This is a genomic window from Prosthecobacter sp., assembly GCF_049294395.1.
Lineage (GTDB): Bacteria > Verrucomicrobiota > Verrucomicrobiia > Verrucomicrobiales > Verrucomicrobiaceae > Prosthecobacter.
Window position 1 is genome coordinate 1 of the sequence record NZ_JBAQCR010000004.1, and the last position, 57,671, is coordinate 57,671.

The 57,671-nt window shown below is 59.9% G+C and carries 41 protein-coding genes (1 of these 41 running past the window's edge); 11 read left to right on the forward strand and 30 right to left on the reverse strand.

The annotated features are described in order from the left end of the window. The 6 genes from WAW39_RS00130 to WAW39_RS00155 form a co-directional block, all read left to right on the forward strand. Positions 1-681 (forward strand): sulfatase/phosphatase domain-containing protein (locus tag WAW39_RS00130; RefSeq protein ID WP_422314511.1); only part of this gene is annotated, 681 nt, incomplete at its 5' end. 48 nt (positions 682-729) lie between these two features. Further along, positions 730-1,482, forward strand: a complete 753-nt coding sequence (locus tag WAW39_RS00135) for a M14 family metallopeptidase (protein WP_422314513.1) — start codon at positions 730-732, stop codon at positions 1,480-1,482. 3 nt (positions 1,483-1,485) lie between these two features. Beyond that, positions 1,486-2,466 (forward strand): alpha/beta fold hydrolase, encoded by a 981-nt coding sequence (locus WAW39_RS00140; protein WP_422314515.1) that lies wholly within the window; start codon positions 1,486-1,488, stop codon positions 2,464-2,466. A 6-nt stretch (positions 2,467-2,472) separates the two neighbouring features. Next, positions 2,473-3,327, forward strand: a complete 855-nt coding sequence (locus WAW39_RS00145) for a hypothetical protein (RefSeq protein ID WP_422314517.1) — start codon at positions 2,473-2,475, stop codon at positions 3,325-3,327. 45 nt (positions 3,328-3,372) lie between these two features. Next, positions 3,373-5,709: a hypothetical protein gene (locus tag WAW39_RS00150; protein WP_422314519.1), complete on the forward strand. Its 2,337-nt coding sequence runs from the start codon at positions 3,373-3,375 to the stop codon at positions 5,707-5,709. 57 nt (positions 5,710-5,766) lie between these two features. After that, positions 5,767-7,275, forward strand: a complete 1,509-nt coding sequence (locus WAW39_RS00155) for a sulfatase-like hydrolase/transferase (protein ID WP_422314521.1) — start codon at positions 5,767-5,769, stop codon at positions 7,273-7,275. A 205-nt stretch (positions 7,276-7,480) separates the two neighbouring features. On the opposite strand, the gene WAW39_RS00160 is transcribed toward WAW39_RS00155, so the two are convergent. The 19 genes from WAW39_RS00160 to WAW39_RS00250 form a co-directional block, all read right to left on the reverse strand. Next, the gene (locus tag WAW39_RS00160) at positions 7,481-9,481 is read right to left on the reverse strand and encodes an FG-GAP repeat domain-containing protein (protein WP_422314523.1); all 2,001 of its coding nucleotides are present in this window, start codon (positions 9,479-9,481) and stop codon (positions 7,481-7,483) included. A 9-nt stretch (positions 9,482-9,490) separates the two neighbouring features. Continuing rightward, positions 9,491-9,934, reverse strand: a complete 444-nt coding sequence (locus WAW39_RS00165; protein ID WP_422314525.1) for a nuclear transport factor 2 family protein — start codon at positions 9,932-9,934, stop codon at positions 9,491-9,493. After that, on the reverse strand, positions 9,931-10,704 hold the full coding sequence (locus WAW39_RS00170; RefSeq protein WP_422314527.1) for a hypothetical protein: 774 nt from the start codon (positions 10,702-10,704) through the stop codon (positions 9,931-9,933). The genes WAW39_RS00165 and WAW39_RS00170 overlap by 4 nt, the downstream gene beginning before the upstream one ends. Next, entirely contained in the window at positions 10,701-11,468 is a 768-nt protein-coding gene (locus WAW39_RS00175) for a DUF2334 domain-containing protein (RefSeq protein WP_422314529.1), read from the reverse strand. Before WAW39_RS00175 ends, WAW39_RS00170 begins: the two co-directional genes overlap by 4 nt. 264 nt (positions 11,469-11,732) lie before the next feature. Continuing rightward, positions 11,733-12,296 carry a beta-lactamase hydrolase domain-containing protein gene (locus WAW39_RS00180; RefSeq protein ID WP_422314531.1) on the reverse strand — a complete coding sequence of 188 codons (564 nt, stop codon included), beginning with the start codon at positions 12,294-12,296 and terminating at the stop codon, positions 11,733-11,735. A gap of 85 nt (positions 12,297-12,381) precedes the next feature. Then, positions 12,382-13,155 (reverse strand): alpha/beta hydrolase family protein, encoded by a 774-nt coding sequence (locus WAW39_RS00185; RefSeq protein ID WP_422314533.1) that lies wholly within the window; start codon positions 13,153-13,155, stop codon positions 12,382-12,384. Positions 13,156-13,189: 34 nt separating this feature from the next. After that, positions 13,190-15,376, reverse strand: a complete 2,187-nt coding sequence (gene recQ, locus WAW39_RS00190; RefSeq protein WP_422314535.1) for a DNA helicase RecQ — start codon at positions 15,374-15,376, stop codon at positions 13,190-13,192. 50 nt (positions 15,377-15,426) lie between these two features. Beyond that, positions 15,427-16,353, reverse strand: a complete 927-nt coding sequence (locus WAW39_RS00195; RefSeq protein ID WP_422314537.1) for a DUF1186 domain-containing protein — start codon at positions 16,351-16,353, stop codon at positions 15,427-15,429. A 120-nt stretch (positions 16,354-16,473) separates the two neighbouring features. Continuing rightward, the gene (locus WAW39_RS00200; RefSeq protein ID WP_422314539.1) at positions 16,474-18,507 is read right to left on the reverse strand and encodes an SUMF1/EgtB/PvdO family nonheme iron enzyme; all 2,034 of its coding nucleotides are present in this window, start codon (positions 18,505-18,507) and stop codon (positions 16,474-16,476) included. A gap of 421 nt (positions 18,508-18,928) precedes the next feature. After that, entirely contained in the window at positions 18,929-20,197 is a 1,269-nt protein-coding gene (locus WAW39_RS00205; protein WP_422314541.1) for a sialidase family protein, read from the reverse strand. Then, entirely contained in the window at positions 20,194-22,182 is a 1,989-nt protein-coding gene (locus WAW39_RS00210) for an FAD-dependent oxidoreductase (RefSeq protein ID WP_422314544.1), read from the reverse strand. Before WAW39_RS00210 ends, WAW39_RS00205 begins: the two co-directional genes overlap by 4 nt. Before the next feature lie 37 nt (positions 22,183-22,219). Beyond that, the gene (locus tag WAW39_RS00215; protein ID WP_422314546.1) at positions 22,220-23,386 is read right to left on the reverse strand and encodes a Gfo/Idh/MocA family protein; all 1,167 of its coding nucleotides are present in this window, start codon (positions 23,384-23,386) and stop codon (positions 22,220-22,222) included. Positions 23,387-23,391: 5 nt separating this feature from the next. Continuing rightward, positions 23,392-25,599, reverse strand: coding sequence for an RICIN domain-containing protein (locus tag WAW39_RS00220; protein WP_422314548.1), 2,208 nt, complete (start codon positions 25,597-25,599; stop codon positions 23,392-23,394). Positions 25,600-25,713: 114 nt separating this feature from the next. Further along, positions 25,714-26,721: an alpha/beta hydrolase fold domain-containing protein gene (locus tag WAW39_RS00225; protein WP_422314550.1), complete on the reverse strand. Its 1,008-nt coding sequence runs from the start codon at positions 26,719-26,721 to the stop codon at positions 25,714-25,716. A gap of 64 nt (positions 26,722-26,785) precedes the next feature. Further along, positions 26,786-27,958, reverse strand: a complete 1,173-nt coding sequence (locus WAW39_RS00230; protein ID WP_422314552.1) for a sialidase family protein — start codon at positions 27,956-27,958, stop codon at positions 26,786-26,788. A 37-nt stretch (positions 27,959-27,995) separates the two neighbouring features. After that, positions 27,996-29,168 (reverse strand): sialidase family protein, encoded by a 1,173-nt coding sequence (locus WAW39_RS00235; RefSeq protein WP_422314554.1) that lies wholly within the window; start codon positions 29,166-29,168, stop codon positions 27,996-27,998. 16 nt (positions 29,169-29,184) lie between these two features. Continuing rightward, positions 29,185-30,312: a hypothetical protein gene (locus tag WAW39_RS00240; RefSeq protein WP_422314694.1), complete on the reverse strand. Its 1,128-nt coding sequence runs from the start codon at positions 30,310-30,312 to the stop codon at positions 29,185-29,187. Positions 30,313-30,480: 168 nt separating this feature from the next. Next, positions 30,481-31,809 carry a sialidase family protein gene (locus tag WAW39_RS00245; RefSeq protein ID WP_422314556.1) on the reverse strand — a complete coding sequence of 443 codons (1,329 nt, stop codon included), beginning with the start codon at positions 31,807-31,809 and terminating at the stop codon, positions 30,481-30,483. Positions 31,810-31,821: 12 nt separating this feature from the next. Continuing rightward, entirely contained in the window at positions 31,822-32,730 is a 909-nt protein-coding gene (locus WAW39_RS00250; RefSeq protein ID WP_422314558.1) for a dihydrodipicolinate synthase family protein, read from the reverse strand. 130 nt (positions 32,731-32,860) lie between these two features. Between WAW39_RS00250 and WAW39_RS00255 the strand changes: the two genes are divergently transcribed. Both WAW39_RS00255 and recN read left to right on the forward strand, forming a co-directional pair. Continuing rightward, the gene (locus tag WAW39_RS00255; protein ID WP_422314560.1) at positions 32,861-33,721 is read left to right on the forward strand and encodes an AraC family transcriptional regulator; all 861 of its coding nucleotides are present in this window, start codon (positions 32,861-32,863) and stop codon (positions 33,719-33,721) included. A 50-nt stretch (positions 33,722-33,771) separates the two neighbouring features. Beyond that, entirely contained in the window at positions 33,772-35,433 is a 1,662-nt protein-coding gene (gene recN, locus WAW39_RS00260) for a DNA repair protein RecN (protein ID WP_422314562.1), read from the forward strand. Between the two features lie 2 nt (positions 35,434-35,435). Here the strand turns inward: recN and WAW39_RS00265 are convergent, their stop codons facing one another. The 7 genes from WAW39_RS00265 to WAW39_RS00295 form a co-directional block, all read right to left on the reverse strand. Then, complete coding sequence (locus WAW39_RS00265; protein WP_422314564.1) at positions 35,436-35,753, reverse strand: hypothetical protein; 318 nt, start codon at positions 35,751-35,753, stop codon at positions 35,436-35,438. Positions 35,754-35,779: 26 nt separating this feature from the next. After that, on the reverse strand, positions 35,780-36,526 hold the full coding sequence (locus WAW39_RS00270; RefSeq protein ID WP_422314566.1) for a fibronectin type III domain-containing protein: 747 nt from the start codon (positions 36,524-36,526) through the stop codon (positions 35,780-35,782). A gap of 243 nt (positions 36,527-36,769) precedes the next feature. Next, positions 36,770-37,774 carry a UDP-glucose 4-epimerase GalE gene (galE, locus tag WAW39_RS00275; protein ID WP_422314568.1) on the reverse strand — a complete coding sequence of 335 codons (1,005 nt, stop codon included), beginning with the start codon at positions 37,772-37,774 and terminating at the stop codon, positions 36,770-36,772. A 75-nt stretch (positions 37,775-37,849) separates the two neighbouring features. Continuing rightward, the gene (locus tag WAW39_RS00280) at positions 37,850-38,059 is read right to left on the reverse strand and encodes a hypothetical protein (protein WP_422314570.1); all 210 of its coding nucleotides are present in this window, start codon (positions 38,057-38,059) and stop codon (positions 37,850-37,852) included. Then, entirely contained in the window at positions 38,056-40,896 is a 2,841-nt protein-coding gene (locus tag WAW39_RS00285) for a PVC-type heme-binding CxxCH protein (RefSeq protein WP_422314572.1), read from the reverse strand. The genes WAW39_RS00280 and WAW39_RS00285 overlap by 4 nt, the downstream gene beginning before the upstream one ends. A 732-nt stretch (positions 40,897-41,628) precedes the next feature. After that, the gene (locus tag WAW39_RS00290; RefSeq protein WP_422314574.1) at positions 41,629-42,357 is read right to left on the reverse strand and encodes a sulfite exporter TauE/SafE family protein; all 729 of its coding nucleotides are present in this window, start codon (positions 42,355-42,357) and stop codon (positions 41,629-41,631) included. 491 nt (positions 42,358-42,848) lie between these two features. Continuing rightward, complete coding sequence (locus WAW39_RS00295; protein WP_422314576.1) at positions 42,849-44,120, reverse strand: DUF4013 domain-containing protein; 1,272 nt, start codon at positions 44,118-44,120, stop codon at positions 42,849-42,851. A gap of 108 nt (positions 44,121-44,228) precedes the next feature. On the opposite strand from WAW39_RS00295, the gene WAW39_RS00300 reads away from it, so the two are divergent. Together WAW39_RS00300 and WAW39_RS00305 are read left to right on the forward strand one after the other, a co-directional pair. Then, a complete protein-coding gene (locus WAW39_RS00300) occupies positions 44,229-45,887 on the forward strand; it encodes a DUF1549 domain-containing protein (protein ID WP_422314578.1) in 1,659 nt (552 codons plus the stop codon). Between the two features lie 539 nt (positions 45,888-46,426). Next, on the forward strand, positions 46,427-47,722 hold the full coding sequence (locus WAW39_RS00305; protein WP_422314580.1) for a DUF1501 domain-containing protein: 1,296 nt from the start codon (positions 46,427-46,429) through the stop codon (positions 47,720-47,722). Here WAW39_RS00305 and WAW39_RS00310 read toward each other — a convergent pair whose 3' ends face one another. Continuing rightward, positions 47,723-48,448 carry a c-type cytochrome gene (locus WAW39_RS00310; protein WP_422314582.1) on the reverse strand — a complete coding sequence of 242 codons (726 nt, stop codon included), beginning with the start codon at positions 48,446-48,448 and terminating at the stop codon, positions 47,723-47,725. A 134-nt stretch (positions 48,449-48,582) separates the two neighbouring features. On the opposite strand from WAW39_RS00310, the gene WAW39_RS00315 reads away from it, so the two are divergent. Beyond that, positions 48,583-49,734: a M20 family metallopeptidase gene (locus tag WAW39_RS00315; RefSeq protein ID WP_422314584.1), complete on the forward strand. Its 1,152-nt coding sequence runs from the start codon at positions 48,583-48,585 to the stop codon at positions 49,732-49,734. Here WAW39_RS00315 and WAW39_RS00320 read toward each other — a convergent pair whose 3' ends face one another. The 3 genes from WAW39_RS00320 to gltB form a co-directional block, all read right to left on the reverse strand. After that, positions 49,735-53,187, reverse strand: a complete 3,453-nt coding sequence (locus tag WAW39_RS00320; protein ID WP_422314586.1) for a S8 family serine peptidase — start codon at positions 53,185-53,187, stop codon at positions 49,735-49,737. A 224-nt stretch (positions 53,188-53,411) separates the two neighbouring features. Then, the gene (locus WAW39_RS00325) at positions 53,412-54,890 is read right to left on the reverse strand and encodes a glutamate synthase subunit beta (RefSeq protein WP_422314588.1); all 1,479 of its coding nucleotides are present in this window, start codon (positions 54,888-54,890) and stop codon (positions 53,412-53,414) included. Positions 54,891-54,946: 56 nt separating this feature from the next. Beyond that, positions 54,947-57,671: the 3' portion of a glutamate synthase large subunit gene (gene gltB, locus WAW39_RS00330; protein WP_422314590.1), read on the reverse strand. It continues 1,862 nt past the right edge of the window; only the last 2,725 of its 4,587 coding nucleotides appear in the window; its start codon lies off the right edge, out of view; its stop codon occupies positions 54,947-54,949.

Consider the following 57,671-nt stretch of genomic DNA (forward strand, 5'->3'; position numbering starts at 1 on the left):
AAGCAGTTCTGCTACGAGGAGGGGCTGCACACACCGCTCATCCTCAGCTGGCCTTCCGGCATCACTGCTCCCACTGGCTACGAGGCAGGAAAAGTCAGCGACCGCCTCCTCATGTCCATCGACCTCACCGCCACCACCCTCACATGGGCTGGTATTCCCAAGCCTCAAGGTATGCAGGGCCAGGTTTTCATGGGCGCAAACGCAGAGCCGCCCCGCGAGTACGTCTTCGGCGCCCGTGACCGCTGCGACATGACGGTCTTCCGTTTCCGCTCCGTGCGCGATGCACGCTATCGCTACATTCGGAACTTCACGCCCGATCGTCCCTTCTTGCAACACAACGCCTACAAGGAAAAGCAGTATCCCGTGTGGAATCTGATCAAAGAGCTGGCCGCCCAGGACAAGCTGACACCGGCGCAGGCCGTGCTGGCCGCCCCGACCATGCCGGAGGAAGAGCTCTACGATTTGCAGGCGGACCCCTTCGAGATCCACAATCTCGCGAAATCAAACCAGCCCGAGCACCGCGCCGCACGTGAGCGTTTGAGTTCGGTGCTCAATGCATGGATCGAGCAGACGCACGATCAGGGGAGGATTCCCGAGCCTGAAGAAGTGGCTAGGAACGAAGGCCGTACGAAAGAGATGCCACCTGGGAAGCAAGGAAAGGGGAAGAAGAAAAAGGGATGAATGACGAATTCAGAATGACGAATGAGCAGGATCAGCCATTCTCAGGCAGTGAAGTTGCTCCCTAACCATCGTGCGCATGACGCACAGCATCTCATCCAGCGCTGGCGCGTGCTCGCACGTACCGCTGGCTGCCGGGTCAAGACCTTGTGCAAGGTGGGTGATATGCCCGTGATCGTGCTCGAATCTGCTTCAGCACAGGCAGGAGAGCCTGCAGTCTATCTTTCCACTGGCGTCCATGGCGATGAAGCGGGTTCAGCCTGGGGCCTCCTCACCTGGGCTGAGAAGCACGTGAACGAACTGAAACGCGGATCCTTCTTGATCGCCCCCTGTCTCAATCCGGTGGGACTCACGCTCAACACTCGCGCGGATCATCGTGGTTTCGACATCAATCGTCGCTTTCACGATGCTGCAGATGAGATCTGCGGCCCATGGCAGCAATGGATCACTGGGCGTGCGATGCGTTTTGGGCTCTGCCTGCATGAGGACTACGACGCACAGGGAATCTACCTCTATGAACTCAACCACGCACGACAAACGGTGGGTCATGAAATCATCGAGCGCTGCGCTCGTGTGATTGCACCCGATTCGCGAAAGAACATCGATGGTCAGCGGGCCAACCGGGGTGTGATCCGGCGTCGCACGCTGCCGACGCACCTGCCCGGAATGCCAGAAGCCATTGAACTGCACGTGCGCGGCTGCCCGGTCACGCTGACGTTTGAATCCCCTTCGGAGTTTGATTTCGATACGCGCGTGCGGGTGCAGGTGAAATTCGTGGAGTCAGCACTGGCCGTTCTTGATTAAACCATGAACACCACTCTCCTCCAGTGCCTGCTTGTACTGATGGTTATTACCGTCTTGTCAGGATGTGCCTCGGTGAAAAAAATAGCCGCAGGCCGCGGTGTGCTCTGCGCTGAGGACTGGGTGAGCTACGATGGCAAAACCATGCCGTGGAAATCGTGGCCGGTGCCTGCCGGCGTGACACCACGCGGAGTGGTGATCGCCATTCACGGCTTGAGCGGCGCAAAGTCAGATTTCTGGTATCTGGGCGAACAACTGCCACTGCATGGTTATGCGGTCTATGCATACGATTTGCGCGGTCAGGGAAATGATCCCGTGGTGGCCGAGCGTGGCGACATTTCAAACGCCAGCGCCTGGCAGCGTGATCTGGCCACGTTTCACGCGCTGGTGAAGCGCAGGCATCCCAAGACCCCGGTCTTTTGGTATGGAGAGAGCCTGGGCAGCCTCATCGCCCTGCACACAGCGGCGGATCTGCTCGGAAATTGGTCTGATCCCGATGGGATTATCCTCGCATCACCGGTGGCCGGGCTGCGCACGGCTTTGAGCGGTTTCAAACGCTTCCTGCTCGACACGGCAGCCAGGCTCACTCCACGCTCACGATACACGCTCGGCGAGCTGGCAGGCGTGGATGAATCGAAGATCAAAGTCACTTCACACTCCACGCATGGCGGTCAGATGGCGGTCACGCCCCACCATGTCAGCGCCTTCTCGCTGCGCCTCCTCTCAACCATTGGCGGTATGCTCGATGCAAACACTGAATCAGCCCATCGTTTGAAAATGCCGGTGCTCTTCGTCGCCTCCCCGAATGATGTGCTGTCATCAGCAGACCAAATCCAGGCCCTGTTTGCCCAGATCCGCAGCCGGGACAAAAAACTGCTCTGGTACACGCGTTCCTACCATCTGCTGCTCCATGATGTGCAGCATGAGGAGGTGGTGAAAGATGTGACACACTGGTTGAACCGCCAGGTGAACGCCATCCATCGCTGAACTGCCATGACACTCGAACACGCCATCCAGGAGGCCTTGAGCCGCAGCGAACTCCCGCTGAAAGCAGCGGAGATCGTCAAGCTCGTGAAGCCAGCGGTCGGGCGGGCAGCCACGCTCAAAGCCGTGGCCGCAGTCCTGGAAGCATTGTCGTCATCAGGCGCATTAAACAGCATTGCCGCAGGCACTCGCAGCAAGCCACAGCCTCTCTTTACGCCCCACAGCCTTGAAACTGCCGCCGCAGCGCTCTTGAAACACTGGCTGCATGCGGCCAGCAAAGAGCAGCAGGCCGTGAAGTTGAAAGCCAAACTCCCGGCCGGGCTGCTGCCCTTTTTTGAGGTGGCCTTGGACAGCCTCGTCTCCGCAGGCGCTGCCTTTGTGCTCCCCGGGGCCAAACCGCTGGTATATGCGCACAAACCGCAGCCTTCGGAACTGTTGGATGCCCCGCTGCGCCGGTCCTTGCAAAAAGTTCTCCAAGCGGTGAACACCGTCCGCACGCCACCTGTCGGCCTGGATGATCTGATCGCGTGGCTGGATGCGGCGCCGTCCGTCCCACCCGTCGCAACCATCAGCGCTCCAGAAGAGGCCGATCTGCGCGATTGGTATGATCTTGACCGCATCCGCTCTTCCTCAGTCATGATCCCAATACCCCAGACTTTTGCCCGCTATCAGGCCTGGGCGGCCGAGCGGGGAGGGGTGGCTGATAGTCAAGTTTTACGAAATTTGATTGAGACGCTTTACATCAATGGGCACCTCCTGCTAGAACCTTGCGAAAGGCCTCAAGACCTCCCGGATCATGAACGTGCCCTGCTCGTTCCAATGTCCCTCGGCCCGCCCGGTTACTCCTGGTGCTGGATTTCCTGATCCAGTTCCACTCTTCTCCCGAATCCTGAACACACTCCCCCGACCATGCCGTCCTATGCTGACCTGAATCCCTTCATGTCCACCAGTGTGGGTGAAAACGATCTGTGGAATGCAGCCTCCTTTCTGGACGTGCCTTACATCCACTCCGTGCCGTTTGGCGCATTGCGCATCGCGGTGGATCAGGTGCGGGCTCAGCACCGCAGCCAGGTCCGTTTTGTGCGCGGTGCTGGCGGCTCGGGCAAATCACATCTCTTTGCGCGCCTTCGGCGTGAATGTGCAGACAGTATTTTTTATGCCTATGCGCCCAATCCGCCGCTGCAGCCGGAGGCATTGGAAAATTTCATCCTCACTCGCTTCGTCGGCAGTCTGCGTCATCCGGCACGCAACAAGGAGGGCAAAGAGGCGCCTTATAGCCAGCTGCGTCTGCTCGCGTATGCGCTTCTCAAACCAGTGGTGGAGCAGGATTTCACGTTTCCTCAGCTGCACGAGGCCTGGGCAGGGATCAGTCTCGAGACCCGCAAGGAGATGATCCATCAGGCGGTGCAGCTTCTGGAGGCCGATCATCCGATGGTTCCCCGCAGCGTGCTGCGCTGCCTGCTCAATGTGCTGCGCGATGACAAGGAGCATCTCGCCGCGCAGTGGCTTTCCGGTGCTGCCTACCTCACAGAAAACGAGCTCAAATACCTCGGTGTTCCAGAGCCGCTGGCGCGTTCGGAGATGGCTGTCGTCATCCAGCTTTTTGGCAAACTGGCCGCGCAGGCGGGCTCACCCGTGGTCTTGGTCCTCGATCAGCTCGACCTCGTCGTTACACAGCCCCAGCTCGATGAGATGCAGCGCCTGCTCTTTGCCCTGATCGATCAAAGTGAAAACTGGGTCGTGCTCATTGGTCTCGTGGTGGAACGTTTCGCCGCCTGGGATGTGGCACTCTCTCAGGCCCTTCGCGGGCGTGTCGGGGTGCCCGACTCGAATGCGCCATTGGGCTTCCGCCTTCCGGTCATCGACATGTTGCCGATCGCCAATGAGCAAAAACGCCTCCTGCTCAACTGCCGGCTCGAAACTCCCGCGCTCATTGAGCAGCGTCAAAAAGACGGCATCACCTCGGCCATTCACCCGCTGCTGGAGGAAGACGTGGCCCGGCTCACCGCCGGTGGCGCTATCTTCCCGCGTCATCTCCTGGCCGCAGCAGCCGAGATCTATGCCATGCGCACCACGCAGTCGGCACTGCCACCCGAAATCGTCGCGGCAGTCGCAGCTCAGCCAGCGCCTCCTCCGGTGCCTTCGCTGCCAGTCGCTGCTCCAGTGGTCCCAGTCGCCGTTGCTGTAGTGGAGGAGACCAAAGAGTCCCCCGCAGTCGCCGCCATACCAGTGCTGGCTGCCCCGCAGCCAGCAGCTCTGCCACCCCCTGCCGCCGTCCAGCCAGTCTCCAAAGCAAGCCTCGCGGAAAAAGTGGACGCACTGCTTCAGCAGGCCGTGGCCGCAGCCAAGGCGGAAACCGTTTCACCCAGCGCCATCGATCTTGGTGAGCGGACGCGCGATCTGATCGAACTCATGGTGGCCCCTCCTGTCACGATCAGCGAAGGCGACATTCGCAAGACCTACGACAACTTCGACGGCTCTGATCGCTGGTTCGAATGGGGCGGCAGCCGGGTACGCATCGTCACCAGCGATTCCATGCGCGGCAGCTTCATCGCCGTGCTTGAGCGGATCAAGGAGGCCGCCGGCGACACATTGCTTCTGCGCAATGACATCGCACCTGTTTCCGGCCAGCTCACCATGGAACTGCTCAACGCCTTCAAGGCGAAAAACACCTTCCATCACATTCCCGCAGCTGAAGCTGCCATCTTGGCCGCGCTCGGAAGCGTGCTCGCCGCCCAGCGCGAAGGCTCCTACGATCAGTTCGCCACCGAACCGCCTGCAACGAAGGAAAACGTGCTCGCCGCCTTGCGGTCACATCCGTTGCTACGTGAGCTCAGGTTCTGGGACATGATTCAAAAGAGGCATGCGCCGAAGCAGGTGCAGCCAGGTCCTCCGCAGTCTTCCGTGCTCTCGTCCATCATTCGTCCGTCGGCCGCGCCCGTGGTCAAACCACCAGCGGTTCCCACCGCAGTGCCACCAGCACAGCCAGTGGCGGCAGCACCAGCGGTACCGGCTGCAGTGTCACCCTCAGCCCCTGTTGCCAAGCCACCGGTCATGCCAGGTGCCAAGCCGCCACCGCCACCCTCCTATACGGGTGCGACCAAGCCTCTCGCCAAGCCGCCTGCGCCACCGATTTCGAAACCCATCGCGAAACCACCGGCCCCGCCCATGATGAAGCCGCCCACCGCAGTGGCTCGCCCGCCCGCAGCCAAGCTGCCGCCCCCTTCGCAGGGCACTGCCGCCTGATCAAATTCGAAAGCTTTGCGGCTACAAAGCCATGGTGCGTGACGTTTATCGCGCACCATGAAAGCCTTTGTCACCCTCCTGCTCGGCACCTTCGCGTTTCAGCTTTTTGCAGCGGAGGCAAAACGCCCCAACATCCTCTTCATCTACGCCGACGATCAGTCCACAAAAACCGTGGGCTGCTACCCCGGCTCCTGGCCTTGGGTGAAGACCCCGAACATTGATGCGCTGGCGAAAAACGGCGTGCGCTTCCATGCCGCCTATCTCGGTTCCTGGTGCATGCCCTCGCGCGCCACCATGCTCACCGGGCGCTTTCCTCACGGCATCGAGTCCATGTCCATGGAGGGCAAATACCCCGGCAGCACCTATGATCCAAAGCAGTGCCCCTTCATCCCCGCAGAAATGCGCAGGCAGGGCTACCACACCGCGCAGATTGGCAAATGGCACACCGGCACCGATACCGGCTGGGGCCGTGACTGGGATCATCAGATCGTCTGGAATCGCCCGCTTCATCCCGAAAACGCCGGCGCCTACTACGAAACTCAAATCATGAGTGTCGATGGCAAGGAGCAGACCATCGAAGGTTACCCTGCCGACAACTACACCCAGTGGTCGCGCGACTACATCCGTGGTAAAAACCGCGATGCAGCAAAGCCATGGTACCTCTGGGTCTGCTACGGCAGCGTCCACGGCCCATCCATCCCGGCCAAACGCCACAAAGGCAGCTACAAAGACGCCGCCGTGCCCGTTCCTGCCGACATCTTCCCACCCCGCGCAGGCAAGCCCGACTACCTCAATAAAAAGCAGGCATGGACGAAAGGCCCCGACGGCCATCCCATGGCAGGGAAGGGAGGCGAAGCCTTTGGCGAGAGCAAGAAAGGCAAGCGCTTCGATGACTGGGTGCGCCAGGTCAACGAATGCGTGCCCGCCATTGATGAAGGCGTCGGTCAGCTCATCGCCGCACTCAAGGAGTCCGGTCAGTACGAAAACACCCTCATCATCTACACCGCCGATCAAGGCTTCTCCATGGGTGAGCACGGCTTCCGCACCAAGCTCGCTCCCTATGACGCGAACTACCGCTCGCCCCTCATCATCAGCATGCCCTCACGCTTTCCCACCGGCAAAGTCTGCAACGCATCCGTCAATGCTCCCGACCTCGCCGCCACCTTCCTATCCATCACCGGCGTGAAAGTGCCTTGGCAGACGCATGGCCGCGACCTCACTCCTCTGCTCGAAAAACCTGAAACCATATGGCCGCACGCCTGCTACTACGAGCACATGGGCAACGAATACGGTGCCAAAGTCAGCCAGACCATCCTCACTGGCGCGGAACAGAAGAATGATCAGGGCGTGCCCTTGTACAGCGCCGTTGTGCAGGATCAGTTCAAGCTCATCCACTACCTCGATGGCAAGTCCGGCGAAGAACTCTACGATCTGAAAAGCGACCCTGAGGAACTCAAAAACCTCATCGGCGAAGCCTCCCACGCAGCCCGCATCACCCAGCTCCGCACCGCCATGAAAGCCGAACTCAAACGCACCGAAGCAGGATTCGCCGACTCCATTAAATAACGCACGACCACCTCCGGAACGTAGGATGGGTGTGGCGACAGCCCGCCCGTCTCTCAGCGCATGGCACGCGCCATACACACCGCAGTCCACCCCGCATGTATTGTAGTACCTGCTTCAACAGGTTCCGGGCGCGTCACCCAGAGCCAGATATTGGAATACATCGCTCCGCCGCGCTCACCCCCGGGTAATTCAATTCACCAGTGTCTCACGGCTTAATCTGCAGTTTTTTTCCCGGCAGCAGAAACATGCGCCCGGCCTCATTGCAGATCAGCAAATTCGGCCCGTCTCTGCCCAGCATCGTTCCCACAGCACCCGTTTCATGCGCACCTCCTGGTTGCACAACGTTGCCGTCCTCATCCTGAAACGTCAGCGGCCTCGCGAATCTCATCTTCGCATTCGTGCCCGTGTTCAGCATCACCAGTGGAGTGCCGAGCGTCTTCTTCAGCTTGGTCGGCAGCGCAGAATCCACCAGTTGGCCGATCAATCCTCCCACCACCGGATTTTGTCCCAGCGCCGCCATCGGGTAGCCCGTGGTGCGATCTGGAATCGAACAAACCCGCCCGGTGCCAATGACGAAATCCAGCTTCCCATCCTGGTTCCAGTCAAAGAAGTCCAGCTTGCAGCGCCCGCTCATGCCGCCTACGCCGCCGCTCGCGCCAATCGGTTGGCCATCATCCAGCCGCAGCTTGCCACCGTCCTCCACATTGTAGTCATCAATGCGCCAGTAGAGATGGAACTGATCGTCACCATCCACAATCGCCAGCACCACACGTCCGCCGATCTGCGCCAGCGCCGGACGGCAGCGCCACATGCCGTGCAGGTCTAGGCCGTCGCAGTAGATCGGATGCGCGGCATCCAGCTTCGCCTCCATCTTGGTCCCGCGATTGAGATAGATGAGGTAATTGCCCGTGATGTCGCCAGTAATGAGATCCGGCAGCTCATCCCCGTTCCAGTCGATCACATTCGGCGAGAGATACCCCCACCGCGCCTCCTGCAATCCCTGCAGGCTGCCGGCATAGCCCGCCTGCACCTGAATCTCACGGCCCCCTGCTTTCACGCGTGTGGCTGGCAGAAACTTCGGCTCGTCATTGCTGCCGCTGTTTTTGAAAAACAGCACGAAGCCCTCTGAATTTCCCGCCAGAATGTCCAGCACCCCATCACCATCCCAATCCACCGTCGTGGGCGTTGGCAGCGTGCCCGCGTAGAGGTCCGCGTTCTCCTGCAGCACGGACACCGCTTCCTTGCAAACAGGCGCGCCTGCCTTCGTGAACTTCCCCGTGAATCCGTAATAGTAGAGCGATCCCTCACCGCACGCGATCAAGCCATCGCCATAAGCACACACGCTCGGGTTGATGCTCGGATGCCGCAGCGCATTGCCATCCTCGCTCGCAATGAGACGCTTCCCTTCAAGATCAAAGCCGCTCGCCGCCTTGTTGTGATAATACACGAGATTTCCCTGCCGCGATCCCGTCACCAGATCGCGCTCATGACCGGCACCGAGCTTCACCCCCGTGATGCCATGCATGGAAAAATAGACCTCGTTCCGCGTCTGGGTGATCTGCTTCGCCTCGCCTCTGGCCGTGACTCCCATGAGGTAGCGGTAGCGCATCTCTCCCACCGCGATGCCGGAGGAGTTGAAGGGCCGCCACTCCTCAGTGTTCGGGCTCCCCTCCGCCCCCTTGCCACCGTTCGACATTTCAAACGCTGCATCGTAACTGCCGTCATCATTCACCAGCACACCAAGGCTGCCCGGTGACTTCACCGCCTTCGGCAGTTTCTCACGCTTCGTTTCACGAAACTCCAGCTTCTCAACGGTGAACTCCGTGGTCACCAGCTCATCCTTGTCGATCCACAGGCCCACGACTTTCCCATCCTTCTGCTGAAACACACTGCCCTTGTCCTTGAAGGCACATTTCACCTCCACCGGCTGCGCAAAAACCGGCGCGCCAGTTTCCGCAGTATCCACCCAGCGAAACAAATGCACCGCCTGCGGGCCGCCGAAACCCGCCACAAACAAGTCGTCTTCCTTGCCGCCAAACACCCGCGCATGGCCAAGCACATGATGATTCAGATTCACCAGTGCCAGCGGTCCGCGTCCATTCGCCGCCGCCGAAGGCAGCGCCTTCGTGCCCGGCGGCAGATGCGGCTCAACAGCAAAGCCACCCGCAACGAAGAGGAAAATGCCGAGAGCGATCTTTGCCTTCATGCGGAAAAATTACTTCGCGGGTGGCGGTATCAGTTTGCACGACTGCCAGGCCAGAAAGCGCCACTGACTGCCTTCCAGCCGCCACACCGCCAGAAACGCCAGCGTAGGCTCCAGAGTGCCCGTTTCCGTCCCGATCTTCAGCTTCGCGCTGCCAGTCATCAGGGCGATGCCCGGTGCCGGGAAAGTGAAGTTGCGCTCCACATAGTCCACCGCCTGATACTTCGTCGTCCCTTTGAGCAGCACCTCAATAAACGAGGCCTTGGTGTCCACCACACCGGAGGAGTGCGCATAGCGCAGTTCATCGGAGAAGATCGCGCTCAGCTTGTCACGGTCGGGCGCTTTCATCGCGGCCACACGCGCATCATCCGCCGCCTTTACAGCAGCCAGCGGCGCTTCTTCGGCAAACGAGATGACGGTGACAAGGCAGATCAATGTGGTAAGCAGTGTTTTCATGGCGCAGGTGTTTTGGAGGTCAGTTGTTTCACAATAAAATTCCAGATGTCGTCATTGCCCTCGGTGGGATGACCGGGATACTTCACATGGCAGGTGGCACCCGTTGCAAGCGCAAGCTTCTGAAAACCCACCGCCCATGCTGGGGAATGCACATCGTAGTTGTTCTGCGTGATGTCATCCGGCTTCATCATCCCCCACTCATTTTCAAAGTACATGGGTGCCGCATTCTTGTGCAGCAGCCAGTCCGGCGACCACTTCTTGATCACTGGCAGCAGCTCATCGCGTCGTTTCAAAGATTCCTCAAAAGAGCAGCCCAGCGCCGGGGCTCCCCACTTCACACCGGGCACCCACTCCTGCATGCGCTTCGGATCAATCGAAGGCTGGCAGCGGTATGCAGCGATGCAGGTGACGAGCTCAGGCGCCGTGCAGCCCACATACAGCGCCGGCAGCGTCCCCTGCGAGCCCCCACCCAGCGCGATACTCGCTGGGTCCAGCTTATACTTGGTGGCGTTTTCCCGCACAAACTTCACCGCGCTCAGCGCATCCTCCAGCACATAGGAGATCGGCTCCTTCACCTTGTCCGCCGTCGCATCCTCCATCGTCCGCACCTCCACGGCGATCACCGCGATACCATGCGGAAAGAAGCGGTTCACATCCACCGCATGCTTGGACGCTTTCCAAATGCCCCCATACCACATCAGCACCGGAAACGGCCCATCCCCATGAACAGAAGTCAGCGCAAACGCGGCAAGCAGTGAAAAAAACCTCATGGCTGTTTGGACTGGGTCTTTTTCAGATACTCCGAGGGTGTCATGAAAACAACGTTCTTCGTTTTGAGGAAGTCGATGATGCCCGTGAATCCCGCCCAGCGTTTGTCATCCCATTGATCAGGATGCCCCTGCAGCACCAGCACCTCACGCTTCGCAGCCTTGGCTTCATAGAACGTTTTGAACTTCTCCAGATCGGGCACAAACGTCGGATTCTCCAGCGCCATCACCCGCGGGATGCTCAGCCGGCTGTAGTACTTCGGCTTCTCCGGGCCATACAGCCAGATCGTCACCTCGGGCACCTTTTCCATCGCTTCATCCGTGGCCTCCGTGGTGCCGCTCCAGTGCGGACCAAAGGCTGGCAGCGAGAAGCCCAGCTTCTCCTTCGCCAGCTTTTCACCCTTCGCCAAAATCGCCCGCTGCTCCTCCGCCGTGCCATGCTCAAACTCTCCCGGTTCGCTGGCCGTCTTCATGTGATACCCATGCATCCAGAACTCAATCAACCCGGCCGCCTGCACATCCTTCAGCCACTGAAAATACACCGCATTGTCCTTCTCCAGCGACTCCGTGATGATGCCAAAGGAGCCTTTGATGTTCTTCTCCTTCAGGTAGTCATGCACCTTCAGCCACCGATCCGACACCGGCTTCGCCCCCACACGCCGCACGATCACATCATCCAGTTTCAGCAGGATGATCTGCGGCTCGGCGGCGCTGAGCGTCGCAGCAAGCAGACTGACTTGCAGGAGGAGGGAGAGAAAGCGTACCATGGGCCGAGAATAGCGGAATCATTAGCCTCGTCATCTCTTTCCGCTGTCACACGTTTCACTGGCGTTCGGATGTCTAGCAGGTGATTTGAATCAAACCCATGGAGATTGCGATGATCACCGAGAGCACCAAGCCTGCCAAGATCCCTAAAGAGACCAGAATGATCCTTACGATCCATCGCCACGCAGTGCCTGCAGATAGAGAGCAGGGCTCAGCAGGTTGGCACTCAGGACCGGGCACCTCGCTGGAAATGTGAGGGGGGTGGATCATGGTTTTCCTCCTGTCAGTGGCTTGTCCCGGTTTGCGATGCGTCGGGCGATTTCTCCGGCGAGGTCCTCCGCATCGAAGCCTGCGGCACGCACTAGGCCAAGAATCTCTTCCGCATTGGGTCCTCCGCCCTGGGAAGCTTTCGCCAGTGCAAACAGCCGCGCTGCTCGGCGGCCCGTCCGGCAGTACAATACCACAGGCTCGTCAACATTCTTCAAGGCCGACTGCAGGGAATCCACCGCTTCATTCGGAATCCCCTCGTGCGGAACGGGAATGTAGTGAAACTCCATGCTCATCGCCTCGGCCGTCCGCCGCATCTGCTCTGACGACGGCTGGTCCGCAGCCTCGCCATCAGGACGCATGTCGATGACGGCTTTGATTTGCCGTTGTCTGAGATAGCGCATGCTGCTGGGCTTTAATTGCGAAGTGAGAAACACCCCCTTCCTGATCTCGGTGAGCTTTGGCTTCAGGCTCTCTTCTTGGCTGTGTTTCAGGTTAAAGTACCCAAGTCCCACGGCCGTGGTGCACACCATGGTCAGACCAAACAGCTTCAGGTTGGACATTGTGGTCGAAGGGTGAATTAACAGTTTCGCCAAATGTCACATTGTCCCTGCCTCTTGCAAGAGGTTCTCCGGGCAGCCCGCAAAACTACTTTGAATTGGCCAGCACAAAATCCACCAGCTCCTGACACTCAAAGAAAGACGGCCCCACCTTGTGCCCTTCACCAGGAATGACCTTCACGCTGATCTGTCCACCGCCCTCTTCATACCGCTCCTTCAGAAGTCCCGTGTTCAGATCATAGGGCACCACCACATCGGAGTCCCCATGCACCACAAACATCGGCACCTTCTTCTCCAGCAAACCCTTCAGATTATCCACCGGATTAAACTCATTCAGCTTGGCCACCAGCTCATTCTCCGGCATGCCAAAATCAGCCAGTGTCTGCGCCTTGGAATTCTTCAGCGGCCAGCTCGCGAGATTGCACACGGGATAGATCCCCACCCATGCGCGCACTTTCTCAGGGTTCCGAAACGCCCACGCCAGCGTCATCATGCCGCCACGGCTCTGTCCCAGCAAAATCGGCTTTGTGGAATAACCACGGTTCACCATCTCCTCATAAAACAGCGTAAACTTCGCCGTGCTCCCTGGAGCTCCACGCACCTCCCCCAAATCGTAGCCCGCAATGCTGATCCCTGCTTTCATGAAGGCCTCGAAATACATCTTCCGGCCAAAGAGCGAGACACCTCCCAAAGTGGGCGCATACCACAGCCACGGCTTGCCCGCCGCGGGCTTGGGCGCCGCATACAGAAAGGCCTTGTGTCCGTCGACTTCGAAAACCTCCGCCGTTTTCGGCAGAACTTCTTGAGCGATGGCGGAGACCGCCAGACCGGCAGTGAGAATGAGGAGGCAGCAGGTGTTCATGAGATGGATGATTGAATCGGGCTCGCGCTCCCTGTTATTTCCTTGTTTCAAACGCCCGGAAATAATGCAGCACGGGATATTCGAAGCGGTTGCTCAGAGCTTCCTTCAGCTTGCCAAGGCTTTCCATCCCATGCTCGGCGGCTGCGGCGCGAAGTTCAGCTTCTTCCTCGGCGGTGTAGTAGTCTCGCGGATCCGCCTTCAGCTCTCCCTGCTGAATCGCCTGGGCCAGATGATTGTGGATGGTGCTGGTCACAAGGCTGCGCAGCGAGGCGATCTTTTCCGCGCTGTGGCCCTGGCGTTGCAGCCGCAGGGTTTCCAGCACCGTGCCGGTGAGTCCATCCTCGCTCTTCATCTTGGGTGGCGGCGGAGGCGGTGCCTCTTCGGCAAAAATCTGCGCCTCATGCGTCCCCAGCCATTGGGTGATGGCACCCATAAACGCCGCTCCATAGTCGGCCAGCTTCTGACTTCCCACGCCAGGGATGGCAAGAAAACTCTGTTCCGTTTGCGGGTACTGACGGCACATGTGCCGCAGACTGGCATCCCCAAAGACCACATACGGCGGCACCCCGCGCTCATCGGCAAGCCGTTTGCGCAGCGCGCGCAGTTCCTCAAACAGCGCCTCGTCACAGGCGATGCTGCCCGCTTTCGCGACCTTCCCCGCGCTCGTGCCAGTCTTCACCACCCCGTGCACGCGTGTGAGCATGACCGGCGTGCGGTTCATGAGCGTGGCCAGTCCCTTCTTTGACAGGCTCAGCGTCTGAAATGAATCCGCCGACGCTTCGATGTGGCCCAGTCGAATGAGCTGCCGTCCCAGCGCCGCCCATTCATCACGCGGCATGTCCTTGCCGATGCCGTACGTGCTGAGCTGATCATGATACCATTTGCGAACCTTCTCCGTGTTCGCTCCGGTGAGCACTTCCACGACATGATTCAGCCCCGTGCCAAAGCCGCTCTTCTGCCGGATGCGAAAGATGCAGCTCAGCAGCTTTTGCACATGCGTGGTCGCATCCCATATCTCGCGCGGCTGCAGGCAGATGTCGCATCCGCCGCAGTTGTCGCCCGGCCACTGCTCACCGAAGTAGTCCAGCAGCGCCACACGTCGGCATTCTGTGCCTTCGGCAAAATCAGCCATCATTCGCATCTGCTGCGCCGCAACCTCCGCCGCCTGCGCATCCGTCATTTCATCGAGGAACTTCAGATTCCTCACCAGATCACCGCGCGAGTACAGCAGCACGCACTCGCTCGGCAGGCTGTCGCGCCCGGCTCGGCCTGTCTCCTGATAGTAGCCCTCGATGTTCTTCGGCAGATCACCATGGATGACATAGCGTACGTCCGGTTTGTTGATGCCCATGCCAAACGCGATCGTGGCGCACACCACATGCGCCTCATCACGGATGAAGGCCTCTTGATTCGCAGCCCTCTCCTCCGGCTGCAGTCCGGCATGGTACGCCACCGCCTTCACACCCTCCGCAGAAAGCGCCGCCGCCAGGCTCTCCGCACTTTTGCGCGACTGCACATACACAATGCCCGCCTCATTCGGACGCTGACGCACAAAATCATAAATCTGTATCGTCGCCTTCGCCTTCGGCAGCACCGTGTAGCTCAGATTCGGCCGGTTGAAGCTCGCCAGAAAAACCTCCGGCTCTTGCAGATGAAGCTGGCGGATGATGTCCTCCCGCACCTGCTCAGTCGCCGTGGCCGTGAGCGCCAAAAACGGCACGCCCGGAAGCGCGTCGCGCAGCTGCCCCAGCGCACGATACTCCGGTCGGAAATCATGCCCCCATTGGCTGATGCAGTGCGCTTCATCCACCGCGACGGCGGTGACATTCCAGCGCTTCAGATCAGTGATGAAGTCCGCCATCATCACGCGTTCCGGTGCCACATACAGCAGCTTGTAGTGGCCTTCCTCCAGTCCCGAGCGGCGCCTCTGCGCTTCGCTGCCCTGAATCGATGAATTGATAAACGTCGCCGCCACCCCGCTCGCCACCAGCGCATCCACCTGGTCCTTCATCAGCGCGATCAGCGGTGAAATCACCAGCGTGATCCCCTCGCGCGCCAGCGCAGGAAGCTGAAAGCACAGCGACTTCCCCGCACCCGTCGGCAGGATCGCCACCACATCCCGCCCCGCCAGCGTGGCATCCATGATCTCCCGCTGCAGCGGGCGGAAGGTGTCGTAGCCGAAGGTTCTCTTCAGCAGTGCGGCAAGGGGTTCGTGGCTCATGGCGGATGCACCGTCAGTTTGAGCCGCTGCACTCCCGGCGCCAGTCGAAGCTACACAGCACCACAGCACTTTTTATGTTTTTTCCCCGAGCCGCACGGGCAGGGATCATTGCGGCCCACCTTCGGTGTCGCACGGACGACAGTTGTCGATTCCGGAGTATAGGTGTCCAGAAGGGGAGACTCCCAATCTTCGAACTGATCATCTTCATCCCCATCCTCTTGCTCATCAGGCTTCTCCCATGTGGCCCACCAGGACGTCTCCTGGATCGTGTCATCGATCAGTCCTGTGAAATCTTTCCAGTCTTCATTGCCTCCGTTGCCAGCAGACTCGATGAGTTCTTTCAAACCGTAGAACCACGGATCGCACAGGTTCTTGTCGATCGCCTTTTGAATCAACGGCACCGTGCTCGCAAAGCCGAGATCGGCGCATAGCACGGTCCAGCAGTCCCAGAAGACACCAGGCTTGCGCCCCAGCTTGCCACCAAGCAGTTCTGTCGCGTAGGCTTCCAAAGCCTCGCGGGAGATTTTACCCTCCACCAGCAGGCACTGGTAGCATAAGGTGGCGCTGCTCCCGCGCACATACTCATACACCTTGGTATTTTCCACCAGCGCTCGGAGTGGGGCATCGTCGCCGTCATACACACTGGCGAGAATGTTGCCCATGTCCCCTGTGATCATGTCTCCAAAGAGCTCGTCGATCGTGTCTTCCGGTCCCGCGAGCAGCGTGCACAGCGGCTTGAAGGCCGCCGTCACTCGAAACTGCGCCAGCAGGTAGGAGGCAAACGTCACCAGCTTCCAGTTGCCGCCTTTCAGGTAATGTTCGGGCCGCTGCGTGGCATCTGTCAGCACCTCCAGCAGGGCAGGCGTCATCTCCTCCTGTCTGTCGATCATCTCCTGGATGATGTCTCGCGGATATGGATGATCAGGCGCATCCACCAGGCGGATGAGCAGTTCTGCAGGTGTGTCGGAGAAGGGCATGGTTTTTGGCACGTGGGCGGCAAAAGTCTAAAGCAGCCTCTCTCACGCAAGCAGACAGTTGCCTCAAGCAAGATTCCACCCGTTCCATGCAGGCCGTTAAAGAAGACGCCAATTTCGTCTTCAAGGCCTGTCAGGCAATGCCTTCAGCCACGCCAGATTAAAAACATAATGATTCTTGCTCGTGATGAGCTGGACATTGCCATCCCGCGTCTGCGTGGCGGAAAGATACCCGCAGGGCTCCGCCATCGTGTCACTCATGACGAACATGACACGGTCAATGCCGTTGATGCTCTGTTCCTTCCCTCCCGGTGTGATCAGTTTCCTCACTGGCCATGTCTTGCCCTCATCAAAAGACACCGCGGCAAACATGCCATAGCCGGTGAACTCGCCTGTCTTCGACTTAAATTTCATGCCCTTCCTGTTTTTCCAGTCTCTCCATTGATCGGTGAAGCTGCACAGCAGGATGCCGCCTTCTTTCAGCCGGATCATCGCAGCACGCTGCACACTGCTGATGGCAGGAAACTCACTGGCGGCATACGTCCACGTCTTGCCCAGATCACTGCTGTAGCTGATCGGCGTTTTGAAATCAAACTTCGCCTGATCCTCGGGCGGATCGTTCCGGCTGAAAGCCATGATCCTGCCATCACCAAGCTGCACAATCGGCGCATGAATCCCCGGATGGCGAAACCCTGTGCCACCTGGCCGAAAGTCACTCGGCCTTTGTTTCACGTCATTGAAGGCCCACGTCTTGCCATCATCATGGCTGAAGACAAGACTGCACTGCCGCGAGTCATTGGTGATGACCAGTGTGCCATCCGCGAGACGAATCGGTTGATTCCCAAACTCGCCCACCGGCTGCATGATCAACGCCTTGCTCCAAGTCGCACCATTATCAGTGGAGGTGCGCACAAGATTCTCATCCCGGCCACGAGCAAAGTGAAACAGCGTTGACTTCCCATCCCACCAGATCTTCGGACCATGATCATTCACGTCTGCACCATCCCAAAAAGGCGATGCCGGCTCCCATTCGTTCGTACCTCGGCGCAGACGGCTCGCCACGTTGCAAAGCTCGCTGCCTCCTTCATCCACGCAGGAATACCACACCGCGAGCAGATCGCCATTGGGGCATTCGGCGATGCCCGGGCTGTGGTTGTGCGCTGAAAACAAAGGCCCAAACGAATTCGGGGCAATCTTCACATACGGCCTCGGTGCGGCAAAGAACGGCGGCTCATTGGGGCCCGGCATGTCATGCTTGAGCACCCCCTGCTGCACGTTTTGCGCATTCAAAGGAGGCGTGGCTGCAGGCAGCATTTTCCCAGCTGGCAGATCGCCCAGCACCACCCGAAACCCCACCTTGTCTGTCTTCGTCTGCGGCAGCCATGAGGTGCGGTTCGCCGAGCGCAGCAGTCGTGCAAACATCGAATGATGCCCGCCGCGAATCACTCGGAAATCACCCTTACTTCGGCCCAGAGGATAGGCCTGCTCACCGGCTTCATACGGCCCATACCAGTCCTGGCACCACTCGGCCACGTTGCTGTGCATGTCGTACAGCCCCCACGGGTTCGGTGCTGATTGCGCCACCTGCAGATTGAGTTTCTTCTCATCGCGGTACTCCTTCGGCAGCGGCGCATCGGCAAAGAACCGTGCACGGACTCCTGCCTTGTCGGGCCATGGTTGAAAGCCCTCAGGCAGCGCATCGCCCGTGTAAAACAGCGTCGTCGTGCCCGCACGGCAGGCGTACTCCCATTCCGCTTCAGTCGGCAGTCGGTAGGTCTTCCCCTCCTTTTTGGTCAGCCATTCACAGAATTCCTGTGCCTGCTCCCAGCTCACTCCGCTCAGCGCATCGTCATCCTTGCCACTGCCCTGACGAAACACCGGCTTGAACTGTCGATACTGCCCCAGAGTCACTTCAGTCACACCCAAATGAAACGCCCGCGTGATCGTGACCCGATGCGCAGGTTTCTCATCCCAGTCCGCATCATCAAACTTCGCCGGATGCTTCGTGATTTTGTAATCCGCCGCCGGTCCATCCTGCCCCATCGTAAATGAACCCGGCTCGATGCGAACGAACTTCATGCCGATGGAGTTGGTGATGGACTCGGCGGCGTGCAGGGATGTAAGTAGTGCAAGGCTGATAGCTAAAGATCGTGTCATGATTTCGAAGGGGAGTAAGCAGCAGGAAACGCAGCGGCTGCAGAGTCTGTGTCACCTGAATATGATAGCGCTGAGCTATGAGACGCCAGCCTCAGTTCTTTTTCAGCACAATTCGGAAAGGACACGGTGGCAGGCCTGCGCCGTTCTCAATGGAGATGATAGGATTCTCCGCCCATCCTTCCACTGTCCATCATCTCCTGCCTTGGTGGTCTGCGACTCAGTGGCAAAGACAACAGTAACTTCCTCCCCCGGCGCAGCCCACCCCACATCGGCACCGGCGTGTCTGCCTGCACCACCATGTGGTCAGAAAAAAGCGCGGGCAGCTTCACATCCGCACGGGCCAGTGCGGTTCAGGAGAGAAACAAGACAAGGGCAGTGGTTGTTTTCATGGGAGGTCCGGTGCTGTGAACGCCGGGCGCGATCACTTCTTCTGGGTTCCTTTGCTCTTTTCGAACGCCTCCTCCATCAGCTGCGGCTCGCGGGATTTGTGCACCCCGCCCTCAGAGTCAGCCAGCCGGTTGATCATCTGCTTGAGCTTGCTGCCCTCGCTCACGATCTTGCCCGCCTTGATGTCCGCTTCGGTGAACTTGGCGAAAAGAATCTCCTGTTCGTCCTTCTCATACCTCCCCCGGTCATAGGTCACGTAAATAAAACCGTTCTCTCCTTCGGTGCCATCCGGGTAGCTCACACGCTGCCGTTCATCCACCATCAGCTTGTGCGGCCACGTTTTGCCATCGTCCTCGGAAAGCATCGCCGTCATGCGGTCACGTCCTCGCGGCACATTATTCAGCACCAGCAGCAGCGCACCCGACTTCAGCTTGCGCAAAAAGAAGCGCGTGTTGAGTCCTCGCTCTTTGGTAAACGGCCCTTCATTCACCCACGTCGCCCCATGATCAAACGACTCCGCCTGCGCGATGCCATACGTCGTTCGTGCCATCATGATGAGGCTGCCGTCCTTGCGCTCCACCGCCATGTGCTCCGCAAACGAGACATCCTTGATGCTGAACTTCGATAGAAACTCAAAACTCTTCCCCTGATCGTGCGACACATAAAACTGCGTCCGCGTCCCTTGCTTCGTCTCCTGATTGTTGTCGATCGGCCGCAGCCAGTCGCCATTGGAAAGAACGGTGGGTTTGTTGAGCCCCAGCCCGAAGCCCGCCAGCACCGGCGCATTCCATTTTGGCATCGGGTCGTCAGGGTTCTCACAGCAGAACCCCCACTCCGAGCGGATGCCATCGGCGTGTTTGACCTTCAAAATGCGAAACACAAACCACCAGAGTCGCCCTTGAGGATCAATCCACACATGCGGATCGCCCGTGCTGCCTTCGAAAAACGTCGTCGGATCGTAAACCGCCACGGGATTGGACCAAGTCACACCATCATCATCGCTGGTCACCAGCAGCGCATGATTCCCGCTGCTCCCCTCGCTCAGCGGCCCCGCATACCATGTGGCCCACAGCCGGCCTTTCGCAGTGCGCTCGATGCTGGGAATGCCCTGCCACATGCGCATGCGCGGCCAGTACTTCGGCCCAGGGTTCACCTTGATCACGGGCGGCGTCCGCGTGGTCACGCCGAAATCCTCCGGAACCAAAGAGGTCGCCGGACTGTTCGGCGGGGCGGCCGCTATCGGTGGCGCTTGTAGAGAAAGCAGCGTCAGCAGCAGGGCAGCTGGGGTGGTGAACCGTTTCATTTGGATTTTGAAGTTGTGCTCACGTTTCCGCCAGGATCGATGCTCAGCACGCATCCTGCCTCCAGCAGCACCCGCTGCACAAGCGTGGGATCCAGCGCACGGGGCTGCACATGGTGTTGAATCGCCAGCGCTGCGATGGCCCCGACGGCCTGTCCCATCAGCATCGTATGCGGCTGCAGGCGTGTCGCTCCGTTCACCATGCGCGATTGCGAGATGTTTTTCTCAGCTGGCAGAAATCCGTCCACCTTCTCCGGAATGAAGCTTTCAAACGGGATCGCAAAGGGCCCCGAGCCCTTGCCACCAAACTTGTCGGGAATGTCGGACTCGCGGTCAAGCTCCAGCTCCAGCCAGGGCTTCGACATCGACCCGTGCATGTCCACCGGATAATCCCCGAGCGCGACCGTGTGCGGAAACTGCACCGGCCTGCCGTTTTTGCGTTCGATCTCTCGGGCCGTCATCGTGTGCAGGCCCACGATGCGCCGGCTTTCCCTCACATAGGGCATGATGGAAAAATGATAAAAAATCGCGCGATACGGCACGAGATCAGGTCTCTCGGCCAGCCACGCATCAATGGCCGCACGGTTATATGGCGTGTCATAGCCTTCGTCATTCGCCACGGACCAGTCCGTTTTTCCCAGCGTGTGCTGCATGAAATAAAGCAGGTGCAGCGTCTTCAGCCGCATCGCCCGGTTGGTCACCTCGCGGCGTGCCGGGTCTTCGATCTCGGCCACTGTCGCTCCATAGTCATTGTTGTAGTTGAGATGCGTGCGCGTGATCGGCGGCGAATCACCGGCGCGCGAGCTGTCAGGCATGCCTCGGTAGCCAATGAAGGTGGCCCACGTCCACGGCTTGCCCTGGGGGGCAATCTTGTCGCCATCCACCAGACTCTTCGCGAAAGCCGCATGAACCCTCTCCGTATACCCCGGTGGCGGTTGGAGGATGCGTAGCTCTTCAGGCACTCCCTTCGGATACTGCTTCACCACCGCCGTCCAGGTGTTGTCCTGCACCCGGCGCGTCAGGTCGATGCCATCGCTCATGCAGTTGCCCACGCGGTAGCGTGCGCCGGTCAGCGGGATCACATCCCCCCACTCCGTGGCATCAATCAGCATGCTGCATTGGATCGTTCGCGGCTGCCCATTCTTTTCAGAGCCCCCCGCCACTTCCACGCCTGTGACGGTGCCATTCTCCTTCATCACCTTCGTCACTCGCGCACGCAGCACCAGATCCAGCACACCTTGCCCGCGTGCATCGCCCAGCAGCACGTGCAGCAGATGCCGGCCCACGCGCGGTTCCAGGCACGTGTGGCTGTTCCAGTAAGCCGTCATGTGGTTGATGCCCAGCGCCTGATAATGCGCTGCCACCAGCCCGCACCATTCGCGGTAAATCCCCCGCTTGCGCACCAGCGTGCCACCCTCATCCATGGAGGTCACCGCCGCCGCATTCATCTGCCCGCCGATCCAGTCCGTCTCTTCTAGCAGCAGCACCGTGCATCCCATGCGCGCCGCCTGCACCGCCGCTCCGCATCCACCCGTGCCACCGCCTGCGATCACCACATCATAGCTGTTCTTCAGCTTCTCCAGCGGCGTAGCTTCCAGCGGCGTGGCACTCGCAGATTTCGGTGGCTCCACCGGCAGCCTTCCGGCAGCGCGGGCCAGCACGATCGCCACATTGCCGCCGCCGCATACACCTCCCGGCACCGCATTCTTCCTCCAGAAGTCCGGCGTCCCGATCAGCCCGCGCTCAATAAAGACGCCAATGGCTTCCTCCGTGGTCTTCACCGGTTTCATCACCTTCGCCAGTTCGACCAGCAGCACCGCCACCTTGGCCCCGTCACACTTGCCCTCTGGAACAGCATGCTTCAGCCAGTAATCCGGCTCACTGAGGATGCTCCGTTTCTGCAGCGCAGCGATGTTATCATGCGTGCTTTCGGGCTCGGCGGACACCACAGGCAAAGCCATCAGCAGCGCGATAATAAAAGTCCTCATTGAAAGGTTCATGGTGGGATAAATGGGAACGTTCGTCTCACCAGCTTGCCAGCGGATTCTCCTGGGTGTCGAGCGGAAAGCTCACACGCTCACCTTGGCGCACATGGGAGGCCATCACCGCCGTGATCATCTCCACCGTCAGGCGCCCGTCCGCACCACTGCACAGCGGCTGCCGGTTTTTATCTTCAATGCAGGCGATCAGATCCAGCGCACCCGTGGCATGACTCATCACCTGCCTTCCAATATCGGCCACAGGCTCCGCCTCACCCACACCCGCCGCACTGATCGGCACCCACGTGCGCGCTTCTTTCATCGGCTGAAACGGACTTCCCACACACAAGTGCGCCAGCGGCGTCTGATCCACGCGAATGTCGATGATGCCCTTCGTCCCGATCAACTGCAGTCCAAAACCCACCTTCGGATCGCCCGCCTCTTTGATCGAGTCGAAGTAAAACGGCACGCCAGACTCCAGATCAAATCGCGCATGCACCTCATTCCCCGCGATCGGGCCAAAATCGACTTTCGTCCGGATCACATCGGCCGGCCTGACGGGCTTCCCGTCCTGCATGATCTCAGCAGAGCAGGCCATCGGCTTGCCCGTTAGGAACACCCCCAGATTCAGCACATGCGAGCCGAGCACCCACAGATCCTCCATGCCGCCACGCTTGTCTTCCTTGCCACGCCCGCGCAGTTCCAGCAGCCGTCCAATGACACCCTCTTGCACCAGACGTTTCACCACCGGCAGAGTGGGATGCCAGCGGTTGCGATGCGCCAGTGCCAGTTTCACACCATGCTTCTCACAAGCAGCGATGATCTCATCCGCCTCCGCCAGCGTGCGGCAAAACGGCTTCTCCAAATAAATGCCCAGCGCACCGGAAGCCGCTGCCACCAGCACCATGTCACGGTGCAATCCCATCGCCGGACCAATCGCCACCAGGTCCGGCTTCGCCTTCGCAATCTCATGATAATCCGCAAATCCCTGCGTGATGTTCAGCTCCTTCAAAGTTGCCTCCCGCTTCGTCGCATCAGGATCAGCCGCCGCCACGATCTCTGTTCCCGGCACCTTCAGCCACATCGTATCCAGGCTGTGCCCATAGCTCCCCTTGTTGCCCAGCACGACCACTCGCCATTTGCGAGCGGGTTCATCAGCATGGGTGGCAAGAGCAAGGCTGGAAGCAGCAGCCATAAAATGTCGGCGGTTCATGATTTTCACAGCTTCGACCCCGTCATCTTCGTCCATGGACTCCACGCCCCCATCGCATGCTGCAAAATCTTGCGCTTCCAGATCTTGTTCATGCAGAAGGCATACAGCGTGTCCTTGTCCTTCCCGCCGATCGCCACCGCCGTCACGCGGCTGCGATCCGGCACCGGCAGAATGATCTGAGTGGGCCCATCGTCCGCGCTGATCTGCACCCCGCTCTTCGTCGCAATGAACTGCCGCCCCTCGATCGAATAGCACACACATTCAGGCCCCGCGTCATCTTCCCAATCCGCCACATGCAGATGGAAAAAGCGCTCCTTGTTTTTGAGCGTGCCATCTTCAGCAATCTGATAGCTGTACGCCCACTTCGAGTGCCCCTCCGCCACAGTCAGCAGCCACTGATCCGGCCGATACGCCATCCCCGTCGCAAACTTGATCCCCTTGTCCACCAGCGTCTTCTTGCCGTCCTTGATCAGCCACACCGTGCCCTCCTCCTTCGGCTTGTCACCATTCGTGGTCACATACAGCGCACCCGTCGGCATCGCCAGAATCGAGTGCCCCAGAATGTCCTCCATCACCACGCTGCTCGCACCACTGGCGTCAAAGCTCATAAGCTTCCCCGACTTCTCGGAGATCGTGTACAGCTTCCCATCCGCACCCATTGTCACGCAGTGCGCATTCGTGTCACCCACAAATTCGCTCACCTTCCCATCCAGCCCGATCCGGTGAATTTTGTTGTTCGAAGTGTCCGCAAAAAACACCTCGCCGCTCTCGCTGCACGTCGGCCCCCGCGTGCTCTTGAAGCCCTCCGCCAGCAGCTCCCACCCTTCGCCGGGAATGATCACCTCCTGCGCACGCGGCGCGCTCGGTCCTGCCTTCACGCGCTCCGGCCAGCCCTTCCATAGAAACGCCATCGCCTCCAGATAGTTCTCCCCATACCCCGCCACGTGGCGTCCTTCGATGCTGCGGAACTGATAGTCGTAGCCCGAAAACTTCAGTGCTTTGTCCATCTCAAGATCAATCAGATACCAGTCACCCGCGCAGTTCTCCATGTCATGCGTCGCCGTGGTCAAATACGCGCGGATCGGCTTCGCTTCAAATTTGCGCACCATCGTCGGAAACTCATGCCCGCCACGAAACGCCACCCAGCTTCCACTCGCCGCATACACCCGGCTGAAGGCTTCGGGTCTGTGCCACGCCGCCGTGAAAGCTGCAATGCCACCGCTGCTCCCACCCGAGATGCACCGGTCATTGCCATCCGTGGACAGCTTCAAATCAAACTCCTTCGCCACAAACGGCAGCAGCTCATCGTGCAGAAAGCGCACATTCTCATCGCCCACGCCATCATACTCTAGATCGCGATTCCGCCGGTCCATCGTCCCCTTCATCGGCGCTGGCAGCGTGCCCGGCTTCACAAACACACCGATCGTCACCGGCATCTCCTTCGTGGCGATCAGCGTCTCCATGAAAATCTTCTCCCGCGCATTGTAGCCATCCGTCTTCACGTAAACACACGCAGGCTTGCTGCCATCATACTGCGCCGGAATGAAGACCGTCACATCCCTCACCGTTCCCGGGAAAACCTTGCTCTGGTTAAACTGCGTCTGCTTGATCGTCCCCGGCAGAATCTCCTCCGGCTTGATCACCGGCGGCACATAAGTCGGCGCTGCGGCCGCAGCCTCATTCCCCGCGCTGGCGCTCCCCGCCAGCGGTTTGATCTGCCACTGCAAATGCTGGTCATTCGGATTGTGCTTCCACAGATCGATCTTCGCTCCCGGCTCCTTCTTTCCGCCCAGATCATCCATCCCCTGCGTCGGCGCGTGCTTCGGAATGATCGAGTATGATCCCGCCTCGTTCTTCTTGATCTGCCACAGCTGCCAGTCCTTGCCGCTGTCCGCCTCCAGCACAATGCCCGTCCCATTCTTCACTCCACCCTTGTCTGCCGCCAGTGTCAGCGTGCTGCTGTAAGATGGCTTGATCGCATAATATCCATCACCCTTCGGCGCGATCACCCACTTCTGGTTCGGCTTGCCCGCCGGATTGCCAATCGACACCCGCGTTCCCTCCGTCGTCCCCGCGTCCACCGCCTCCAGCACCATCGACGGAGCGCTTACCGGCACGATGACATACGCCCCCCAGTCTTCGGCAGAGAGGTGCGTGGTAAAACCAAGGGCTGCCGCCAGAAACGAGCGGCGAAGTGTTGCAAGAGACATCATGGGGGAGGGGAGTGAAAAAGAGGGAATGAAACGCGGAGCATACCGCATTCATTCCCTCCAAAATCGTCAATCTTCAGTGGCTTCAGCTTTTTCGGCGGCCTTGCTTTTGCCCGCTTATTTCACCACAGGCTTCGTCGGCTCCACCGTCACGTCCGCCTCCGGCACCAGCGCGATCTGCACCTCAGAACCCTTCAGAAACTTGTCGAAAAAATTCTGCATGAGCTGCACCACAGCCGACTTGCCAAATCCCGGTCCGCCATGCCCGGCTCCCGGCAGTTTTTGCAGCCACACGGTCACGCCCTTCTCCTTCAGCGCCGCAGCCAGTTCCTCGCTCTGGGCATAGGGCACCAGCGTGTCATGCGTTCCATGCAGGATCACAAACGGCGGATTGTCCTTGCTCACATAATGCACCGGGCTCACCGCCTCCGCCTTCGGCTTGTCGTCCAGCTTCGTGCCGATCAGTTGCGAATACGGATCCTTCGGCGTGTTAAACTCAAAGATGTTCTTCACGTTCTTGTCGTCCGCCGCCTGCTGCACCACCGTGCTGAAATCAGATGGGCCAAAGATGTCGCACACCGCCTGCACGCGGTCAGACTGCTCCTCATTCCCACCGATCTTTGGGAAGGCGTTCTTCCCGCCCGCCGTGCCCACCAGTGCGGACAAATGCCCGCCCGCAGATCCCCCCACCACACCGACATGTTCGGTGTCTAGGTTGTACTCCTTCGCATGCGCCCGCAGCCAGCGGATCGCCGCCTGGCAGTCCTGGATCTGCGCTGGAAATTTGGCCTTCTGGCTGAATCGATACTCCACGCTCGCCACCGCATAGCCCCGCAGCACCATGGGAGCCACCGCGCACGGATACTTGCTCCCTCCGATCCAGCCCCCGCCATGAATGTGCACCACGAGCGGCAGCGGTTTGTCCGCCGCCTTCTCAGGAAGATAAAGATCCAGCTTCTGCGCCTCGTCCCCATCCGGCACATAGGCGATGTCCTTCTCCATCTTGATGCCTGCCGGCAGTTGTGGAGACTTGGCCTGTCCAAACGCAGGGTCACAGGCAAGCAAAGCCGCGCATGCCGCGAAAACGATTCGGAACGAAAGATAGGAAAAAAGGCAGGATTTCATGTGCTTTGGTCAACGCTCCCGGCCTGACTTCCTAACGAAATGATTCGGATATTGCAGGTGGCGCTCAGAGCTGCGGCGCCGTCCAAAACGTCCCCTCAATCGCCCGGTCATCTTCCTTGGGCCCGTTGAAATAATACACCGTCAGCACCCGGCCATCCGGTCGCACCACGCTGCGGGGATAACCCAGATCGCCATCATACCCATCCTCACGCAGCACGATCTGCGGCCCCCATGTCACACCGCCATCCGCGCTGATGCTCGCCCGCATCCCTGAAGGCTTGTGCCGAAAGCCATACGTCACCGCCACGCGCCCATCCTGCAGCTGCACCAGCGCCGGCGGATTTCCCCCGATGCCCGTCGCCGCCTTGCCAGTGAAAGTCCACGTCTTGCCCAGATCACTGCTGCGCCACGCTTCGATGAAGCCTGACACCTTCGGATCAGAACGACGGATCGTCGTCAAAAGTGTCCCATCCTTCAGCCTTAACGACGAAGGCATGATCGCATACCCGCCCTCCATCGGCTCCGGGCCGATGAGCGACACTAGCTTCCAGCTCACTCCACCATCCGTGGTGCGCGCACAGAAGACACGCCCCTCCTTCCCATCGTTCTGTTTCGCACAACTCCCAAACATCAGGCAGTCCTGCTTGCCCAAAAAAATCAGATCCGTTCGCGTGCAGATGCGTTCCACACCCTCCACCGCAAACGCGTACGGCCCCTGCCACGTTTTGCAGCGGTCCAGGCTCGTGTAAAACCACGAAGGCCCCGCATGCAGTCCCCCAAAGCGAAACATCAGCGCAAAGTCCGGCGCGGTGAAATCCAGCGGCACCGTCAGCGGCGCAGGTTTCGCTTCATTCTTCGGATCTTTGAAGGGCACATCCTCCTCCGTCTTCCACGTCTTCCCACCATCCATGCTGCGCGCCTGGATTTCATAGCTCGGCTTCGTGCGGTCGATGCGGTGATCCGTCGTCGTCTGTTTGTACCAAGTCGAAGTAAAACCCGCCACCAGCTCATCCCCCCACTGCCACAGCCCATGATTCGCCGGCCAGCCGCCGTAACGTCCAGGCTCCTTGTAGATGATGACATTCTGCTTTTGATCCGCAGGCAGGGGGATGGTGGCAGAGGCCTTTTTCTTCGCGGCGTCGGTGATCTCCAGCTTGGCATCATCGGCTGCAAAGATGTTCAGAGTGAGAAGAGGTGCCACAAACAGGGCACGGATGAGGGAACGAGTTTTGATCATAGGGGTAAAAGATGAAACTCAATGCAGTGCCGCAGCGTCACGGCGCTGCAGCTTTCAAAGCAGGCAGGCCCAGCTTGCCAAAGCGGATGGCACGTCGGTGACGCTTCTCATCGCCGCTGTCCCACACCGCGCGGAATTCACCCGCTGCCACCTGGATGAGTGTCGGGTAGGAGTTGTGCACGCCTGCATCAAAGAAAGTCTGCTCTGGTCCCCACTGACCGGCTTCGCTGCATACCTTGTATCGCAGCGCCATGCGGCCAAAGGCGGGCCCGTCATTGTAAACATACAGCAGCCGTCCGTCATCGCTGCGGCCAAACCAGGCCTCCGAAACCGAGTTCCATAGCTCCGGCTCTTCCTGCGCCACGCTCCACGTCTCGCCGCCATCTTCACTGCTGCTGGACCACGCCCGTGGCGGATTCAGCGCTCCACCGTCCATCAGCTTCCCTTCCGGTGTTCCCGTGGAGGTTCGCATCACCATCTTCAGCGTGCCTTTCCTCGCATCGCTCACCACGATTTGCCCCTCATGCAGGAACGTGCTGTTTCCCGGAGGCAGCGGCACATAGCCTCCCAGACGCCAGTCCAGCAGGCTGGTGCTGCGCAGCACAAAATGCTCGCGGCTGCCATGCGGATCCGCCCGCCGCGTGTTGCGGTGCGCAGGCATCACATACACCGCATGACCGTTTTCCTCGATGCGCTGGATCTCGCCCAGAATGACCAGCGGCCCGGTGTAGTGCATGGCTAGCTCCACAGGATTCCATGAGCGGCCCCCATCACCACTGTAAGCTGCTGCTAGGTGGGAGTCCTCGCTGTCGGCGTAGTTCAGCGGGCAGCGCATGGCAAAGCACCACAGCACATCCTGCCCCGGCGGCTTGTACAGCACCGCGTTGCAGTAGCCAAACTGCATGGCACCATGTCGCTCCGTGCTGTCAAAAATCGTGCTTGGGATGCTCCAGTTCTGACCGTCATCGGTGGAGACCACGGCATCAATGCTGCCCATGTCCATCTTTCCTGGGATGCCCAGCTGGTAGGCCGCCACGAGGTGCTTCTCTTTCCACAGTGCCAGGCTCGGCTGCCCCAGCAGGGCAGCCCGGGGTTCTTGTTCGGCGGTGCGGATCACGTGCACGTCACGCGCATCACCGCTGTCCGCCATGCAAACACACGGCAGCAAGGCTGATAACGACAGGCTGGTGGCAAAAAGGCAGGCTTTCATGCGGAGCGGAGTCATCTCAAGGAACCAGCAGATGATTGCGGCGCGCCTTCCAGTAGGCCGCCAGATGGTAGATGATGCCGCAGCTGGAATTATGCTCGTAGTCAAAGCCCCGGATCAGTCCTGCCAAGGAAGACTGTTGTGCCGCAGAAACTGAAGCCGGATCGACCATCAACAAAACCAACGCCGACTCGCCGGCCTCTCGCGTGATGTGCCAGACATCTCGATACGGACCCCACTGCGGATTGGGATAGCCCTTCTGATTCTTCCACACAGAGACATGCCGCCAGTCAGGCCCCAGCATCTTCATCTCTTCAGGACTCTTTTTGGCAATCTGCGAGAGCACGCTGGTGAAGCGCTTCGCCGCCAGATCACGCACATGAGTCATTCGCTCATGGATCGTCGCCTTCAGCTCAGCATCCGGCTCCAGCTCATGCAGCACCTCCAGCGAGCACTGCATCTGCAGCAGTGCATAGGCCGGCTTGTTCTCTCCAGGGTTTGCCGATTGCGCGATGGCATCCGCCGCATACCGCCGCCATTCTTTGCGGTACCGCTCGTCACGCGTCACATCCCATGCCGCCGCATAGATCATCGGCAGCCGCGCCGCCTCATGCGCCTGCACATTCCACATCCGGCAGATGCCCAGCGGGCAGCGCTCACCATCGGCACGGCAAAAATCAAAGTCGTTCTTCGGCGTGACGAACTGGATCATGCGCTCCGCCACATCCGCGAGAACGGCGCGGATCTGCTGCTTCGTATCTTCATCCGGCAGAGGACTGTGGTAATACTGCCACAGTCCATGCACAAAGTGGGTCACCTGATCGCGCGAGGAGTTGATGTAAACACTCTTGCCATCTTCCGGGCACACATTGCGTGCCACAAAACCGCGCACGCCATGCACCGTGGCGCAGCGCTTCAGCCCGGCGAAAACACTGGCCGCCTTCTCGCGCAGCGTTTCATCGTGAGTCACCGCAAAACGATCACACAGCACACTCAGCATGGCGCCTCCGAGAATCGCGCCGTCCTCCATGCCTGTGCTATAACCACAGGGATTGGGATACTGGCGTTTGACCTCTTCCGCAGTCGGCAGATGCGCCTGCTCTTTGCCTGGATCGTAGCTGCTCAAGTAATCTCCAAAGGTCTGCACCTTGGAGAGATAAAACCGGCTCCAGGCCACATCCCAGGCCTGACCAATCTGGCTGGCCACTTTCATATCAGCCGATGACGCCAGTTCCTGTGCGGGTGCGTGGATCGCGACGACCGCCGCAAGGATGAAGAACAAAAACGGACGCTGTTGCATGTCGTCAGAGGCGAATCATTTCGGCCACTGGCCGTTGACGATGGGTTTCAGCACAAGCTTGGCGGGATCAATCACCACGTGCTTCGCCTTCTGGCGCTTCCACGTGTAGGTGATGTGCACGAGTCCATCGCTCGTCTGAATGATCGCCGGATAGCTGAATTCTTTCTTCGGCTCGTCCTCCAGCACCAGCGCCGCCTTCCACACCTTGCCATCCTTGCTGACCGCGAGGTTCAGCGGGCTGCGCCCCTTGGCCGTATGATTGTAGATCAGCAGATGGCGCCCGTCCTTCAGCGTGACCGCATCCGTGCCGGAGTTAGGATTCGGCAGTTCCGTCAGCGAAATCTCACCCCACGTGCGCCCTGCATCCTCAGAGGAAATTTGAAACACCTTGCCCTGCCGCGTGCGGCCCACCGCCTGGAGCTTGTCGCCACCCAGATCAAGGATGCTCGGCTGAATCGCGCTCACCACCAGGCCATCGTGCAGCAGCTTCGTGCGCTCCCAGGTTTTGCCCAGATCCGAAGTGCGCTCAAAGTAGATGGCCCACGCGCTCGGCTTCTTGTCCGTTTCATTGCTCGTTGGGCAGAGAATGTCCCCGTTCGGCAGTTGCACCGGCTTGTTTTTGATCGGCCCATAGATGCCCTCGGGCAGTTTCTGCGCAGCCGACCACGTCTTGCCGCCATCGCTGGAAGTTTTGAGTTCCCCCCACCACGTGCTGGGAGATGGACCCACCTTGTAAAACAGCATCAGCGGCGCATTGCGTGGCTGAAACAGCACCGGATTCCATGTCGGGTGGCGCTTCCCATCAGCCTGCACCCCGTTCGCCGTCTCCACGCTCTCCGTCCACTTGCCATCAACCAGCCGCGAAACCCAGATGCACACATCCGGATTCTTCTCCGCCGTGCCCCCAAACCACGCCGATACCAGCCCCGTCGGCGTTTCGACAATGGTCGTGGCGTGGACCGAGGGATAAGGCCCGGTATCATAGATGAATTCGGATTTCATAACACCAGGCTGCGCCTCCTTGGCCTTCAGCCACTCCCATGAAGTCAGCTCACGGCTCTTATCAAGCTTATGCCACACCACCACAGCCGCCTGCCGTGCGGCGTCTGCATCCGCCACATTGAGCACCAGCTTGTAGTTCATCCCCGCCACCACCTGCCTCTCCCCGCTCTCAATGCCCTGCAGCTTGAGCTTCGGATCATGAGCTTTCACCGCAAACTCCGCCGCTGCCACCGCCTCCTTGTCCGTGGGCGAAACAGCACTGAATCCTCCGGCAATTTGGGCGCGGAGATGGCAGGTCAGCAACAGGGTGAAGGCAAAGCAAAGCAGCGAAAAAGATTTCATGGTTGGGAAGGGTTAAGCAATCAGGCCAAGGTTGACGAGTCTTTCACGAATGATCGCACGTTCCGGGTCACGGAAACGGTGAAACGGCTCCGCCATGTGATCTTCGCAGATGCCCAGCAGCGAGAGCCCGCACTTGATGCCCTTGATGATCGCCGACTTGTGCCGCCCCACCGTATAAATGCTTCCCGCCAGCTGCATCACCTTCGCATGCAGCTCCCGCGTGAGCTTCAAATCCTGCGCCGCTGCGGCCCGATACATCTCCACATAAAGCTTCGGATGCAGATTTGCCCCGCCATTGATGCCCCCATGCCCTCCCAGCAGCACGGCTTCTGCCGTCAGCTCTTCCGGCCCCACCAGCATACTCCAGTCAGCACGCTGCTTCGCCACTTCGAGCAGGCGATGAAAGTAGATCATGTCGCATGAGCTGTCCTTGACCCCGCAGATGCCCGGCATGTCCAGCGCGCGGCGCACCAGGTCGATCTCAAAGCTCACCTTCGTCAGCCCGGGCATGTTGTACAGAAACATCGGCAGGGGCATCTCTGCCACGAGGTCCTGAATGTATTCCTGCAGTTCCGGCGGCGCCGCAGGGAAGTAATACGGCGGCGCCGTGACCACATGCGTGGCTCCCACCTCGGCACTATGCCTCGCCAGGTTCACGCTCTCAGTGAACGAAGTGTCCGTGATCCCCACCAGCACCGGCACGCGCCCCGCTGTTTGCTTACAGGTGCGCTCAATCAGTTCCCGTCGCAGGCGATAGCTCAGGCTGGGCCCTTCACCCGTGGTGCCGAGAATGAACAATCCGGACACTCCACCACCGATCAGATGCTCGATCAGTCGCTCCAAACCCTCACAGTCGAGCAGGTCGCGATCACGCAAAGGTGTGACGAGGGGCGGGATGATGCCGGAAAGAGGTTGGGACATATCCAACAAGTGACTTCCGAGGCCGCCAAATAGCAACCCGCCAGTGCGTCGAATGTTTGCCGGTGAAATGACGATTCTTGACCCTTTGTCGCAAGATTCTCACGGCTGGAAACTTTCATCCTGTCCCACCATGCCAGCCACCGACCAGGCCGACTACTTTTCCAAGCAAGTCGTACGCACCCGCCGCTTCTTCCTCCCGGAATGGGAGGATCGGCAGAGCGATGCGTCGACGCTATGCCTTGTAGGCGGTGGCTGCGAATGGTGTGCCCCGGATTTCGTCATGGACCGGCAGAAATTCCCGTTTCTCGCCTTCGAGTTCGTGTCGAAGGGCCATGGCAGCGTCACGCTGGCGGATCAGACGCATGAAATAGAAGCCGGACACGCCTTTGTATTCGATTCCACCACCCCGCAGGTCATCCGCAGCTCGGCGGAGGAGCCGATGGTGAAGTACTTCTTCAATTTCACCGGCGCACGAGCGGCTAAGCTGATGAGCGATCTTGATCTCTCTCCCGGCAGTGTCCTCCGCGTCACGGACGTCTCACGCGTTGACTCACTGTTCGAGGAAGTGATCGATCACGCTCTGCGCGGCGGCCGCTTTGGCCTGCGCGCAGCCTGTGCCACGCTCGAGCACGCCTTGGTGCTCTGCGCGGACTCCCGCCAGCCCGCCACCGCCAAAATGGACCCCGCGTACGCCACCTACCTGCGCTGCCGCGGTCATCTCCTTCGCAATTATCCCGTGCTCAGCAGCATCGAGCAGGCTGCCAAAGCCTGCTTCGTCTCCGCCGCCTACTTCACCCGCCTCTTCCAGCGCTACGACACCGAGACCCCGCTTGCCTGCCTCACCCGCCTCAAGCTCTCTCAGGCCGCCATCAAACTCCGCCAGCCTGATGCCTTGGTGAAAGGCGTCGCCGCCGAGCTTGGTTACAAATCCGCTGCACATTTTTCACGTGCTTTTAAAGCATGGAGTGGAAGATCGCCTCGCGGTGGTTGAAATGAGAAAAGAACAATGCATGTTCATTTGTCCACCATTTCATTCAACCCATGCTTTCCTTCCTCAAAATCCGCAATCTGGCCCTCGTTGAAGACGTGACTTGGGAGCTGGCCGCTGGTCTCATCGGCGTGACGGGGGAGACGGGCGCTGGCAAATCCATCATCGTCGGTGCCTTGAAGCTGATCCTTGGAGAAAGAGCTGACCGCAGCCTGATTCGCAATGGCCAGGACGCCTGCACCGTGGAGGCCGGTTTCCACCTCAAAGACACCCGCGCCATCGATGCTGTGCTGGAAGAAGCCGGCTTGGAGCCCTGCCAGGACGGCGAACTCCTCATCAAACGCGCCATCAGCACCAGCGGAGCCAACAAACAGTTCGTCAACTGCTCCCCGGTCACCATCCAGGTGCTCAAGAGCCTCGGCGAATTCCTCGTCGATCTCCACGGCCCCCACGATCATCAGTCCCTCAACTCCAAGGACCGCCAGCTCGAGATGCTCGACAAGTATGCCAGCGTTGAGGAATTGCTGGGCAAATACCAGGACACCTGGAAGCTCTGGCGCGCCGCCGTGACAGAACTCGATGAACTCGAAAACTCCGAGCGCGCCAGCAGCCAGCAGATCGACATGCTCAAGTTCCAGGCAAACGAAATCGCTTCCGCAAACTTGAAGCCGGGCGAGGAGGAAGAAATCGAATCCCGTCACCGCATTGCCGCCAACGGCGCACGCCTCGCCGAACTCTGCGGCAGCATCACCGGCCGCCTCAGCGAAGGCGAAGGCAGCGTGATCGATGGCCTGCGCGAGATCAGCCGCAGCATCCACGAACTCGAAAAGATCGATCCCGCCACCGCCACGATGTTCGAAGGCTTCAAGTCCGCCCAAATCGAACTCACCGAACTCGAAAGCAGCGTGCAGGACTACGCAGACGATCTGGAGATCGACGCCGCCGAACTCGACAAGCTCGAAAGCCGCATTCACACCATCCAGACCCTCAAGCGCAAGTACGGTCGCACCATCGCCGAGATCCTGGAGTTCCTCGCCGAAACCGAGCGCAAACTCGCCAGGATGGAAAACCGCGGCGAAGAAATCGCCAAGCTCCAAAAACTCGTCAAAGAGCGCGAGGCGGACGTCCTGAAACTCGGCAAACAAATCTCCAAGAGGCGCAGCGATGCCGCCCCAAAGCTCGCCAAAGAAGTCGCCTCACACCTCACCGATCTCGGCTTCAAACGCAGCGTGTTCGAGGCCCAGCTTGCCGTCCTCCCATCACCCGAACGCAACGGCCTCGAAGAAGTCGATTTCCACTTCGCGCCCAATCCCGGCGAGCCCTCCAAACCTCTCCGCCTCACCGCCTCCAGCGGCGAAATGTCCCGCGTCCTGCTCGCCGTGAAAAGCGCCCTTGCAAAGCAGGACGCCGTCCCCCTCCTCGTCTTTGATGAAATCGATGCCAACGTCGGCGGCAACATCGCAGAGGCCGTCGGCCGCAAAATGGCCGCCCTGGGCACCACTCATCAGGTCATCGCCATCACCCACTTCCCACAGGTGGCCTCCCTGGCGAAGAGCCACTTCGTGGTTACAAAGGAGATCACCGGCAACACCACGCGCTCACAGATTCAGGCTGTGAGCGATGAACAACGCGTCGATGAACTCGCACGCATGCTCGGCGGCAGCGCCGACAGCGCGCGCGTTCATGCGCTCAGTTTGCTCAAAGGCGCGGCGTGAGCTCACGCAAAGATGACTGCCATCCGCGGCGGGCGGCCCTTCACCCGGCTCAGCGTGGCGCGTAGCGCCAGTGAGCCAAGCTGCGTCTGCGGGTTCCACCCTTTGGGGGCCTTTTTCCCCGTGCTGGTCCACGGCATTCCGTCCGTGATCCATTGCTGGCGAAAATCATCGTAGCTCACACCTTTGTCATCGTCAGTCACGCCAAACTGGAATCCGCAGCAGGCGCAGATTTCCATCGATGCGCCTCCGGTTCGGTTTCTCGGCGGCTCAGCGAGCTTGTCATAGCCACATACGGGGCAGAAATTGAGGTTGTTTTTCATGGTTGGTTTTTTGGAAGGGGGCGTTCTCAGCGCCGATAAAAGCGGAGGTCAGCCGCTTTCACGTTTCTCCCGGGCTGGCGCTGCCAGTAGCTGGGGTTGTCCGGCTTGAAGAAGGTCTTGGTCTTGCCAGCGCCGTTGTACGCACCAAATACGCGCGTGGTGGGATCAAAGACGCGAAGCGTTCTGTCCGTGTCGTCCAGCTTCATCGGCAGGTTTTCAGCGCGGGCGCGCTGCAGGAAGGCCCAGGCCTTTGCCGCGTAGTCATCCGGCGACTTGCTGGAGAAGTCGCCGCCATGTCGCTCAAAATGATCCTGCAGTGAATCAAGGTGCCCCCAGGTCTGTCGAGTCGGCGGGGCTTGCTGGGGAACCGCAGCAGGAGCCTCCTTCTTCTCCGGAGTGATGACATTCAGCACCCGCCGGATCAGCGAGGGCTGCGGTGCCGCCGCAGGCGCTCCCCCGGCCGTGGTGAAGCTCCCTGTGGCAAGCTTGGCTCGCGCGCTGCCCACACTGAAATAATACGTCGTGGCCGGTGTCAGCGATTCCAGTTGCAGGGTGTGATCACGCGTCACCGAACCTTCGGCTTTGCGGTCCAGCGCTGCGGGATTCAGGCCAAACTGCAGCCGCGTGCCGCATTCCACATCCGTGCGCCATTGAATCGTGGCGGTGTTGGCCGTGGTTCTTGCCTGCGGTCCCCCGATCAATTCCACAGCATGAAGCAGCGTGCCGCTAAGGCACGCGATGATGGCGACCAACCCATTAACAACTGCTCTCATTTAAAGTGTGAAACCAAGTGAATCTATAGTGCGACAGTCTTAAGTGAAGACCGTTCACACTACATATCGCATGTGACATTCTTCATGCGCTCATCTAATTGATGAGTCAATACACTCCCTCAGATCTATTAGATCCGCTCTAGTTAAAGGGTTTATTTAGGCGCGGTAGGCGCAACGCCCATTTTTGTCGGCAGTCAGAATAGTTCATCAACCACGATGGCTGAAATCTTTAATCCTTGAAAATCAAGCCGAATACCGCCCCTTCCGCTCGCCACTCATCCATCTCCAGGCAGACTCAATATGCTCCCGCGGGTCTTTGTGAGCAGCCTCCCACTGAAGAATCTCTTTAGCCATTTTAGGCTCGGCGATGAGCTCTGAGGGGTCACCCGCGCGGCGCGGGCCATAAGTGACCGGAATTTTTTTCCCCGTCACCGCTTCCGCCGTGGAGATGATTTCTTTGACGCTGAACCCACGGCCTGTGCCAAGATTCACCGCGACGGTGTCACCACCCTTGCGCAGATAATTCAGTGCCAGCGCATGCGCTGAAGCCAGATCACAAACATGGATGTAATCGCGGATGCACGTGCCATCCGGCGTGGCGTAGTCCGTGCCAAACACGGTGATGTTCTCGATCTCCCCCGTGGCAGCCATCAGGATGCGCGGGATCAGGTGGGTCTCCGGATTGTGGTCTTCACCGATTTCACCGCTCGGATGGCAGCCGCTCGCATTGAAGTAGCGCAGAAACACAGACTTCAGCCCCCAGGCATGGCCGCAGTCATGCAGCACACGCTCCAGCATCCATTTGCTTGCACCGTAGGGATTCACCGGCGCCTGCGGATGGGATTCATCGATGGGGATGCGCACCGGGTCGCCATAGGTCGCGCAGGTGGAGGAAAAAATGAAGCGCTTACAGCCATGGCGCTGCATCGTTTCCAGCAGCGTCAGCGGCGCGGCGAGATTGTTCCGGTAATACTTGAGCGGATCCGTCACCGACTCCCCCACATACGCAAAAGCCGCGAAATGCAGCACCGCTTCCGGCTTGTGTTCGGTGAAAAGCTTCTCCATCAGCGCCGCGTCGGACATGTCGCCTTCCACAAAGTCCACCCTGTCCATCGGCAGCGCCTCACGATGCCCGAAGACAAGGTTGTCCAGCACCACCACACGCTCGTTTTGTTCAAGCAAATGACGAACGGTGTGCGAGCCGATGTATCCTGCGCCGCCGGTGATGAGTAGGGTTCCTTGTGACATTCGGGAAATACAGCAGCCGTAGAGCCCGCTGCCAAACAAAGATTGTCTTAAAATAGCCTGAGCCAATGGCCGGGTCTACTTTTCCTCCTGCCGCTTCTGTTCCATGGCCGCCTTCAAGCCGTCCATTTCCGTGCGCATCCGCTGCGTTTGCCCATTCACACGCTCCTTCAGCGTCTTCAAAACGTCCCGGCTGTTCTTGTTGAATAGCAGAAGCGCAATCATGCCCAGAAACAGCAGCCAACCAGGGCCAAATTGGAATTTGCGACTGGAAGTTGGCGTGCTCATGGCGCTTTAGGCAGTGGAACCTGCACCGGATGCATCAAATACGCAATCAGATCACGCACCTGTTCCGGCTGGAAGGCCAGCAGCAATCCCTCAGGCATCATGGAGAGTGGCGAGGTCTCCTGTTTCACGATGTCCGCACGGTCCAGGGTCAAAGTCTCAGTCATCGTGCGCAGCGTCAGCGTGCGTGCGTTCGATTCCGTCACCACACCGCTCAGCACCCGGCCATCCTTGTGCGTCAGCAGGCTCATGCGGAAGTCCGCACTCACCACCCCGCTCGGATCCGCGATGTTTTCCAGCAGGTAGTCCAAGTTCGCACGGCCTGAGCCCGTCAGATCCGGCCCGATCTTCCCGCCCTGCCCGTACATGGCGTGGCAGGCGCCGCAGATAGCGGTGAAAAGCATGCGCCCCTGGCTGAGATTCGCCTTCGCCAGCGTTGCCGGCGTGAGCTGCTTCTTCACCTTTTCGATCAGCTCCTTCTTATCAGCCGCAGACTCACGCAGCTCGCCCCACACCTCCACCAGTTGCTTGGACAGCGCTTCATCTTTGAAGGCGTTGATCTGGCGGGCATGGAAGGCCGTCAAATCAGCGCGGGGGATCTTCCCCACCGCCATGTCTTTCAGCAGAGCCTTGGCAAAGCTCGGCCGTGACACCAGCGTATCAATCACCGTCGGACGTTCGGCCGGTCCAAATTTGCGATAGCTCCCCGCCAGCTTCTGCCCGATCTCAGGATCATCAAACAGCGCCAGCCCGCGCACCGCAGTGATATTCAGGCCGCGCACCTCCAGCAGTTGCGTGCAGATCGCCCGCAGATCATCCGGCTTGTTTTCAATCAGCGTCTTCAGCGCCGACTCACGCGCCGAAAGATCAGCCTTCTCATCCAGCGCCATCTTCTTCACATCATCCAGCGCCCGCCCATCACCAAACAGAATGCTCAATTCCTGGATGTACGTAGTTCGGGCTTTAGCCCGTTCCGGATCAGCTGTGTGTATTGTAGTCCCGGCTTTAGCCGGTTCTGGTGCGCCTGCCGCCAGCTTTACAAACCCATCCCACGCCTCCGGCTTCGCCGCCTTCCGAATCCCCTTAAAGGCATCCGCCATTCCACCCAAAATATCTTCCACCTGCCCGGCCTTCGCCTGCGCCAGCAGCGCATTCAGCGCCCCCGGCTGTGTGGCCAGACTCCGTGCCATCCAGCGCAGCGTCTTCGGCCACGTACAATCTTTCGCCAGAGCCACGAGTGCCTGCGGATCTTGCGCCGCCAGCGGGCTGATGCCATACCACACCAGATAAGGCAGAAACGGATCATTCGCGTCCTCCGCATGCGCCAGCAGCGCCGCACCCAGTTCCTCACGCTTGGCCACCGGCATCCGCTGCAGCGTCGAGGCCAGCGTCAGGCGCACAAAAGAAGACGTGTCCTCCTTCGCGAGTTTCACCGCATCAAATCCCAGCTCCGGATAAACCGCATGCGGCATCGGGCCGCTGATCGCATCGATCGGCGAGAACTGCGTCAGCTCACGGATCGCCAAAGCACGCGCGTGCTCGTCAGCCGAATTCAGGTCCGCTTTCGGCCACGCCTTGCGCCACGCAAACGGCACCTCCGGCTTCTTCGCCTCCCCATAGCTCACCCGAAAAATCCTCCCGCTCGTCCGATGCACCCCGGTGGAGTCATGGCATTCGCCAGTATCGCTCCAGTCCAGAATAAACCCGCTCCCATCCGGCCCCGTGCTGATCTCGATGCCACGAAACCACGGATCATCGCTCAGAAAAACATCCGGCTCATGCTTGCCCACATAGCCGCTGCCGTTGCGCTCCAGCCTTTCCACATTGGCACGGCGCCCATGCATGTTCAGCGTGAAAAGCTTGTTGCGATATTCCTTTGGCCACTGCTCCGCCTGATAAATCATCATCCCGATGTGCGCATGTCCGCCACCCAGGCTGTTCGCCTTGCCATCACGGGACGCCGTCCAGCTGCCGCTCCGGTCGTAGTGATAGTGATCCGCGATGGTATCCAGCTTCTCATACACAAAGGGATTCTCCTTGCTGGAGTCCACGAGATGCGCGCCATGCATCAGATGCCACAGATGGCCCGTGACCGTGTTGATGAAGAACATCTCCCCGTTCGCATCCCAGTCATGCCCCCACGGATTCGTCGTGCCATGCGTCAGCACTTCCACAATCTTCTTCTCAGGATGGTAGCGCCAGATCCCGCCCTTCATCGGCACCCGCTGATCATCCGGCGTGCCGGGAATGCCCAGCCTGCCGGGGCACGAGTGCCCGCAGCGGCCATAGAGCCAGCCATCAGGACCAAAGCGTAGTCCATTGGCAAAATTGTGGTAGTTGTCCTTCGCCACGGTGAAGCCATCGATCACCACCTCCGGCTCACCATCCGGGATGTCATCATGGTTGCGGTCAGGAATAAAAAGCACCTGCGGCGGGCACATCAGCCACACCCCATCACGGCCCACCTCCACGCTTGTCAGCATCTGCACATCCTCGGTGAAGACCTTGCGCGTTTCAGCCACTCCATCCCAGTCCTTGTCCTCGAGAATGATCACCCGGTCCTTCAGCCCCAGATCAAATCGCTTCGCCCGCTCCGCATACGTGTAGTTCTCCGCCACCCACATCCGCCCGCGTGCATCCCACGACAAGCCGATCGGATTCTGCACATCCGGCTCCGCCGCAAACAGCGTCGCCTTAAATCCCTTCGGCAGCTTCAGCATCTTCAATGCCCCCTTCGCCGGCGTCGGCTGCGGATTCCCCGGATCACTGTTGTACAGCTCAGGAAACTCCGCAGCAGCGGCAAACGACGAAAAGACAAGGGCAAGCAGTACGGGCTTCATGGGAGCCGAAGCGTATTGCGGACTGATAATCTGACAACATACTCCAATAATAAAATAAGGGCGTGAAGGGCCGCTCGGTTAAGAACGGTTATCGCGGAATTGACCGCCGCAGGCCAAAGGGTTCCGGAGCGCGGACTTCCAGTCCGTCTCTGGCCTCCCGAATAACTTCCGCTGTGACCCTCCCTTCCACCATCAAGCCGACTTGAGTTCAGGTGCTCTGCGAAAATTGCCTTCTTCTTCGAACCACGACATCGCAAACCCAGCTTAAGTTTTGTAGTTCCGCCTTCAGGCGGTTCTGGACGAACGGCCACAGCGTCACGCCTCCCGAATAACCTCTATTGTTACCCACCTTTCCACATTCTAGCCGCCTTGAGTTCAGGCGCTTCGTAGCCTTGGCTTAGAAGGCAGCACTCCGCTTGCACCCGTGTCTCCGCACGACTCTCCAGCATCTCGACCTCCAGCGTGGCGCCTTGCTGAACCGCCTTGTCTGACTGCCACCATCTTCCACCACTCCGCTCCGCCGCTCACCAGCCCTGAAGGGGCTGAGGAGTCAGCCCAGGGTCAGCCGAGCCTTGGCGAGGCGACCCTGGGTTAGAATCAAACGACCAGGAAGCAAACCCAGCATCCCGTCGCACCCAGCATCGACCAGCAGCGTCTGCAAAGAGCTCCGCAGCAGTATTCGAGTGCCGCTACTCCAACACCCAAGATCAACACCCGTCCATTCTCCACAAATCACCCCCGGATCAACCACACCGCCGCAAACGCCGTCAGCCAGAACAGAACATTCTCAAACACCTTCTGCGGCAGCCGTTTCAAAATCCACCACCCCAGCACCACCCCCAGCACCACCCCCAGCACCACACACGGCATCAAGGTCAGGTTTGTCATCAGCGACCTCGGATTGATGATCCCCAGATCCGTACTGAACGGCACCTTGAACAAATTAATAAACAGGAAGAACCGGCTGAACACCCCCAGGTGTTCCTTCTTCTCCAGATGCTGCGCCAGCAGATACACCGTCATCACCGGCCCCGCCGCATTCGCCAGCATCGTCACCACTCCGGCCAGAAACCCCATCGACCACGTGAACACCTTGTGCTCGGTCAGCGCCAGAAAGTCCTGCCTCCTCTTGTTCAGCAACCAGTTAAAGATCAGCAGCACAATGATGATCCAGCCGATCACGATGCGGGCCATCGAATTGTCAAATCGGCCAAGCAGGAACCACCCCACCACCACCCCCGCAATCGCCGGCGGCACCATCGGCACAATGCGCCGCCAGCTCCCGCCCTTGCGGTTGATGATGTAGCCCATGAAATCCGCCGCGATCAGCATCGGCAAAATCACACCCACCGACTGCTTCGCGCCAAAGATCTGCGCCATCAAAACCACGTTCAGCGTCGAAGTCCCCGCCAGCCCCGCCTTCGACATCCCGATGCACATCGCCCCCAGCGCCGCGAGCACGAGCGACCACACATCGGCGGGCAGGAGCGTCTGTTCAGTAAGCCAGGTCATCGGGGCAGGACGAATGCCCCATGCCGCATAACCGACAAGCCCAGATTCAACGTCTCAGCACTTTTCCAAGACTCCGACAAACAGTTGCAGCCCCAGCGTGGCGTGGTCCACACATTCCATGTGCGGTTCCCAGCGCGTACAACTGTCCATCAGCCGCACAGAGTCCTCGAAACATACCTCCCGCCTTGAAGGCCAACGGCCTTCCGTAATTAAGCCCAGGGATGCCGAGCTTTAGCGAGTGCTTCCCTGGGTTATCGCGCCCCACCTCCGGGAAGCAAACCCAGCGCCTCCTTCACACACCGCGTTCTCCAGCAGCGTACTCATCGCAGCACCGCCACAATGTCACTGCGTCCCCGCATCTCCACTTCACCTCCATCTCTCCCATTCCCCAACAATTGTAACCCACCGTCAACAACCGTAAACCACTGCAAACTCCCTCCCTATAGCGCCATCAACGGCGCAGGCACCAGAAACGCATGCTGCTCCAGCAAACTCCACGCCCCGTTCCAGGACAGATACGGCGTGAAATACACCACCAGCGTGTAAGCCAGCGCCACCGGCACAATCCCCAGTCGCGCCATCCACCTCGGAAACCAGTGCCGTGGCTGCTCATGCCTCGTCGCCCGGCTCATCGCCCATCCCGTCAGCACCCGCGCCGGGAAGATGAAAATCACAAACAGCAGACTCGGCAGCCATGCCAGCTCACGCGGCGTCAGCTCAATCTTCAGCAAATACAACGGCACCGCAAACAGCAGCGTGATGAGGAGCGCAAACCAAAACGCCAGCGGCGCCCGCAGAAACGACCGGCGAACCTCACGCAGCTCAAACAGGGCGCTGAACCGGTCCGTCTGCGCGAAGTGCGCCTGCAAAAACGGCAGATGAATCGCCACCACCAGCAGCAGCACCCCGCCCAGCAGCGAGAGCAGGACTGAGCCGCCCACCGGCAGACGCGTGGCACCCAGCAGGATGCCCACCGGAACAATCAGCCACACCAGCGCTCCCACAAACCCGCGCAGGCCCAGCCAGAAATAAAACGGCAGCCGCAGCCCGATAATATAGCCGGTGATCATGCCCTGAAGATTGTCAAACTTCCCCGGCGTGCTCAGCCAGCGTTTGAAGCGCAGCGGCTGCGGCCACAAAAAATGCCGCAGCTTCCCGCCGCGCACGCAGGCCCACACAATGTGCGCCAGCGTGAGGACGATCACGACGATCAATCCCGCATGCCACCCTTGGGCAATCCCGCTCCCGGGAGCGATCAGTTCAGCATCCTTCCACATCGTGGACAGCAGCCGCGCCGGCCACACCACGATCCAAACACCAGCCGCAAGGCTGCCCAAAACCGCGGCCTTCCTCACACCAATGAACCCATCACGAAACCGCCCGGTCCGCGCCACCGTGCCACTCACATTCAGCAAGTAGCCCAAACTCAGGAAATTCAGCACCGGAATCACCGAGCACGCCGCCACCAATACAAGCAGCGCCGCCAGCCCAAAAAGCCAGTCCAGCCCCGAGCCCACCTTCTGAAAAAAGCCCCGCTTCTCCACCACCAGTACAGTGGGATTCGGGCTATAATGCGGCTCCACTGAAAGCGCGTATTGTAGTCCCGCCTTCAGGCGGTCCGGTCCGCCAGGCAGCGCCGAAGGCGCCAAACCTGCCTCAGTCACAACAGGCAGGGCAGGGGGCATCAGGGTGGGCAGCGGCGGTTCGGACATGCAGGAAGCCCTATGAAAGTCTTCTGCGCGCTGATTGTTGCAAAGATACTTTGGAAACCGATCCTGGCCTCGCGTGTTACAAGACAGGCTCGAACGCAGCCTCCCGTCATGAATTCCGCCCCTTCCTCCTCCAGCTGGCTGCTCTGGCTGCGCAATGCCCTCATCCTGGCTGCACTGTCAGCAGGTGCCTTTTGGGGCGTGGCGGAACTGCTGACCCCTCCGGTGGTCGCCACGGGAAGCGCCCCAAGGTTGGCCAAAACCCAGCTTGAGGACATTCAGCGAGCAGCGCAGGCGGTGGACGCAGATTTCCAAAAAACCTGGGCTCAGCAAGCACTCAATCCCGTGGGAAAAACGGATGCTCTCACCCTCGTTCGCCGGTTGTCCCTGGCGCTGACGGGCAGCATTCCCTCCTTGCAGGAACTTCGCTTGCTGGAGTCGCTCAAAGGCGCGGATGCACCGCAATGGTGGCTCTCCCACCTGCTCTCAGACCGCCGCACCAGCGACTACTTGGCCGAGCGCCTGGCCCGCGTCTATGTGGGGATCGAAAACGGCCCCTTCCTCATGTACCGTCGTCGGCGGCTGGTGGACTGGCTGAGCGATGCCATCCAGCAAAACCGGCCCTACGACCAGATCGCCCGCTCTCTGATCGATTCCAACGGCGTCTGGACCACCAATCCCGAGGTGAACTTCGTTACCGTGACGAACGAAAACAAAAAGGGGCCGGACGAGGTCAAACTGGCCGCCAAAGTCAGCCGCGCCTTCCTAGGTGTGCGCATCGACTGCGTCCAGTGCCACGACGGCAAGCTCGGCAGCTCCTGGAAGCAGACCGACTTCCATCAGCTCGCCGCCTTCTTTGGCCAGGCAGACTTCAACTTGAACGGCCTCCATGACGATCACAAAAAGAACTACCAAGTCCGCTACCTGGGAAAAACAGAAGAGGAAAAAGTCCAGCCCGTGGTGCCCTGGAAACCCGAACTCCTGCCTGCCAAAGGAACTCCACGCGCGAAGCTCGCCGCTTGGGTGACGGCCAAAGACAACAAAGCCTTTGCCCGCGCTCTTGTGAACCGCATGTGGGCCCTGCTGTTCAACCGTCCCTTGATCGCTCCTGTGGATGAGATCCCGCTCGACGGGCCTTTTCCTCCCGGCATGGAGTTGCTGGCGGATGATTTCATCTCGCACGATTATGACATGCAGCGCCTGATCCGGGTGATCGTCGGCACGCAAGTCTTTCAGATGTCGAGTCAGGCCAGTGACCCTTCGCATCCCGTCACCACTGCGGCGGAAAACGCTTGGGCCGCTTTTCCCGTCACCCGCCTCCGCCCCGAGCAGATGGCCGGCAGCGTCATCCAGGCCGCCTCCCTCAGCACCATCGACGCCGAGACGCACGTCCTCTTCCGCATCAAACGCGACATCGACGTGGCCAACTTCGTCAAACGCTACGGCGACTCAGGCGAGGACAATTTCGACGATGCCGGCGGCACCATCCCACAGCGCCTCCTGCTCATGAACGGCAACATGATCACCACCAACACCGGCAACAATCCCTTCATCAATGCCAGCACTCGCATCAGCATGCTGGCCCCTGACAATGCCTCGGCCGTGGAGGCCGCCTACCTCTCCATTTTCACACGTCGTCCCACCCCGGCCGAGGCCTCCCATTTCACCAGCCTCCTGGCCACCTCCAAGAGCCGAAACTCCCGCAGCAGCGCCATGTCCGACCTCTACTGGACCCTCATGAACGCCACCGAATTTTCCTGGAACCATTAAATGCCATGAACGCTTGCCCTTCGGTCAAGAACGCCCATCGCGGAATTGAGCGCCGCATGTCAAAGCGTCTCGGAGCGCGGACTTCCAGTCCGCAGCACTCCGCGTGCATCCTTGACTCCGCAAGTCACTTCAGCATTTCAATCTCCATCGCACCATTCTGCTTGCCACACACTGCGGCGATGACTTCTTCCTCTGCGCAAGCGATCTGCCGCGGACTGAAGCCTGCGCTCCAAGGGAGCCGCTGTTTCCGGCGTTCGATTGCTGCGGCACATTCCTTTAACCGAGCGGCATTCATGAACACATGCCACTCGGTCAGGAACGTCCATCCCGGCTTCAGACTCTCACTCTCCAGCCCCAACGGGGCTGCGGATTTCAGCCCAGGGTCAGCCGAGCCTCAGCGAGGCGACCCTGGGTTAGGCCCAAAATTCCGGGAAGCAAACCCAGTGCACACTTCACACGTCGCCCCCTCCAGCAGCGTCTCCACGTCCCTCCGCTGCGATGAAACGTCGCCTTAGCACTCATTGCCCACGATTCACGCCATGAACACCTCTCCCTGCCACAGCCCCTCTCACCTCACCCGCCGCTCACTCCTCCGAGGCGCAGGTGCCGCAGGCGTCTCCTGGCTCACCCCTCTCGCAGACATCCTCGCCGTCGAAGCCGAAACCGCCCCCAAGGGCAAACCCGCCCGCTCCGTCATCCTCCTCTGGCTCGGCGGCGCCGCCAGCCAGCTCGACACCTTCGATCCGCATCCCGAAACCAAAATCGGCGGCGGCGTCAAAACCATCCCCACCGCCATCAAAGGCGTCAACTTCGTCTCCGGCCTCGAACAAACCGCCAGCGTCATGCAGGACGTCTCACTTATCCGCTCCATGGTCAGCAAGGAAGGGGACCACGAGCGCGCCTTCTACAACATCAAGACCGGCTACCGCCCCGATCCCACGCTCATTCATCCCAGCATCGGTGCCATCGTCTGCCACGAACTGCCAGAAGCAAAGATCGAGATCCCGACACACGTCTCCATCCTCCCCAATCAATGGCCCGCACGCGGCGGCTTCTTTGGCGCCAAATACGACGCGTTCCAAATGTACGACCCCAAGTTTCCCGTGCCCGATGTCAAAGCACGCGTGGACGACAAGCGCTTGGATCGTCGTATGGAAGGCCTGGCCGTGGTCGAGCAGGCCTTCGCACGCGGACGCGAGCCGGACATGGATCAAAACAAAACGCTCCACCAGATCTCCATGCAGCGTGCACGGAACATGATGTCCTCCGAGCAGTTGAAAGCCTTCAATGTCAGCGATGCTCCAGCCAAAGAACTCAATGCCTATGGCGACACCCCCTTCGGCCGCGGCTGCTTCGCCGCCGTGCGCCTCATTCAAGCAGGCGTCCGCTGCGTGGAAGTCACCCTCAATGGCTGGGACACCCACGCCAACAATCTGGAAGGGCAGGCCTCTCAGGTGAAAATCCTCGACGCCGCCTACGCCTCCCTCATCCGCGACCTCAAAAAACTCGGCCTCCTCGAAAGCACCATCGTCGTCTGCGGCGGCGAGTTCGGCCGCACTCCCAAGATCAACAACGTCGGTGGTCGTGACCACTGGCCGCACGGCTTCAGCATGCTCGTCTCCGGCGGCGGCTTCGCCGGTGGCCGCGTCATCGGTGCCACCGATCCCCAGGGCGAGAAGCAAGCCCCCGAAAAACCGATGCTCGTCGAAGACCTGCACGCCACCGTACAAAACCTCCTCGGCATCGATTACAGCAAAGAAGTCATGACCCCCGTCGGCCGCCCCATGGCCCTCAGCAAAGGCGAACCCGTCAAAGAACTGCAGGCCCACGCTTGATCACCGCCCCGCGCTCTCAAACGGGCTGCCTTCGATGATCTGCTTTTTCTGTTCCTCTGGAGTGGCCGCCGCATCGGGATTCAATGTCATGATGTAGGCCACCACGTCCCGCAGCATCTGCTCGTCTTCGATGAATGAGGTCGTGATCTGCACCATCTTCGCGCCATTCACATCGTTCTTGATGGCCCCGCGTTTGCCAGATTTGAATTTCTTGAGCTGCTCCTCCAGATACCAGCCCTGACGCCCAATCAGTGGCGGACTGCCAAAAGTCATCTCTCCGCTGGCATTGTACCGGTGGCATTCCATGCAGCGCTCCTGGAAAAGCCGCATGCCCTCCTCGGGGTTCGTGTTGGCCATCACCCGGTCCTTGCCCACGGGCACCTTGATCGGCATCTGCTCCACATGGGCCACCACCGCCTTGATCTGCTCCGGCTGCAGCGCCTTGGCGATCGCCGCCATCATGAACGACTGCGGATCAGCCGCATCATGTCCGCGCCGCCCTTCACGCAGATTGGCAAACTGCGTGTTTACATACCATGCCGGCATCCCGGCAATGGAAGGAGATTTGAGTTCAATCTTGCCCTCACCAGAGGTTCCGTGGCACTGCGCGCAGACCGTCTGGAAGATCGTTTTTCCATCTGTGGCCTTCGTGGTGATGACGGGTTCGGTGGCATGTCCCGCTCCGATGCAGCCGAGGAGCATGAGTGCGATGTGGTGGAACTTCATGGGTCAAAAAACGCCGTAAGTTGCACCCGGGTTACAACAATGCCTCCCGCCCCCGGTTTTTGCCAAATCCGACACACCGCAGGACAATTTTGTCCCACACTTGCGCCCCCTCCCTGCCTGTGCCTTTCTCCCAGATGCCTCCCTTTGCATCGAACGTCGTCGAACTTACCCAGGCACTCGTGCGCATCCCCTCGGTCAATCCCGATGGCGACCCCGGCACCGACGGCATCGGCGAGCAACAATGCGCACAGTATGTCGCAGATTTTCTACGATCTGCCGGAGCTGAGGTGACGCTTGAAGAGGTCGAGGCTGCGCGTCCAAATGTCATCGGGCGCTTTCCAACGAATCCCAGCGCAAATGGCAGCCCCAAACCGCGCATCATCTTCGCCCCCCACACCGACACCGTCAGCGTCGGCGGCATGACCATCGAACCCTTTGGAGGCGAACTCCGCGACGGCAAAATCTGGGGCCGCGGCACCTCCGACACCAAGGGACCCATGGCCTCCATGCTCTGGGCGCTCTACGAAATGCGCGACGAAATCCCCTCACTGCCGGTCGAAGTACACTTCGTCGGCTTCATGTCCGAGGAGAGCGCACAGCTTGGTTCTCAACACTTTGCGAAGCATCACGGGCGCTATGACCTCGCCATCATCGGTGAACCCACGAGCCTGAAGACCGTGTTTCGACACAAAGGCTGCCTCTGGGCTGACGTACACACCACAGGTGTGGCAGTTCATGGCGCCACGCCGCACCTGGGTGAAAATGCGATCGTGAAAATGGCAAAGCTGGTCACTGCGCTCGATACGGACTTCCGCAAGATTTTGGCCGAAACCAGTGGCGAGGACGAATGGCTGGGAGTCAGCACCATCAATCTCGGCATGATTCAGGGCGGCACACGCAGCAACATCGTGGCAGATTCATGCAAACTGCGCCTGGATATACGCACCACGCCGGGTTTGCAGCGTGCAGGCGGGGCTCTGGCGCTTCTGACAGATTTTGTTCAGCGTATTGACTCAACTGCCCGGGTCACCGTCGCCAGCGAGGCTTTTCACCTCGATACCGACCCCGAGAATGCCTTTGTGCAGAAGTTGATTGCCGCCGGGGCCGGTCTGACCGGCGCGCCGTGGTTCTGCGATGCTGCCTTTCTGGCAGTCGCGGGCACTCCGGCCATTGCCATCGGTCCCGGTTCGATTGCTCAGGCGCATACGAAGGATGAATTCATTGCCGTGAGTGACTTGGAGGAGGGGGTGACTTTTTTCCGTCGTTTCCTCGCCAGTTTGAAGTAATCAAGGAATTCCCACCCGGTAGAAACGGCGGGTTTTGTTTACTGCATTCAAGTCCGTCCATGTGGTGGATGTGCCGGTCGCCGTGAAAATGTTAGGGGTCCATTCCTTCAAGTCATCGCTGTATTCGATGAGGTAGTCATTGCCCGGCACGGATGGAAACTGCAGCGTGGTGCTCGTGCTGCGGGCGAGAACCGTTTGTGGGAAGCTGCGGGGATCGGCGTCGCTGGTGCCGAACCAGGTTTCGAGGTCTGAATGCACTCCGTCACCGTCATTGTCCAGATGAGTTTCGAACTGGTCAACCAGGCCGGAATCGAGGCCCGAAGCGGTGAAGTCATCCTTGATGTAAGACCATTTGAGCGTGTGGGAGCCGGAGGGAATCAGGAAGGCTTTGCGTGTCCAGCCCACTTCCCCGCTGATGGCTTCCTTTTCCACGTCGTCGATGTAGAAGCGCATGAAATCGTAGTCAGCTTCAGAAGAAATGCCCCAGTAGAAGGTCACTTTGCACGGCCCGGTGACCTGGGTGGTCATTTCACTGCGCTGGAGGTCTCCAATGGGGCCGCTGCGGGCCGCGTCATTGCCGTCATGCGCGTACAACCATTGCGGCACCCAAGTGAGATCGCCCGCAGACGTGATGGCTTGGGCTGGGGCGTCCAACGCCTCCGCCAGACCTTGTGCGATTGTGCCCACCTGAAGCGTGATGACCTGGGTCGTGGTGCCGAAAGCGTTGGTGACGTGGAGCGTGATCTGGTACGTACCGGGTGCAGTAACGCTGCCGTAGAGCAGACCCGTCGTGGCATCCAGTGTGAGCCCGGGGGGCAGACCCTCGGCTGTGTAGGTCGATGGAGCGTTGGAGGCCATGATGACCTGCCGGAAATAGACGCCCTCATAGGCGTCCAAGGTCGTTGTGGTGATCACCGGAGCCGAGGTCGTGGGGGTGATGACGATTTGGTCCACCCAGCCAGCATCCTGTCCCTTGGCCACCGCCTGATCCTTCGTGTAGTAGATATCGATGTTATGAGGTCCCGGACCGACATCGGTCATGGAGGATTTCCAATCGGTTTCACCCGTGATGTAGTCCCGGACATATCCGTCCACTGTGAGCACGAGATAATCGTAGTTCTTTTCGGATGAAACCTTCCATTGGAACTCCAACCGCGCCGGGCCGTTCACGGTAAATTCCATGCCTGAATATTCCTCGTCATCGACCGTTGCGGTCTGCACCGCGTCCACGCCATCATGGGTCGTGGTGGTCTGGCTAAAAGGATCGCCAAATCCAAACGGCACGATTTTGAGGCTGGTCGGCTGCTCCACCGCACCCGACAGGGCAGGCGTGGCCGCAAGAATGTAAAAGTAGGCGAAGTCTGAGGTGGTTCCAGTGGCGTTGGTGGCGCTTTGCCAGCCTTCGAACACACCGGTCACCTGCGGTGTGCCGGTGATCAGTCCGGTGGTGGGATTGAGGGAGAGACCCGCAGGCAATGAGCCAGTGGCATAGGTTCCGGCACCAAAGCTCGTGGTGAAATTGGAGGCGGTCATCTGCTGATTCATCTCCCAGCCTTCACGGCCTACGACGATCCAGTTGGAGGTGATGACGGGCAGGGGCAGCGCGCTGTCCGTCGGCGTGCCGTAAAAGGTGATGGTGGCGTCCGTCAGCGTGCCGACATCCCCCACCACCTGGTCGATGGCCTGCAGCTTCCAGTCGCCCACAGAGCGCTCGCCCCAGCAATGCGTGGTCATGAAGGTCCAGTCGAGATCGGCCCCGTTGTCATTGAAGCGAGAGCGGGCCAGACGCACCGAGATGCCACTGGGGGAAACGAGACGCCACTCCAGGTTACCGCGATTTGTGTGAGCGGCTTTGACATGCACGGTGATGTGTTCCAGCCGCAGATTGTCGGCGAGGGGAACGGTGAATGTTTTGGAGACACCACTTCTGTCGTAGTCGGGTATGGGCAGGTTCAGCGCCGCAGCCGCATAGGTGTGAGACTGGCGCGGGGCGACGTTGGTCCAGGTGGAGGCCAGGGCTGTGGCCTGCTGCGCGTTCACCAGACCGGCGCCGTATTTGATGTTGAAGTGGAAACCCGCGCCATTGGTGATCCAGTCGCCATCGTATGCGTCATTCTGAGTGGCGCTGCGGACGAGAATCTCCTGCACATCCCGCGTGGAAAGGTTCGGATTCGCCTGCAGCATGAGCGCCACGACGCCTGCCACGGCAGGCGTGGCCGACGACGTGCCGCCAAAAGTGTTGGTGTAGCTGGGGTCGGTGAAATCGGGGTGCTCGACGGTGCCGCCATCTTCATTGTAACCCAGCGCACCGGTTCGGTCCGTGGTGGTGATGCCTTCCTTGCCACCATTGGAGGGAGCGCAGACAAGAATGTTTGCGCCGGGCTCGCTGTAATAGGACGACCTGCCTTTGTCGTTCATGGCGGAGACGGCGATGGCATGGATCGAATTGGCCCAGCCGTCATAATTTGAATCGTCTCCGTTGCCGTTGCCATTGCCTGCCGCCCAGAGGAACACGGTGCCTTTGCCGTTGCGACCTGTCGTGGCCGCATCCTCCAGCGCCTGCGCGCTGAGGACGTCCGGGCCCCCGGAGCCGAATGCACCGTCATAGGGCCCCCAGCTGTTGCTCTTCACCGCGATGAGATCCTTTTGATAGGCGAAGGCATCCGCCTCCTGCTGGTCGCTGGTGGGAGCGGCGATCAGACGCAGTCCTACCAGCGTTGCCTCGGGAGCCACGCCGGAGCCGCCGATGCCGTTGTTGCCGCGCGCGGCCGCCACCCCTGCGCAGGAGGTGCCGTGGAAGTTCGTCGCGCCTGGGGAGGGATCGCTATCATTGTCGTTGAAGTCGAAGCTGTGGGAGAGATCCACGTTCGGCGCGAGATCAGGGTGTCCGACCTCCAGACCATCATCGACGATGGCGATGCGCACCCCCGTGCCTTTGTAGCTGTCCCAGACGCTCAGCACATTCAAATCGGAACCGGCGACGGCACCGTTCTGGCCGGTGTTGCTCAAATGCCACTGGTAGCCGGGATTCGCAGCGTTGTAGGCAACGTATGGGTCATTGGGGACGAAACGGTGAAACAGCTGGTGCGCGAGCATGGGTGCGGCTGAGCGCACTCCGGGTGCTTTAAGCAGGCTGGCAGCTCCCTTGATGGCTGCATCCGCATTCCCGGCGAATTCAACGACGGCGTATTTGCCGCGCGCCGAGGTTTGCGTGACACCCGCCACCTGGGCCAGCGAGGCAGCGGGCGTACCTGGAGCCAGCTCAACCAGCACGCGTTTTGTGAGCCAGCGCCGAGTTCCATCGTTTTGAGGAGCACCTTTTTCATACACCACCCACTCACCCTTCGGGCCGGACTCGGTGATGGACCGCTCAAACTGCTTTCCGCCAACCATGATCTGCCCCAGCAATGAGCTGCTGCAAAGGAGGAAGGTCAGAAGGGTGGCAAAACGCATCGGAAGGGAGACACTCGAACCGGAAGGATGCTCAGAAGTTGGCTCAATTGCCACCTAAAATGAGCGTTCGATGGCTCCCACAGGTTGTCAGCCGGTGTCCTACATGGCTGCCTGGGCATCAGAAGTGAAAGTATTTCCCAGGTTCCTCGAAAAATCCCGAACGGTACAAAAAAACCCGGAGTTCAGGGAACCCCGGGTTTTAAAGAGTCAGTCTTGGTTGCTGATTACGGGAGAGCCGTCTCACCCATCAGGAAGCGATCGCACTCGCGGGCGGCGCCACGGCCTTCGTTGAAGGCCCAGACGACGAGGGACTGGCCACGGCGGCAGTCACCGGCGGCAAAGACGCCGGGGATGCTGGTGGTGTATTTCTCGTGCTCGGCTTTCACGTTGCTGCGGGCGTCGCGCTCGATGTTGAGGGCGTCGAGAAGAGGCTGTTCTGGCCCGAGGAAGCCCATGGCGAGCAGGACGAGCTGCGCAGGGAGGACTTTTTCGGTTCCAGGAATCTTCTGCGGGCCGAAGTTGCCCTTTTCGTCCTTCTTCCACTCGACGTTGACGACATGGACGGCTTTGACATTGCCATCGGCATCGCCTTCAAAGTGGGTGGCGGTGGTGAGATAGACGCGGGGATCGTCGCCGAACTTGGCGGCGGCTTCTTCCTGGCCGTAGTCCATCTTGTAGGTCTTGGGCCATTCGGGCCATGGATTGTTCGCAGCGCGTTTGAGCGGCGGCTTGGCCATGATTTCAAGCTGGGTGACGGTGGTGCAGCCGTGGCGCACGCTGGTGCCCACGCAGTCGGTGCCGGTGTCACCGCCACCGATGATGACGACGTCCTTGCCGTCTGCGGTGATGTATTTGCCGGAGGGATCGAGCACGGCCTTGGTGTTCGCCGTGAGGAAGTCCATGGCGAAGTGGATGCCCTTCAGTTCGCGGCCGGGGATCGGCAGATCGCGTGGTTTGGTGGCACCCGTGCAGATGACGACGGCGTCGAAATCCTTGAGGAGCTGCTCGGCGGTGATGTCGGTGCCAACGTTGACGTTGCACTTGAAGATGACGCCGCTGTCTTCCAGCAGCTTCACACGACGGAGGACGACCTCGTTCTTGTCGAGCTTCATGTTGGGGATGCCATACATGAGCAGGCCGCCGGGGCGGTCAGCACGTTCGAGAACGGTGACGGTATGGCCGGCCCGGTTGAGCTGGGCAGCAGCGCTGAGTCCGGCAGGACCGGAGCCGATGACAGCGACTTTCTTGCCGGTGCGCTGGTCTGGCACATCGGGTTTCACCCAGCCTTCTTCCCAGCCTTTGTCGATGATGCTGACTTCGATGTTCTTGATCGTTACCGGCGGTTCGTGAATGCCGAGCACGCAGGAGCCTTCGCAAGGAGCGGGGCAGACGCGGCCGGTGAATTCCGGGAAGTTGTTCGTCTTGTGCAGGCGGTCGAGCGCTTCTTTCCACAGGCCACGGAAAACGAGATCATTCCATTCAGGGATGATGTTGTTGATCGGGCAGCCGCTGGCCATGCCGCTGATGAGGGTGCCGCTGTGGCAGAACGGAATGCCGCAGTCCATGCAGCGGGCGCCCTGATTCTTCAGGCGCTCCTCTGGCAGGTGCAGGTGGAACTCCTTCCAATCTTTGACACGCTCAAGCGGGTCGCGGTCTGCGGGGAGTTCGCGTTCGAATTCGATGAAGCCGGTTGGTTTTCCCATGGTCTCTTGTCTGTGAAAAGGTGATGTCTGTTGGTTTGTGACGCGTGATGTCGATGCTAGCTGCCGCCGATACGGGCGACGTCGCGGGCGTTGGCTTCAAAGGCGGCGTTGAGGGCGTCGTCGCCGGTGAGGCCGTCGTCCTTGGCCTTCTTGATGGCCTGGAGCACTCGCTTGTAATCCTTGGGCATCACTTTGACAAACTTGGGCACCATCTGCTCCCAGAGGGCGAGAACCTTGAAGGCTTTCTGGCTCTTGGTGAGGTCGGCGTGCTTTTTGATGAGTTCGTAGAGGCTGTCGATCTCGGCTTTGTCCTCGAGTTTTTCGAGGCCGGCCATCTGCGTGTTGCAGCGGGTGGCGAAATCGCCCTCTTCATCGAGAACGTAGGCCTCTCCACCGCTCATGCCTGCGGCGAAGTTGCGTCCGGTGGTGCCGAGCACGACCACGCGGCCGCCGGTCATGTATTCGCAGCCGTGGTCACCCACGCCTTCGACGACAGTATCGACACCCGAGTTGCGCACTGCGAAGCGTTCACCGGCCCTGCCACGCAGGAAGAGCTCGCCGCTCGTCGCGCCATAGAGCGCGGTGTTGCCGGCGATGATGTTGTCTTCGGCGGCAAAGTCGGAACCTTCCGGCGGATAGATGATGATGCGACCGCCGCTGAGGCCCTTGCCGATGTAGTCGTTGCCGTCGCCTTCGAGTTCGAGGGTGACACCTTTGGGAACAAAGGCGCCGAAGCTCTGACCGGCGGTACCGTTGAACTTGATGTGCACGGTGTCGTCCGGCAGACCGTGCCAGTGGCGCTTGGTGATCTCGTTGCCGAGGATCGTGCCGACGGTGCGGTTGACGTTGCGGATGGCGACGGTGGCGGTGACTTTCTCACCCTTCTCGATGGCCGGTTTGCACAGGTCGAGAAGCGTGGTGATGTCGAGCGAGCGGTCGATGCCGTGATCCTGCACTTCGGTGCAGAAGCGTCCGACTTCGGGGCCGACGTCTGGCTGATAAAGCAGGTTGGACAGGTCGATGCCGCGAGCTTTCCAGTGATCGATGGCGTCGCGGGCTTCGAGCACTTCCGTGCGGCCCACCATTTCCTGCAGCGTGCGGAAGCCAAGCTTGGCCATAAGCTCGCGCACTTCCATGGCGATGAAGCGCATGAAGTTGGCGGCATGCTCGGGATCGCCGCTGAACTTGGCACGCAGTTGCGGATCCTGGGTGGCGACACCGACAGGGCAGGTGTTCAGATGGCAGACGCGCATCATGATGCAGCCCAGGGTGACGAGCGGAGCGGTGGCGAAGCCGAACTCCTCAGCGCCGAGCAGTGCGGCGATGATGACGTCACGACCGGTTTTCATCTGGCCGTCCGCTTCGACGACGATGCGGCTGCGCAGATTGTTGAGGACGAGGGTCTGATGGGTTTCGGCGAGGCCGAGTTCCCATGGCAGGCCGGCGTGTTTCACGGAGGTCTGCGGGGAGGCACCGGTGCCGCCGTCGAAACCGGAGATGAGAACGACGTCGGAGTGAGCCTTGGCCACGCCGGCGGCGATGGTGCCGACGCCGACTTCGGAGACGAGCTTCACGCTGACGCGGGCTGCGCGGTTCGCATTCTTCAAATCGTGGATGAGCTGGGCCAGATCCTCGATGGAGTAGATGTCGTGATGCGGAGGCGGCGAGATGAGGCCGACACCCGGAGTGGAACCACGCACCTTGGCGATCCAAGGATAGACTTTCGAGCCAGGAAGCTGGCCGCCTTCACCGGGCTTGGCGCCCTGGGCCATCTTGATCTGGATTTCGCGTGCCTGAGACAGGTAGAGGCTGGTGACGCCGAAACGACCGGAAGCCACCTGCTTGATGGCGCTGTTCTTCGAGTCACCCTTCTCGTTGGTCCAGGTGTAACGTGCCTCATCTTCGCCGCCCTCGCCGGTGTTCGACTTGCCGCCGACACGGTTCATGGCGATGGCGAGCGCCTCGTGCGCTTCGCTGGAGATGGAGCCGTAGCTCATCGCGCCCGTCTTGAAGCGCTTCATGATGGACTCGACGGATTCGACTTCTTCGATCGGCACCGCTTTGCGTGGCTTGAAGTCCAGCAGGCCGCGCAGGGTGTAGAACTGCTTCACCTGCGTGTTCACCAGGGCGGTGTACTGCTGGAAAGTCTCGTAGCTGCCGGTGCGCACAGCCTTCTGCAGGGTGTGGATGGTGAGCGGATTGAAGAGATGCGCCTCGCCGTCTTTGCGCCACTGGTAATCACCACCGACGTCGAGGGCGTGGACCTGGGAATCGCGCTCTGGGAAGCCGCGCAGATGGCGCTGGACGGCTTCTTCGGCGATGACCTTGATGTCGCTGCCTTCAATGCGGGTGGCGGTCCAGGTGAAGTACTTGTCCACCACGCTCTGGCTGAGACCGACGGCTTCAAAGATCTGCGCACCGCGATAGCTCTGCATCGTGGAGATGCCGATCTTCGAGGCGACCTTGATGACGCCCTTGGTGGCGGCCTTGATGAAATTGTACACTGCGGTCTTGTGGTCCACTTTGACGAGGAGACCCTGACGAATCATGTCATCGAGCGTTTCGAAGGCAAGGTAAGGATTGATGGCTCCGCAGCCGTAACCGATGAGCGTGCAGAAGTGGTGCACTTCGCGGGGTTCGCCGGATTCCAGCACGAGGTCGCACTGGGTGCGGGTGCCTTTGCGGATGAGGTGGTGATGCAGGCCGCCGACGGCAAGCAAGGCCGGGATGGCTGCCTTGTCAGCGCAGACGCCACGGTCGGAAAGGATGAGGATGTTCCAC

Coding starts and splice junctions, on each gene's coding strand:
- WAW39_RS00140 (WP_422314515.1), top strand. CDS start 1,486: ATGAACACCACTCTCCTCCAGTGCCTGCTTGTACTGATGGTTATTACC.
- WAW39_RS00145 (WP_422314517.1), top strand. CDS start 2,473: ATGACACTCGAACACGCCATCCAGGAGGCCTTGAGCCGCAGCGAACTC.
- WAW39_RS00150 (WP_422314519.1), top strand. CDS start 3,373: ATGCCGTCCTATGCTGACCTGAATCCCTTCATGTCCACCAGTGTGGGT.
- WAW39_RS00155 (WP_422314521.1), top strand. CDS start 5,767: ATGAAAGCCTTTGTCACCCTCCTGCTCGGCACCTTCGCGTTTCAGCTT.
- WAW39_RS00160 (WP_422314523.1), bottom strand. CDS start 9,481: ATGAAGGCAAAGATCGCTCTCGGCATTTTCCTCTTCGTTGCGGGTGGC.
- WAW39_RS00165 (WP_422314525.1), bottom strand. CDS start 9,934: ATGAAAACACTGCTTACCACATTGATCTGCCTTGTCACCGTCATCTCG.
- WAW39_RS00170 (WP_422314527.1), bottom strand. CDS start 10,704: ATGAGGTTTTTTTCACTGCTTGCCGCGTTTGCGCTGACTTCTGTTCAT.
- WAW39_RS00175 (WP_422314529.1), bottom strand. CDS start 11,468: ATGGTACGCTTTCTCTCCCTCCTCCTGCAAGTCAGTCTGCTTGCTGCG.
- WAW39_RS00180 (WP_422314531.1), bottom strand. CDS start 12,296: ATGTCCAACCTGAAGCTGTTTGGTCTGACCATGGTGTGCACCACGGCC.
- WAW39_RS00185 (WP_422314533.1), bottom strand. CDS start 13,155: ATGAACACCTGCTGCCTCCTCATTCTCACTGCCGGTCTGGCGGTCTCC.
- recQ (WP_422314535.1), bottom strand. CDS start 15,376: ATGAGCCACGAACCCCTTGCCGCACTGCTGAAGAGAACCTTCGGCTAC.
- WAW39_RS00195 (WP_422314537.1), bottom strand. CDS start 16,353: ATGCCCTTCTCCGACACACCTGCAGAACTGCTCATCCGCCTGGTGGAT.
- WAW39_RS00200 (WP_422314539.1), bottom strand. CDS start 18,507: ATGACACGATCTTTAGCTATCAGCCTTGCACTACTTACATCCCTGCAC.
- WAW39_RS00205 (WP_422314541.1), bottom strand. CDS start 20,197: ATGAAACGGTTCACCACCCCAGCTGCCCTGCTGCTGACGCTGCTTTCT.
- WAW39_RS00210 (WP_422314544.1), bottom strand. CDS start 22,182: ATGAGGACTTTTATTATCGCGCTGCTGATGGCTTTGCCTGTGGTGTCC.
- WAW39_RS00215 (WP_422314546.1), bottom strand. CDS start 23,386: ATGAACCGCCGACATTTTATGGCTGCTGCTTCCAGCCTTGCTCTTGCC.
- WAW39_RS00220 (WP_422314548.1), bottom strand. CDS start 25,599: ATGATGTCTCTTGCAACACTTCGCCGCTCGTTTCTGGCGGCAGCCCTT.
- WAW39_RS00225 (WP_422314550.1), bottom strand. CDS start 26,721: ATGAAATCCTGCCTTTTTTCCTATCTTTCGTTCCGAATCGTTTTCGCG.
- WAW39_RS00230 (WP_422314552.1), bottom strand. CDS start 27,958: ATGATCAAAACTCGTTCCCTCATCCGTGCCCTGTTTGTGGCACCTCTT.
- WAW39_RS00235 (WP_422314554.1), bottom strand. CDS start 29,168: ATGAAAGCCTGCCTTTTTGCCACCAGCCTGTCGTTATCAGCCTTGCTG.
- WAW39_RS00245 (WP_422314556.1), bottom strand. CDS start 31,809: ATGAAATCTTTTTCGCTGCTTTGCTTTGCCTTCACCCTGTTGCTGACC.
- WAW39_RS00250 (WP_422314558.1), bottom strand. CDS start 32,730: ATGTCCCAACCTCTTTCCGGCATCATCCCGCCCCTCGTCACACCTTTG.
- WAW39_RS00255 (WP_422314560.1), top strand. CDS start 32,861: ATGCCAGCCACCGACCAGGCCGACTACTTTTCCAAGCAAGTCGTACGC.
- recN (WP_422314562.1), top strand. CDS start 33,772: ATGCTTTCCTTCCTCAAAATCCGCAATCTGGCCCTCGTTGAAGACGTG.
- WAW39_RS00265 (WP_422314564.1), bottom strand. CDS start 35,753: ATGAAAAACAACCTCAATTTCTGCCCCGTATGTGGCTATGACAAGCTC.
- WAW39_RS00270 (WP_422314566.1), bottom strand. CDS start 36,526: ATGAGAGCAGTTGTTAATGGGTTGGTCGCCATCATCGCGTGCCTTAGC.
- galE (WP_422314568.1), bottom strand. CDS start 37,774: ATGTCACAAGGAACCCTACTCATCACCGGCGGCGCAGGATACATCGGC.
- WAW39_RS00280 (WP_422314570.1), bottom strand. CDS start 38,059: ATGAGCACGCCAACTTCCAGTCGCAAATTCCAATTTGGCCCTGGTTGG.
- WAW39_RS00285 (WP_422314572.1), bottom strand. CDS start 40,896: ATGAAGCCCGTACTGCTTGCCCTTGTCTTTTCGTCGTTTGCCGCTGCT.
- WAW39_RS00295 (WP_422314576.1), bottom strand. CDS start 44,120: ATGTCCGAACCGCCGCTGCCCACCCTGATGCCCCCTGCCCTGCCTGTT.
- WAW39_RS00300 (WP_422314578.1), top strand. CDS start 44,229: ATGAATTCCGCCCCTTCCTCCTCCAGCTGGCTGCTCTGGCTGCGCAAT.
- WAW39_RS00305 (WP_422314580.1), top strand. CDS start 46,427: ATGAACACCTCTCCCTGCCACAGCCCCTCTCACCTCACCCGCCGCTCA.
- WAW39_RS00310 (WP_422314582.1), bottom strand. CDS start 48,448: ATGAAGTTCCACCACATCGCACTCATGCTCCTCGGCTGCATCGGAGCG.
- WAW39_RS00315 (WP_422314584.1), top strand. CDS start 48,583: ATGCCTCCCTTTGCATCGAACGTCGTCGAACTTACCCAGGCACTCGTG.
- WAW39_RS00320 (WP_422314586.1), bottom strand. CDS start 53,187: ATGCGTTTTGCCACCCTTCTGACCTTCCTCCTTTGCAGCAGCTCATTG.
- WAW39_RS00325 (WP_422314588.1), bottom strand. CDS start 54,890: ATGGGAAAACCAACCGGCTTCATCGAATTCGAACGCGAACTCCCCGCA.